General features: G+C 65.2%; 55 protein-coding genes and 1 pseudogene (1 of these 56 cut by a window edge). 20 read left to right on the top strand and 36 right to left on the bottom strand.

The window, feature by feature from the left end; translation table 11 throughout:
• On the bottom strand, positions 1-196 hold the 5' portion of the coding sequence (locus OOZ63_RS26840; protein WP_266008744.1) for a Bax inhibitor-1/YccA family protein. It extends 500 nt beyond the left edge of the window; the window shows 196 of its 696 coding nt (coding positions 1-196); it begins with the start codon at positions 194-196; the stop codon falls past the left edge of the window.
• A 190-nt stretch (positions 197-386) separates the two neighbouring features.
• Between OOZ63_RS26840 and OOZ63_RS26835 the strand changes: the two genes are divergently transcribed.
• The 5 genes from OOZ63_RS26835 to OOZ63_RS26815 all read left to right on the top strand — a co-directional run bounded on the left by OOZ63_RS26835 (position 387) and on the right by OOZ63_RS26815 (position 6476).
• Entirely contained in the window at positions 387-791 is a 405-nt protein-coding gene (locus tag OOZ63_RS26835) for a GlcG/HbpS family heme-binding protein (RefSeq protein WP_266008743.1), read from the top strand.
• 248 nt (positions 792-1039) lie between these two features.
• Complete coding sequence (gene carA, locus OOZ63_RS26830; protein WP_266008742.1) at positions 1040-2200, top strand: glutamine-hydrolyzing carbamoyl-phosphate synthase small subunit; 1161 nt, start codon at positions 1040-1042, stop codon at positions 2198-2200.
• A 6-nt stretch (positions 2201-2206) separates the two neighbouring features.
• On the top strand, positions 2207-5473 hold the full coding sequence (gene carB, locus OOZ63_RS26825) for a carbamoyl-phosphate synthase large subunit (protein WP_266008741.1): 3267 nt from the start codon (positions 2207-2209) through the stop codon (positions 5471-5473).
• A gap of 82 nt (positions 5474-5555) precedes the next feature.
• Positions 5556-6032, top strand: coding sequence for a transcription elongation factor GreA (greA, locus tag OOZ63_RS26820; protein ID WP_266008740.1), 477 nt, complete (start codon positions 5556-5558; stop codon positions 6030-6032).
• A gap of 24 nt (positions 6033-6056) precedes the next feature.
• Positions 6057-6476 carry a DUF4149 domain-containing protein gene (locus OOZ63_RS26815; protein ID WP_323055797.1) on the top strand — a complete coding sequence of 140 codons (420 nt, stop codon included), beginning with the start codon at positions 6057-6059 and terminating at the stop codon, positions 6474-6476.
• On the opposite strand, the gene OOZ63_RS26810 is transcribed toward OOZ63_RS26815, so the two are convergent.
• Positions 6467-6940: a YhbY family RNA-binding protein gene (locus OOZ63_RS26810; RefSeq protein ID WP_137945582.1), complete on the bottom strand. Its 474-nt coding sequence runs from the start codon at positions 6938-6940 to the stop codon at positions 6467-6469. The two genes, OOZ63_RS26815 and OOZ63_RS26810, sit on opposite strands and share 10 nt — an antisense overlap.
• A gap of 19 nt (positions 6941-6959) precedes the next feature.
• Between OOZ63_RS26810 and OOZ63_RS26805 the strand changes: the two genes are divergently transcribed.
• The 4 genes from OOZ63_RS26805 to glmM all read left to right on the top strand — a co-directional run bounded on the left by OOZ63_RS26805 (position 6960) and on the right by glmM (position 11951).
• The gene (locus OOZ63_RS26805) at positions 6960-7628 is read left to right on the top strand and encodes an RlmE family RNA methyltransferase (protein WP_262973783.1); all 669 of its coding nucleotides are present in this window, start codon (positions 6960-6962) and stop codon (positions 7626-7628) included.
• Between the two features lie 140 nt (positions 7629-7768).
• Positions 7769-9676: an ATP-dependent zinc metalloprotease FtsH gene (gene ftsH / locus OOZ63_RS26800; protein ID WP_323055796.1), complete on the top strand. Its 1908-nt coding sequence runs from the start codon at positions 7769-7771 to the stop codon at positions 9674-9676.
• Positions 9677-9746: 70 nt separating this feature from the next.
• Complete coding sequence (gene folP / locus OOZ63_RS26795; RefSeq protein ID WP_266008739.1) at positions 9747-10598, top strand: dihydropteroate synthase; 852 nt, start codon at positions 9747-9749, stop codon at positions 10596-10598.
• Positions 10599-10619: 21 nt separating this feature from the next.
• On the top strand, positions 10620-11951 hold the full coding sequence (gene glmM, locus OOZ63_RS26790) for a phosphoglucosamine mutase (protein ID WP_266008738.1): 1332 nt from the start codon (positions 10620-10622) through the stop codon (positions 11949-11951).
• 618 nt (positions 11952-12569) lie between these two features.
• Here the strand turns inward: glmM and OOZ63_RS26785 are convergent.
• The 6 genes from OOZ63_RS26785 to OOZ63_RS26760 all read right to left on the bottom strand — a co-directional run bounded on the left by OOZ63_RS26785 (position 12570) and on the right by OOZ63_RS26760 (position 19185).
• Positions 12570-14153, bottom strand: a complete 1584-nt coding sequence (locus tag OOZ63_RS26785; protein ID WP_266008746.1) for a methyl-accepting chemotaxis protein — start codon at positions 14151-14153, stop codon at positions 12570-12572.
• A gap of 588 nt (positions 14154-14741) precedes the next feature.
• On the bottom strand, positions 14742-16631 hold the full coding sequence (gene feoB / locus OOZ63_RS26780) for a ferrous iron transporter B (protein WP_266008736.1): 1890 nt from the start codon (positions 16629-16631) through the stop codon (positions 14742-14744).
• Positions 16624-16920, bottom strand: a complete 297-nt coding sequence (locus tag OOZ63_RS26775) for a FeoA family protein (protein WP_266008734.1) — start codon at positions 16918-16920, stop codon at positions 16624-16626. The genes feoB (OOZ63_RS26780) and OOZ63_RS26775 overlap by 8 nt, the downstream gene beginning before the upstream one ends.
• Before the next feature lie 2 nt (positions 16921-16922).
• A complete protein-coding gene (locus OOZ63_RS26770) occupies positions 16923-17447 on the bottom strand; it encodes a hypothetical protein (RefSeq protein ID WP_266008733.1) in 525 nt (174 codons plus the stop codon).
• 299 nt (positions 17448-17746) lie between these two features.
• Positions 17747-18595 carry a nucleotidyl transferase AbiEii/AbiGii toxin family protein gene (locus tag OOZ63_RS26765; protein WP_266008732.1) on the bottom strand — a complete coding sequence of 283 codons (849 nt, stop codon included), beginning with the start codon at positions 18593-18595 and terminating at the stop codon, positions 17747-17749.
• The gene (locus tag OOZ63_RS26760; protein WP_266008731.1) at positions 18592-19185 is read right to left on the bottom strand and encodes a type IV toxin-antitoxin system AbiEi family antitoxin domain-containing protein; all 594 of its coding nucleotides are present in this window, start codon (positions 19183-19185) and stop codon (positions 18592-18594) included. The genes OOZ63_RS26765 and OOZ63_RS26760 overlap by 4 nt, the downstream gene beginning before the upstream one ends.
• A gap of 125 nt (positions 19186-19310) precedes the next feature.
• Here OOZ63_RS26760 and OOZ63_RS29325 point away from each other — a divergent pair, with 125 nt between their 5' ends.
• Together OOZ63_RS29325 and OOZ63_RS26755 are read left to right on the top strand one after the other, a co-directional pair.
• Positions 19311-19745: an HNH endonuclease gene (locus tag OOZ63_RS29325; protein WP_416234789.1), complete on the top strand. Its 435-nt coding sequence runs from the start codon at positions 19311-19313 to the stop codon at positions 19743-19745.
• Positions 19746-20395: 650 nt separating this feature from the next.
• Complete coding sequence (locus tag OOZ63_RS26755) at positions 20396-20527, top strand: hypothetical protein (protein WP_262972482.1); 132 nt, start codon at positions 20396-20398, stop codon at positions 20525-20527.
• Between the two features lie 224 nt (positions 20528-20751).
• Here the strand turns inward: OOZ63_RS26755 and OOZ63_RS26750 are convergent, their stop codons facing one another.
• The 3 genes and pseudogenes from OOZ63_RS26750 to OOZ63_RS26740 form a co-directional block, all read right to left on the bottom strand.
• Complete coding sequence (locus OOZ63_RS26750; RefSeq protein WP_266008728.1) at positions 20752-23013, bottom strand: diguanylate cyclase; 2262 nt, start codon at positions 23011-23013, stop codon at positions 20752-20754.
• 245 nt (positions 23014-23258) lie between these two features.
• Entirely contained in the window at positions 23259-23405 is a 147-nt protein-coding gene (locus OOZ63_RS26745) for a hypothetical protein (protein ID WP_266008726.1), read from the bottom strand.
• Between the two features lie 75 nt (positions 23406-23480).
• Positions 23481-23615 (bottom strand): annotated as a pseudogene (locus OOZ63_RS26740) (integrase core domain-containing protein); the annotation flags it as partial.
• On the opposite strand from OOZ63_RS26740, the gene OOZ63_RS26735 reads away from it, so the two are divergent.
• Positions 23574-24173, top strand: a complete 600-nt coding sequence (locus tag OOZ63_RS26735; protein WP_323055794.1) for a sensor histidine kinase — start codon at positions 23574-23576, stop codon at positions 24171-24173. The pseudogene OOZ63_RS26740 and the gene OOZ63_RS26735 sit on opposite strands and share 42 nt — an antisense overlap.
• A gap of 49 nt (positions 24174-24222) precedes the next feature.
• Here OOZ63_RS26735 and feoB (OOZ63_RS26730) read toward each other — a convergent pair whose 3' ends face one another.
• The 6 genes from feoB (OOZ63_RS26730) to OOZ63_RS26705 form a co-directional block, all read right to left on the bottom strand.
• Positions 24223-26112, bottom strand: a complete 1890-nt coding sequence (feoB, locus tag OOZ63_RS26730; RefSeq protein WP_266008725.1) for a ferrous iron transporter B — start codon at positions 26110-26112, stop codon at positions 24223-24225.
• Positions 26105-26395, bottom strand: a complete 291-nt coding sequence (locus tag OOZ63_RS26725) for a FeoA family protein (RefSeq protein ID WP_266008724.1) — start codon at positions 26393-26395, stop codon at positions 26105-26107. The genes feoB (OOZ63_RS26730) and OOZ63_RS26725 overlap by 8 nt, the downstream gene beginning before the upstream one ends.
• A gap of 286 nt (positions 26396-26681) precedes the next feature.
• A complete protein-coding gene (locus OOZ63_RS26720) occupies positions 26682-27371 on the bottom strand; it encodes an anaerobic ribonucleoside-triphosphate reductase activating protein (RefSeq protein WP_266008723.1) in 690 nt (229 codons plus the stop codon).
• The gene (nrdD, locus tag OOZ63_RS26715) at positions 27368-27553 is read right to left on the bottom strand and encodes an anaerobic ribonucleoside-triphosphate reductase (protein ID WP_266008722.1); all 186 of its coding nucleotides are present in this window, start codon (positions 27551-27553) and stop codon (positions 27368-27370) included. The genes OOZ63_RS26720 and nrdD overlap by 4 nt, the downstream gene beginning before the upstream one ends.
• Entirely contained in the window at positions 27550-29610 is a 2061-nt protein-coding gene (locus OOZ63_RS26710; protein ID WP_266008721.1) for a ribonucleoside triphosphate reductase, read from the bottom strand. The genes nrdD and OOZ63_RS26710 overlap by 4 nt, the downstream gene beginning before the upstream one ends.
• Before the next feature lie 114 nt (positions 29611-29724).
• Entirely contained in the window at positions 29725-30132 is a 408-nt protein-coding gene (locus OOZ63_RS26705) for a ribonucleotide reductase subunit alpha (protein WP_266008719.1), read from the bottom strand.
• A 100-nt stretch (positions 30133-30232) separates the two neighbouring features.
• On the opposite strand from OOZ63_RS26705, the gene OOZ63_RS26700 reads away from it, so the two are divergent.
• Entirely contained in the window at positions 30233-30676 is a 444-nt protein-coding gene (locus tag OOZ63_RS26700; RefSeq protein ID WP_266008717.1) for a putative zinc-binding protein, read from the top strand.
• Here the strand turns inward: OOZ63_RS26700 and OOZ63_RS26695 are convergent.
• The 14 genes from OOZ63_RS26695 to OOZ63_RS26630 all read right to left on the bottom strand — a co-directional run bounded on the left by OOZ63_RS26695 (position 30636) and on the right by OOZ63_RS26630 (position 42785).
• Positions 30636-31028: a SirB2 family protein gene (locus tag OOZ63_RS26695; RefSeq protein ID WP_266008716.1), complete on the bottom strand. Its 393-nt coding sequence runs from the start codon at positions 31026-31028 to the stop codon at positions 30636-30638. The two genes, OOZ63_RS26700 and OOZ63_RS26695, sit on opposite strands and share 41 nt — an antisense overlap.
• An 11-nt stretch (positions 31029-31039) precedes the next feature.
• Positions 31040-32239: an NnrS family protein gene (locus OOZ63_RS26690; RefSeq protein WP_266008745.1), complete on the bottom strand. Its 1200-nt coding sequence runs from the start codon at positions 32237-32239 to the stop codon at positions 31040-31042.
• Positions 32239-33345, bottom strand: coding sequence for a hypothetical protein (locus OOZ63_RS26685; protein ID WP_266008715.1), 1107 nt, complete (start codon positions 33343-33345; stop codon positions 32239-32241). The genes OOZ63_RS26690 and OOZ63_RS26685 overlap by 1 nt, the downstream gene beginning before the upstream one ends.
• Entirely contained in the window at positions 33342-33671 is a 330-nt protein-coding gene (locus OOZ63_RS26680; protein ID WP_266008713.1) for a metal-sulfur cluster assembly factor, read from the bottom strand. Before OOZ63_RS26680 ends, OOZ63_RS26685 begins: the two co-directional genes overlap by 4 nt.
• Entirely contained in the window at positions 33668-34132 is a 465-nt protein-coding gene (locus OOZ63_RS26675; RefSeq protein WP_266008712.1) for an Rrf2 family transcriptional regulator, read from the bottom strand. The genes OOZ63_RS26680 and OOZ63_RS26675 overlap by 4 nt, the downstream gene beginning before the upstream one ends.
• A 9-nt stretch (positions 34133-34141) precedes the next feature.
• Positions 34142-36406, bottom strand: a complete 2265-nt coding sequence (locus OOZ63_RS26670; RefSeq protein ID WP_266008711.1) for a nitric-oxide reductase large subunit — start codon at positions 36404-36406, stop codon at positions 34142-34144.
• A gap of 37 nt (positions 36407-36443) precedes the next feature.
• Positions 36444-36719 (bottom strand): DUF2249 domain-containing protein, encoded by a 276-nt coding sequence (locus tag OOZ63_RS26665; protein WP_262973486.1) that lies wholly within the window; start codon positions 36717-36719, stop codon positions 36444-36446.
• 104 nt (positions 36720-36823) lie between these two features.
• Positions 36824-37240, bottom strand: coding sequence for a ubiquinone anaerobic biosynthesis accessory factor UbiT (ubiT, locus tag OOZ63_RS26660; RefSeq protein ID WP_266008710.1), 417 nt, complete (start codon positions 37238-37240; stop codon positions 36824-36826).
• Positions 37237-38169, bottom strand: a complete 933-nt coding sequence (locus OOZ63_RS26655) for a U32 family peptidase (RefSeq protein ID WP_266008709.1) — start codon at positions 38167-38169, stop codon at positions 37237-37239. The genes ubiT and OOZ63_RS26655 overlap by 4 nt, the downstream gene beginning before the upstream one ends.
• 2 nt (positions 38170-38171) lie before the next feature.
• Positions 38172-39185, bottom strand: a complete 1014-nt coding sequence (gene ubiU / locus OOZ63_RS26650; RefSeq protein WP_266008708.1) for a ubiquinone anaerobic biosynthesis protein UbiU — start codon at positions 39183-39185, stop codon at positions 38172-38174.
• Between the two features lie 35 nt (positions 39186-39220).
• Entirely contained in the window at positions 39221-40483 is a 1263-nt protein-coding gene (locus OOZ63_RS26645) for an NnrS family protein (protein ID WP_266008707.1), read from the bottom strand.
• Entirely contained in the window at positions 40467-41237 is a 771-nt protein-coding gene (locus tag OOZ63_RS26640; protein WP_266008706.1) for a Crp/Fnr family transcriptional regulator, read from the bottom strand. The genes OOZ63_RS26645 and OOZ63_RS26640 overlap by 17 nt, the downstream gene beginning before the upstream one ends.
• Before the next feature lie 104 nt (positions 41238-41341).
• Positions 41342-42388, bottom strand: coding sequence for an FAD:protein FMN transferase (locus OOZ63_RS26635; RefSeq protein WP_266008705.1), 1047 nt, complete (start codon positions 42386-42388; stop codon positions 41342-41344).
• A 10-nt stretch (positions 42389-42398) separates the two neighbouring features.
• On the bottom strand, positions 42399-42785 hold the full coding sequence (locus OOZ63_RS26630) for a c-type cytochrome (protein ID WP_266008704.1): 387 nt from the start codon (positions 42783-42785) through the stop codon (positions 42399-42401).
• Between the two features lie 191 nt (positions 42786-42976).
• Here OOZ63_RS26630 and nosZ point away from each other — a divergent pair, with 191 nt between their 5' ends.
• The 7 genes from nosZ (at position 42977) to OOZ63_RS26595 (ending at position 51759) form a co-directional block, all read left to right on the top strand.
• Entirely contained in the window at positions 42977-44902 is a 1926-nt protein-coding gene (gene nosZ / locus OOZ63_RS26625) for a TAT-dependent nitrous-oxide reductase (protein WP_266008703.1), read from the top strand.
• Between the two features lie 62 nt (positions 44903-44964).
• Positions 44965-47583 carry a NosR/NirI family protein gene (locus OOZ63_RS26620; protein WP_266008702.1) on the top strand — a complete coding sequence of 873 codons (2619 nt, stop codon included), beginning with the start codon at positions 44965-44967 and terminating at the stop codon, positions 47581-47583.
• Positions 47580-48872, top strand: a complete 1293-nt coding sequence (locus OOZ63_RS26615) for a nitrous oxide reductase family maturation protein NosD (RefSeq protein ID WP_266008701.1) — start codon at positions 47580-47582, stop codon at positions 48870-48872. The genes OOZ63_RS26620 and OOZ63_RS26615 overlap by 4 nt, the downstream gene beginning before the upstream one ends.
• Before the next feature lie 19 nt (positions 48873-48891).
• Positions 48892-49806, top strand: coding sequence for an ABC transporter ATP-binding protein (locus tag OOZ63_RS26610; protein WP_266008700.1), 915 nt, complete (start codon positions 48892-48894; stop codon positions 49804-49806).
• On the top strand, positions 49803-50636 hold the full coding sequence (locus OOZ63_RS26605; RefSeq protein ID WP_262973474.1) for an ABC transporter permease: 834 nt from the start codon (positions 49803-49805) through the stop codon (positions 50634-50636). The genes OOZ63_RS26610 and OOZ63_RS26605 overlap by 4 nt, the downstream gene beginning before the upstream one ends.
• Positions 50633-51154 (top strand): nitrous oxide reductase accessory protein NosL, encoded by a 522-nt coding sequence (locus OOZ63_RS26600; RefSeq protein WP_266008699.1) that lies wholly within the window; start codon positions 50633-50635, stop codon positions 51152-51154. The genes OOZ63_RS26605 and OOZ63_RS26600 overlap by 4 nt, the downstream gene beginning before the upstream one ends.
• Positions 51155-51159: 5 nt before the next feature.
• Positions 51160-51759, top strand: a complete 600-nt coding sequence (locus tag OOZ63_RS26595; RefSeq protein WP_266008698.1) for a nitrous oxide reductase accessory protein NosL — start codon at positions 51160-51162, stop codon at positions 51757-51759.
• Here the strand turns inward: OOZ63_RS26595 and OOZ63_RS26590 are convergent, their stop codons facing one another.
• The 5 genes from OOZ63_RS26590 to narH all read right to left on the bottom strand — a co-directional run.
• Positions 51760-52464, bottom strand: a complete 705-nt coding sequence (locus tag OOZ63_RS26590) for a carbonic anhydrase (protein WP_266008697.1) — start codon at positions 52462-52464, stop codon at positions 51760-51762.
• A gap of 14 nt (positions 52465-52478) precedes the next feature.
• Positions 52479-53324: a peptidylprolyl isomerase gene (locus OOZ63_RS26585; RefSeq protein WP_266008696.1), complete on the bottom strand. Its 846-nt coding sequence runs from the start codon at positions 53322-53324 to the stop codon at positions 52479-52481.
• A 15-nt stretch (positions 53325-53339) separates the two neighbouring features.
• The gene (narI, locus tag OOZ63_RS26580; RefSeq protein WP_266008694.1) at positions 53340-54056 is read right to left on the bottom strand and encodes a respiratory nitrate reductase subunit gamma; all 717 of its coding nucleotides are present in this window, start codon (positions 54054-54056) and stop codon (positions 53340-53342) included.
• The gene (gene narJ, locus OOZ63_RS26575; protein WP_266008693.1) at positions 54053-54742 is read right to left on the bottom strand and encodes a nitrate reductase molybdenum cofactor assembly chaperone; all 690 of its coding nucleotides are present in this window, start codon (positions 54740-54742) and stop codon (positions 54053-54055) included. The genes narI and narJ overlap by 4 nt, the downstream gene beginning before the upstream one ends.
• A 10-nt stretch (positions 54743-54752) precedes the next feature.
• On the bottom strand, positions 54753-55810 hold a 1058-nt coding region (gene narH, locus OOZ63_RS26570), incomplete at its 5' end, for a nitrate reductase subunit beta (RefSeq protein ID WP_266008692.1).

The raw sequence follows: 55810 nt of genomic DNA, 5'->3' as shown, positions 1-55810 counted from the left end.
CAAAGAACACCAGGGTGCTCATGCCGAGGCCAAGGCTGGCCATGATGCCAGTGGATACGCCGATCCAGGCGCCCAGCACGGTGGGCACCATGGACAGGGCCAGCAGCCAATAGGTGTTGCGCAGTACGCGCTGGCGTTCGACCGCGAGGCCGCCGCCGAGGGCGCTGCCGTATTGGGTTTGCAAGCTGTCGTTCATCACAATCCTCCAGAAATGAAACGGTTGGTTCCAGGTCTTTGCCGGTTTTATTCTAGTCAGCCTTGCTGCGTTGTGCTGCGGTGGTGCAGGCGGGGCTTGCACCAGCATGGCGGGCAGTTTTGCGTTCCGGCATCACAATCTCGCCGACTACCGACGTTAAAGTGCGTCCCTTCGCGAGGATTTCAACACCATGAAGCAAAAACCCTTTCTGAGCCTTGACGAGGTCAAGCGCATCGCCGCCGCCGCCGAGGCGGAGGCTGTCAGCAACAACTGGGCCGTCACGATTGCCATCGTCGATGATGGTGGCCACTTGCTGTGGTTGCAGCGCCTTGACGGCGCGGCCGCGATCTCGGCCCAGATCGCGCCGGCCAAGGCCCACACGGCGGCCTTGGGTCGACGCGAGTCCAAGGTCTACGAGGACATGATCAACCAAGGGCGCATGTCCTTCCTGAGCGCGCCGGGTCTGAATGGCCTGCTGGAGGGTGGGGTGCCTATCGTGGTTGACGGTTTCCATGTCGGCGCCGTTGGTGTCAGCGGTGTGAAATCGACCGAAGACGCGCAGATTGCGCGTGCAGGCATCGCCGCGCTGGGCTGATACGCACGAGATTGACGCACAAGCCCCGGCCTGCCGGGGCTTGCGTGCTTTTGGCCCTCGGCTTTGTTGTCAACTTGGTGTCAAAGCGCAAGGCTTTGCCTCCGTGATAACCCTGGTCGGTTATACTCAGCAGGTTTACCCGCAACCTACCGCTACCCTAGCGAAACTCCTCAGTTTCCTCAACCGGACTCAAGCTCATCAGCGTGATGGAGCCGAGCTGGGCGTGCGCACAATAAACGGAGTTCCCCGTGCTGCCCGATCTGCTCTCCTCCCCCAAAGCGATCCTTGCCCTGGCAGACGGTACGGTCTTCAAAGGCTCCTCGATCGGCGCAGCCGGTCACACGGTCGGCGAAGTGGTGTTCAACACCGCGCTCACTGGCTACCAAGAAATCCTCACCGACCCCAGCTACTGCCGGCAGATCGTCACCCTGACGTATCCGCATATTGGCAACTACGGTGTCAATGATGAGGATATCGAGGCGTCGAAGGTCCATGCCGCAGGCCTGATCATCAAGGAGCCGCCCGTCCTGGACTCCAACTTCCGCAAGACCCGCAGCCTCGTGCAGTACCTGTGCGATGAAGGCACGGTGGCAATTGCTGATATCGACACCCGACGCTTGACCCGTCATCTGCGCACGACAGGTGCGCAAAACGGCTGCATCATGGCGCTGGCTGCCGGTGAGGCGATCACCGAGGCGCTGATCGACGAGGCAGTGCGTCTGGCCCAGGCTGCACCCAGCATGGCCGGCCTCGATCTGGCCAAAGTCGTCACCGCGCGCGAGTCGCACAGCTGGACCCAGACCGAGTGGACACTCGGCACGGGTTATGGCGAGCTGACGCAGCCGCGCTTTCATGTCGTCGCCTACGACTTCGGCGTCAAGAGCAATATCCTGCGCATGCTGGCTTCTCGCGGCTGCAAGATCACGGTGGTGCCGGCGCAGACTCCCGCCAGCGCGGTGTTTGACCTGGAGCCGGACGGTATTTTCCTGTCCAACGGCCCCGGCGATCCAGAGCCCTGCGACTACGCGATCAAGGCAGCGGCCGAGCTGATCGAGTCGGGCATCCCGACCTTCGGTATCTGCCTGGGCCACCAGATCATGGCCTTGGCCTCAGGTGCGAAGACGTTCAAGATGAAGTTCGGCCACCATGGCGCCAACCATCCGGTCAAGGATTTGGACAACGGCCGGGTCTCGATCACCAGCCAGAACCATGGCTTCGCGGTCGAGGCCGATTCGCTGCCGGCGAATCTTCGCGCAACGCATGTCAGCCTGTTCGACGGCACCTTGCAAGGGCTGGCGCGCACCGACAAGCCAGCCTTTTGCTTCCAGGGTCACCCGGAGGCAAGCCCCGGCCCGCACGATATTTCCTATCTCTTTGATCGCTTCATCGGTCTGATGGCGAAGGCTTGATTGATCATGGCAAAACGTACTGACATCAAAAGCATCCTGATCATCGGCGCTGGCCCGATCATCATCGGCCAGGCCTGCGAGTTCGATTACTCGGGTGCCCAGGCCTGCAAGGCACTGCGCGAGGAGGGCTACAAGGTCATTCTCGTCAACAGCAATCCTGCCACCATCATGACGGACCCGGATACGGCCGACGTCACCTATATCGAGCCCATCACCTGGCAGGTGGTCGAGAAGATCATTGCCAAGGAGCGCCCCGACGCTGTGCTGCCGACCATGGGCGGCCAGACCGCGCTGAACTGCGCGCTGGACCTGCACAAGCACGGCGTGCTGGCCAAGTACAACGTGGAGATGATCGGCGCCAATGAAAAGGCGATCGAGAAGGCTGAGGACCGGCTGAAGTTCAAGGACGCGATGACCAAGATCGGTCTGGATTCCGCGAAATCCGGCATCGCCCACTCGATGGAAGAGGCGCTGGCCGTCCAGAAGCGCATCACGGCCGAGATCGGTGGCACCGGCTTCCCGATGGTCATCCGCCCGAGCTTCACGCTGGGCGGCACCGGCGGCGGCATTGCCTACAACCCGGAAGAATTCGAAGAGATCTGCAAGCGCGGGCTGGATCTGTCGCCGACCAATGAGCTGCTGATCGAAGAGTCGCTGATCGGCTGGAAAGAGTACGAGATGGAGGTGGTCCGCGACAGCAAGGACAACTGCATCATCGTCTGCGCGATCGAGAATCTGGACCCGATGGGTGTGCACACCGGCGACTCGATCACGGTCGCGCCGGCACAAACCCTGACCGATAAGGAATACCAGCTCCTGCGCAACGCATCGATCGCGATCCTGCGCGAGATCGGCGTCGACACCGGCGGCTCCAATGTGCAGTTCTCGATCAATCCGAAGAACGGTCGGATGACCGTGATCGAGATGAACCCGCGCGTGTCGCGTTCGTCCGCTCTGGCCTCCAAGGCGACCGGCTTCCCGATCGCCAAGATCGCCGCCAAGCTGGCCGTTGGTTACACCCTGGACGAGCTGAAGAACGACATCACCGGCGGCGTCACGCCCGCATCCTTCGAGCCCAGCATCGATTACGTCGTCACGAAGATTCCGCGCTTTGCCTTCGAGAAGTTCCCGATGGCGGATTCGCGCCTGACCACGCAGATGAAGTCGGTCGGCGAGGTGATGGCGATGGGCCGCACCTTCCAGGAGTCGTTCCAGAAGGCCTTGCGCGGTCTGGAGACGGGCATCGACGGTCTGAGCGAGCGCTCGACCGACCGCGAGGAGATCGTGCAGGAGATCGGCGAGCCCGGTCCCGAGCGCATCCTGTTCGTGGCCGATGCCTTCCGCATCGGCATGAGCATGCAGGAGGTGTTCGAAGAGACGGCCATCGATCCCTGGTTCCTGGCCCAGATCGAGCAGCTGGTGAAGATCGAGTTGTCGCTGGCCGGCCGTGCACTGGCCTCGCTGTCGACCGACGAGTTGCGCCTGCTGAAGAAAAAAGGCTTTTCCGATAAGCGCCTGGCCAAGCTGCTGGGCACCAATCAGCACGAGGTCCGTGCGGCCCGCCACGCACAAGGCGTGCGCCCGGTCTACAAGCGTGTGGACACCTGCGCCGCCGAGTTCGCGACGCAGACCGCCTATATGTACTCAACCTACGAGGAAGAGTGCGAGGCCGAGCCGACCAACAAGAAGAAGATCATGGTGCTTGGTGGTGGCCCGAACCGTATCGGTCAGGGCATCGAGTTCGACTACTGCTGTGTCCATGCAGCGCTGGCGATGCGCGAGGATGGTTACGAGACCATCATGGTCAACTGCAATCCCGAGACCGTCTCGACCGATTACGACACCTCGGATCGCCTGTACTTCGAGCCGGTGACGCTGGAAGATGTGCTGGAAATCGTCGCACTGGAAAAGCCGGTCGGCGTGATCGTTCAGTACGGCGGTCAGACGCCGCTGAAACTGGCGCTGGACCTGGAGCGAGCCGGCGTGCCCATCATCGGCACGACACCGGACTCGATCGACATCGCCGAGGACCGTGAGCGCTTTCAGAAGCTGTTGCACGAGCTGGGTTTGAAGCAGCCGCCCAACCGCACCGCTCGCACCGAGGAGCAGGCTGTCGCTTTGGCCAATGAAATTGGCTACCCGCTGGTGGTGCGCCCGAGCTATGTGCTGGGCGGCCGCGCGATGGAGATCGTGCACGGCGACAAGGACCTGGAGCGCTACATGCGCGAAGCGGTGCGTGTCTCCGAGAAGTCGCCGGTGCTGCTGGATCGCTTCCTGGAGGATGCGGTTGAAGTCGACGCCGACTGCATCTCCGACGGCACCGATGTGATGATCGGCGGCATCATGGAGCACATCGAGGCAGCCGGCATCCACAGCGGCGACTCGGCCTGCTCGCTGCCACCCTACACGCTGTCTACGGAGATCCAGGACGAGTTGCGCCGTCAGACCGCAGCGATGGCCAAGGCGCTGAAGGTGGTCGGCCTGATGAATGTGCAGTTCGCGATCCAGGGCAATGTGACTGGCGGCCTGGACCAGGCCACTGTCTATGTTCTGGAAGTGAATCCGCGCGCTTCGCGCACCGTGCCCTTCGTTAGCAAGGCGACCGGTCAGCAGCTGGCCAAGATCGCCGCGCGTTGCATGGCCGGCCAAAAGCTCAAGGACCAGAAGGACCGCTTGGGTCGTGTGCCGGCTGAGGTGATCCCGCCCTACTTTAGCGTCAAGGAAGCGGTCTTCCCTTTCAACAAGTTCCCCGGCGTCGATCCGATCCTGAGCCCGGAAATGCGCTCGACAGGGGAGGTGATGGGTGCGGCCCGTACCTTTGGCGAAGCGATGCTGAAGAGCCAGCTCGGCGCCGGTTCGCGCTTGCCGCGCCAAGGCAATGTGCTGATCACGGTGAAGAACAGCGACAAGGCCCGCGCCGTCGCAGTGGCCAAGGACCTGCACGCGCTGGGCTTCGGGGTCGTGGCGACCAAGGGCACGGCGGCAGCGATTGCCGAGGCCGGTGTGCCGGTGCGTGCGGTCAACAAGGTCAAGGACGGTCGGCCCCATATCGTCGACATGGTCAAGGGCGGCGAGATCCAGCTGGTCTTCACGACCGTGGATGAGACCCGCACCGCCATCGCCGACAGTCGCTACATCCGCCAATCGGCGCTGGCCAATCGCGTGACCTACTACACGACCATGGCGGGTTGCGAGGCTGCGGTGGAGGGCATGAAGCACCAGGACGGTCTGCTGGTGCAATCCCTGCAAGAGCTGCACGCCGAACTGGTCTAAACTTCTCGTCCAGATACCGCCGCCGCGCCTCAGGGCTTCCTGAGCGGCGGCGGCTTCATTTTGTTTTCAAGGTTTGTTGAATATGGCCACTGTCCCTTTGACCGTCTACGGCGCTGAAAAGCTCAAGGAAGAACTGCATCGACTCAAATCGGTCGAGCGGCACGCCGTGATCCAGGCCATTGCTGAAGCCCGTGCCCAGGGTGATCTGTCCGAGAACGCCGAGTACGAGGCGGCCAAGGACAAGCAGGGCTTCATCGAAGGCCGCATCCTCGAAATCGAAAGCAAGCTGGCGGCGGCTCAGATCATCGACCCGGCCAGCGTCGATGCCGGTGGACGCATTGTGTTCGGCACCACGGTCGATCTGGAAGAAGAAGCCAGCGGCGCCGAGGTGACTTACCAGATCGTTGGCGACGACGAGGCCGACCTGAAGATCGGCAAGATCTCGATCAGCTCGCCGATCGCCCGTGCCCTGATCGGCAAGGAAGCCGGCGATGTCGCCGAGGTGCAGGCGCCCGGTGGCGTCAAGCGCTACGAGATCGTCGAAGTCCGCTACGTCTGAGTCGTGCTGTACCGCAGCCGCGCCGTGTTGGCCGCCCTCTGGGGCGGTCTTTTGCTTTGCATCGCCTTCGTGGCGGCTCCCAGTGCGTTCGCGGCGCTGGAGCGCGTGCAGGCGGGCTTGCTGGTCGCGCGGCTGTTCGCGCTGGAAGCCTATATCAGCCTGGCTGCGGGTCTGCTGCTGATGATGATGGAACGGCGCCTGGGGCGGGATGGCGGAGGACCGGTGTTCTCGGCCTCGATGCTGTTGCCGGCCGTCGCCTTGTTCTGCACGGTGGCGGGTTACTTCGGGCTGCAGCCGCTGATGGCGGCGGCACGGGCCGGGCAGGGCGGCTGGTCATTCATGACGCTGCATGCCGTGTCGTTCGGCTTTTATGGGGCCAAGACCCTGCTGGTGCTGGTCTTGGCCTGGCGCGCCAGCAAGGAGCGCGGCCCGTTTCAGTCCTGAACCAGTTTCTTGACGCTGGTGATGCGCCGCTTGGCGCGCTTGATCTCTCCGCCTTGGGCAACGCGCTGGTTGCCCAGCACTTGCAGCTTCTTGACCTGGGGGCGGTGATTGCCGCTCTTCGAGAACTTGACGATCTTGACGACGCGCGGGCCAGGACGGCCATCGCTGCGTTCGGCCTGTTCCTTCTCGGGAATGGGGCGCCACAGCACCAGCAGCTTGCCAATGTGCTGGATCGGCGCGGCGTCGAGTTCGTTGGCAAGGATCTGCAGCATGCCCTCGCGGCCGGCACGGTCGTCAGAGAACACGCGCACCTTGATCAGGCCATGGGCCTTCAAGGCGTGGTCCACTTCCTTGGTGACGGCGGGCGTCAGGCCGTCGCCACCTATCATGACCACGGGGTCCAGGTGGTGGGCTTCGGAGCGTTTTTCCTTGCGCTGGGCAGGAGTCAGTTGAATTGCGGGCATACCCTATTATCGGTGCAAGATGAAAATTCAGACAAAAAGTAAAAAGGTCAATAAGGCGTGGCTGCATGGGCATATCAATGACCCCTATGTGAAGCTGGCGCAGAAGGACGGTTTTCGGGCCCGCGCGGCCTACAAGCTCAAGGAGATCGACGAAGAGCTCAAGCTGATCCACCCGGGTCAGGTGGTCGTCGATCTGGGCGCCTCGCCCGGTGCCTGGAGCCAGTACCTGCGTCGACGCTTCGCGCCCAAGGAGGCCGGCGTCGGCGGCGCGGCGGTGGGGGCTCTCAACGGCACCATCATCGCGCTGGATCTGCTGGACTTCGAACCCATCGAGGGCGTGCACTTCATCCAGGGCGACTTTCAGGAAGAGGCGGTGCTGCAGCAACTGGAAGCCGCGCTGGCCGGGCGGCCGGTCGATCTTGTGGTCTCGGACATGGCGCCCAATCTATCCGGCATCGAGGGCGTGGATTCGGCGCGTGTGGCCGGTCTGGTCGAGTTGGCCATCGATTTCGCGCAGCAGCATTTGAAGCCCGAAGGCGCGCTGGTGGCCAAGGTCTTTCACGGCAGCGGTTACAACCAGCTGCTGGACGCGTTCAAGAAGGGCTTCAAGAAGGTCAAGACTCTCAAGCCCAAGGCCTCGCGTGACCGCTCGTCGGAGACTTTTTTGATCGGTATCGGTCTGAAATGAGTGGCAGGCTTGGCAATCTCTATCACTGAGCATGGGAAAGCCAATCAAGCGCAGGGCTTGACTGCAATAGAATCAACCCCATATGCCGTGCAAGAGTCGTCGTTGGTGCGACTCAGCGTATTTGGAATTAAGGAGTCGCGGTGAACAATCAGTGGTTCTCGAAGGTAGCTGTTTGGATGGTGATCGCCCTGGTGCTGTTCACCGTCTTCAAGCAGTTTGATCGGGGCGCGGCTCAGGGCAACCAAATTGGTTACTCCGACTTCCTCGAGGAAGTGCGCGCCAAGCGAGTCAAGCAGGTCACCCTGCAAGAAGGCAGTGGTGGAACCGAGATCATCGCCATCACCAACGACGATAAGCGCTTGCGCAGCAATGCCACTTATTTGGACCGCGGCCTGGTCGGCGACCTGATCGCCAACGGCGTCAAGTTCGATGTCAAGCAGCGCGAGGAACCGTCGTTGCTGATGAGCTTGCTGGTCAGCTGGGGCCCGATGCTGCTGTTGATCGGCGTCTGGGTCTACTTTATGCGCCAGATGCAGGGCGGCGGCAAGGGCGGGGCGTTCAGCTTCGGCAAGAGCAAGGCCCGCATGCTCGACGAGGCGAACAACTCCACCACTTTCGCCGATGTCGCCGGTTGCGACGAAGCCAAGGAAGAGGTCAAGGAGCTGGTCGACTTCCTGAAGGATCCGCAGAAATTCCAGAAGCTCGGCGGTCGCATCCCGCGCGGCGTGTTGCTGGTCGGCCCTCCGGGCACCGGCAAGACTTTGCTGGCCAAGGCCATCGCCGGCGAGGCCAAGGTGCCGTTCTTCTCGATCTCTGGTTCCGACTTCGTCGAGATGTTCGTCGGTGTCGGCGCGGCCCGCGTGCGCGATATGTTCGAGCAGGCCAAGAAGAGCGCTCCCTGCATCATCTTCGTCGACGAAATTGATGCGGTCGGTCGCCACCGTGGTGCCGGCCTGGGTGGTGGTAATGACGAGCGCGAGCAGACACTGAACCAGATGTTGGTCGAGATGGACGGCTTCGAGACCAATCTCGGCGTCATCGTGATGGCGGCCACCAACCGTCCGGACATCTTGGACCCCGCACTGCTGCGTCCGGGGCGCTTTGATCGCCAGGTCTATGTGACCCTGCCGGATGTGCGTGGTCGCGAGCAGATCCTGAACGTGCACATGCGCAAAGTGCCGGTCGGTCAGGACATCCGCGCCGACATCCTTGCGCGCGGCACGCCCGGCTTCTCCGGTGCCGATCTGGCCAATCTGGTCAACGAAGCGGCCCTGTTCGCCGCGCGCCGCAGTGGGCGCGTGGTCGAGATGGTCGACTTCGAGAAGGCCAAGGACAAGATCATGATGGGCCCCGAGCGCAAGTCGATGGTCATGCCCGAGGAAGAGCGCAAGAACACCGCCTATCACGAGGCCGGTCATGCTTTGGTCGCCCGCCTGATGCCCAAGACCGACCCGGTCCACAAGGTCACGGTCATTCCGCGCGGCCGCGCTCTGGGCGTGACAATGCAACTGCCCGAAGGCGACCGCTACAGCATGGACAAGGAGCGCATGCTCTCGACCATCTCGGTACTGTTTGGCGGCCGGATTGCGGAAGAGGTGTTCATGAACCAGATGACCACCGGTGCGTCCAACGACTTCGAACGCGCCACGGCCATCGCTCGCGACATGGTGACACGCTACGGCATGACCGACGAACTCGGCCCGATGGTCTATGCCGAGAATGAAGGCGAGGTTTTCCTCGGCCGCTCGGTGACCAAGACCACCAGCATGTCCGAAGAAACCATGCGCAAGGTCGACTCAGTGATACGCCGCATCATTGATGAGCAGTACACGATTGCTCGCAAGCTGATCGAGGACAACACCGACAAGATGCACGCGATGGCCAAGGCGCTGCTGGAATGGGAAACCATCGACGCAGACCAGATCGAAGACATCATGGGTGGCAAGCCGCCGCGCCCGCCCAAGGATTGGACGCCACCTTCCGGCGGGAACAAGCCCGACGGCACGCCCCCGGCCGTCAACGCCGATAGCGCGCCGGCAGCGGCCTGACCTTTAGACTTATACCCAGCGGGGCCGTCTGCAAAGACGGCCCCGTTTTCTATTCCGAAGAGCGCTTTCCATGCTTTGGCAGACCACCCGCTACGCGATCGATCTGAGCCGCCCCCGTGTGATGGGCATCGTCAATGTCACGCCCGATTCCTTTTCCGATGGCGGCCAGCATTGCCAGGCGCGCAGCGCGATCGCGCATTGCGAGCGCTTGGTGAAAGAAGGGGCGGACATCCTCGATATCGGCGGTGAGTCGACCCGACCCGGCTCCCAGAGCTTGGCTGCGCTGGATGAATGGGCGCGCATCGAGCAGGTGCTGCGGGCCGCGCTGAGCCTGGGGGTGCCGGTCTCGGTAGATAGCTGCAAGACCGAGGTAATGCGCCGCGCGCTGGATCTGGGGGTGGACATCGTCAACGACATCCAGGCCTTGCAGGCGCCCGGGGCCTTGGCCTTGCTCGCCGCGCAAGCCCGGACCGGCGTCTGCCTGATGCATATGCGCGGCGAACCCAGCACGATGCAAAGCCTGACCGACTACCAGGACCTGGCGGGCGAGGTCCGGGCCTTTCTGGCCGCACGGGCTCAAGCGGCGAGCGAAGCCGGCATGGCGCAGGCGCGCATCTGCCTGGACCCGGGTTATGGCTTTGCCAAGACTGCAGAGCAGAACTTCGAGTTGCTACGCGAGCAGGTCCGGCTGCTCGATCTGGGCTATCCGCTGCTGGTCGGCTGGTCGCGCAAGGCGGCCCTGGGCAAGGTCACCGGCCGGGCGGTCGACGAGCGTGTGCCGGCGAGTGTGGCGGCAGCCCTGGTGGCCGTCGCCCGTGGCGCGCGCGTCCTGCGTGTGCACGATGTCGCGGCTACCAGCGACGCCTTGAAGGTCTGGGCTGCGGCCCAGGGTCCCGGCCTGAACGACAATAGCGCCCACTAAGAATTCCAGGAGATGCTACCGATGAGCCGTATGTACTTTGGAACCGATGGCATCCGCGGCACTGTGGGTCAGTCGCCGATCACGCCCGATTTCATGCTGCGCCTGGGCCATGCGGTGGGCCGGGTCTTGCGCAAGGAGACGGCACGACCCAGCGTGCTGATCGGCAAGGACACGCGTATCTCGGGCTATATGTTGGAGTCCTCGCTGGAAGCGGGCTTTGCCTCGGCCGGTGTCGATGTCTGGCTGACCGGGCCGCTGCCGACGCCCGGCGTAGCCTATCTGACCCGTGCGCTGCGCCAGCAGCTGGGCGTGGTGATCAGCGCATCGCACAACCCCTTCTCGGACAACGGCATCAAGTTCTTCTCGTCCAAGGGCGAGAAACTCCCCGATGCCTGGGAGCTGGCGGTCGAGCAAGCGCTGGAGGAAGCCCCGTCCTGGGTGGACTCGGCCAATCTGGGCCGGGCGCGGCGGCTGCAAGATGCGCGCGGCCGCTATATCGAGTTCTGCAAGAACAGCTTCGGCCCCGACCTGTCGCTACGCGGCCTGAAGATCGTCGTCGATGCGGCTCATGGTGCGGCCTATCATGTTGCGCCCGATGTGTTCCACGAACTCGGGGCCGAGGTCATCTCGATCGGCTGCAGCCCCGATGGCTTCAATATCAATGCCGGTTTCGGCGCCACCGCGCCGGCCGCCCTGGTCAAGGCGGTCAAGGAGCATGGTGCCCACTACGGGGTTGCGCTTGATGGTGATGCCGACCGCCTCCAATTGGTCGATGCCCAGGGCCGGCTCTACAACGGCGACGAACTGCTCTATGTGATGGTGGCTGACCGACTCAGCCAGGGCGTTCGGGTGCCCGGTGCTGTCGGTACCTTGATGACCAATATGGCGGTCGAGTTGGCCTTGAAGGCGCGCGATGTTGACTTCGTGCGGGCCAAGGTCGGGGATCGCTATGTGATGGAAGAGCTGGCCGCGCGTGGCTGGCAGCTCGGTGGCGAGGGCTCGGGGCATCTGTTGGCGCTCGACAAGCACACGACCGGCGATGGCATTGTCAGCGCCTTGCTGGTGTTGCAGGCGGTCAGCCGCAGCGGCTGCAGCCTGGGCGAGTTGCTGGCCGGCGTCGAGCTGTTCCCACAGACGCTGATCAATGTGCGCTTGCAGCCCGGCCAGGACTGGAAGAGCAATGCCCGCCTGGCCCAGGAGCAGGCCGAGGTGACCGCCGATCTGGGTGCGCGCGGCCGGGTGCTGATCCGGGCTTCAGGTACTGAGCCGCTGCTGCGCGTGATGGTCGAAGCCAGCGACGCGCAGCTGGCCCAGCAATGCGCGCAGCGCCTGGTGGATGCCGTCAAGATTTGAGTAGCGTTGTCTGTTGGCGATTGTTGAACATTGTTCCGCCGGCGATGTGGACCGAAACCTGAAGATCCGAGCAACCAACAGGCCTGGTCAAGCTGAACGCCGTCGGCCGAATACGGGAGCTGCGGTCCGAGTTTTCAGCCCAACGCAGCGAGTGACCTGCGCGCCTGACTTGCCAGTCAGGCGCCAGGCCGCTCTGAAGATTGCCTGATCTGATTGCCTGAGGCTAGTGGCGACGGATTCTCAGTACGGTCCTGCTGAGCAAAATTCGCCGGCGGTATCCGTCCGAGGCGGCTGTGCAGCCACACTTCGTCGGATTCCTGAGTCGGAGAACGCCAGGAGCGGGCGAAAGCGGGTAGCCAGCCGACGTTGAAGCCAAGGGGCCCAAGCTTAGCGGGTTCAGGGGCGTTGCGGTCTGAGGCGGCGGACCTGCCGGGCACCCGACGTACGTGGGCGGCTGCGGCGGGTTGAACGCCTGCGGATGCGATGTCCGCAGGCATGCGCATCGCACGCCCGGCCGGTGAGAACGAGTTGCCGACCGGTTGCCCTGTGCAGCCGGGCGTTGGGGCCTGCTGCACGGGGCAGGACGGATAGCCGCTTGCCAAGGCGGCCGTCAGACTGTCACCGCACCGGCTCTTCTTGATCCTGCCGGAAGATGCGCACCACCTCAGCCAGCCGGCTGGCTTGCTGTCGCAGACTCTCGGCGGCGGCCGCACTCTGTTCGACAAGGGCGGCATTTTGCTGCGTGCTGGTGTCCAACTCGGAGACTGCACCGCTGACCCTGCCAATGCCGTCGGTTTGTTCCTGTGTCGAAGCGCCGATTTCGTTGATCAGGTCGGAGACATTCTTCACCTGGCTCACGATATCGTCCATGGTGGCGCCGGCATCACTGACGAGCTTTGTGCCTGCTTCGACCTTGACGACGCTGGCGCCAATCAGTGACTTGATCTCCTTGGCGGCCTCTGCGCTGCGCTGGGCCAAGCTGCGAACTTCCGATGCGACGACGGCGAAGCCGCGTCCTTGCTCACCAGCCCTGGCGGCTTCAACAGCGGCGTTGAGGGCCAGGATGTTGGTCTGGAAGGCGATCCCATCAATGACGCCGATGATGTCGGCAATCTTCTTAGAACTCGCGCTGATGTCATCCATCGTCGCCACGACCTGTCCCACGACCTGGCCCCCTTTGGCGGCTGCCGCGCTGGCGGATGCGGCGAGTTGTGTGGCCTGCCGTGCGGTGTCAGCGTTGTGCTTGACCGCAATATTCATCTCGCTCATTGAGGAGGCGGTTTGTTGCAGACTGGCTGCCTGCTGCTCAGTGCGGCTGGACAGATCGGCGTTGCCGGTGGCGATTTCTGCAGATCCGGTGGCGATGGAGTCGGACGCTTGACGGACCTGGGCAACGATGCCCGACAAGCTTTGACGCATGCCGCTCAACGAGTCGAGTACGCTGCCGGCAGGGGCATGCAAAGCTCCGGGCACCGGGTTCAGGTCACCTTCGGCGACGCGACGCGCTGCGTCTCCCAGGGCCTGGGGCTCAGCGCCCAACTGTCTGACGATGCTCCGGGAGAGCGTCCAGGCAAGCGCGACACCGCTCAACAATGACGCGGCCAAGGCGGTCATCATCACGGTCAGGAAACCGTCGGCTTGGTCCATTGCGATCTTGTTTTCTGCCTGAATGCGACCTTCCTCATAGTCGATCAGTTGATTGACCGCTGCCAGCCATTGCACGTACTCGGGCTTGGCCTGCGACCAGAGCATGGCTTGCGCGCCAGCGGTGTCGCCCGAATCGACCATCTTGATGATGGACTGCGTGGTGGCAACAGCCTTGGCCTCGATGGCCTTGATGCCTCCGTAGAGTTCGTCCAACTGCTTCTTGTCTTCGCCCTTGGCGACAAGCGCCTCCAAGGGCTTGGCGGACTCCGCATAGAACTTGGCCAGCGCGTCGATGGCTGCCACCTCTTTTTGCCGGTCGGCGGGGGTGGAACTCAAGACCACATCTCGGATCGCGATGGCCCGGTCATGCGCCGAGCCCCGAAAATTGATGGCAAAGCGTTGGATGGATGCATGCACGTCGCTGTTGGCATGCAGGGCTGCATTGATCGCGTTCACCTTGACCATGGCCACAGTCGCGACGATGACGAGGATAAGAAGTACCAAGCCGAAGCCCAGGTGAAGGCGCTTGCCCACCGTCAGTTGGTCGAATTTCATTGAAACAGCCTCATATCCAGTTGCCCTGGGACCACGAAGTCGCAATATGGCGATCGATCGCAACAGGTTGAGACAAAGCAGAATCGAAGTCGCAGAGCGACTGTCCATCATTTGTCCAGGACAATATAGCACCCGACCCCTGGATGCGACGACGCGCCTAGCCGGCGGAGAAGCCAATGGGCGGGCTTTTTGCACGTATGTCACGTGCCAGACTTCAGACGGTTGGCCTTCGAGGTCCCTGGTTCTCGGTCACACAGTGAATTGATGTCGAGGCGCGTGTGCTCTTCAAGAATTGAATGAGCTTCTGATAAGGCGTGAAGTGAGGGCGACGGATCGCAACACGCAGTCGCGGCGACGCTTACGCCAGCGTACTCCGACAGGTCTGCCCCGCTACGACCGCCGCTCACGATGCTGCGTTCATTGGTGTCATTCAGACGTCGTGGAGCGCTTTCAGCACAGAAAGCCGAGCGTGCGTGAGCTGTAGCCGAAGCGCGGCAAACCCAGTAGGGTGGCAACTTCTGGGCCCCGCGCAAAGGGGAGCGGCCTGCTCGCGGTCGGGTGAGTCAGCCTGCATCCCAAAAATTCACTTCAGCCCATCGCCCACAAAGTGACCCGATAGGTTACGAATGAGGCCGCGTACGCCAGCGCAAACAGGTAGCCAGCTGCAATCCATGCCCAGCGTGCGCCGGCCTCTCGCCGGATGGTGGCCAATGTGGCCAGGCACATCGGTGCAAATACATACCAGGCCAGCAGCGAGAAGGCGGTGGCCAGGCTCCACCCTTGCGCGATCAGCGGCGTGAGTGCACCAGCCGTGTCATCGCTGACCGCCGATAGTGTATAGACGGTGCCTAGGGCGCTGACAGCGACCTCGCGCGCTGCGAGTCCTGGCACCAGTGAAATGCTGATCTGCCAGTTGAACCCGATAGGCTCGAACACCACCGCCAGTGCCCGTCCCAGCGTGCCGGCCAAGCTGTATTCAATGGCAGGGCCCGTGGCCCCCGCCGGCGGCGCCGGAAAACTGGCGAGCAACCACAGCAAGACCGAGAGCACCAGAATGATCCCGCCGACGCGGCGCAGGAAGATCTTCACCCGTTGCCACAAGCCAATGAGCACATTGCGCGCAGTGGGCCAGTGGTAGCGCGGCAACTCCATCATCAGGGTGCGCGTCTGGCCACCCGCTGTCAGCCGCTTGAGCACCCAGGCCACGGCCAGAGCGCCCACAATGCCCGCAAGGTAGAGCGCAAACAGCACCAGCCCCTGAAGTTCTAGGCCACCCAGCACTTGGCGGCGCGGCACAAAGGCGCCAATCAGCAATGCATACACCGGCAGCCGCGCCGAGCAGGTCATCAGTGGCGCGATCAGCATCGTCACCAATCTATCCCGGGGGTTGGCGACGGTGCGAGCAGCCATGATGCCCGGGATAGCACAGGCAAAGCTCGACAGGAGGGGAATGAACGAGCGGCCAGACAGCCCCACACCGCCCATCAGCCGGTCGAGCAAGAAAGCTGCACGTGGCAGGTAGCCTGATTCTTCCAGCACCAGGATGAAGAAGAACAAGATCACGATTTGCGGCAGGAACACCACCACGCCGCCAGCGCCCGAAATCACCCCGCCTACCAGCAGGCTGCGCAGCCAGGTTTCTGGCAGCGCGTTCGACACTTGCTCACCCGCCCAGGCCGTTGCGGATTCGATCCAACCCATCGGTACCTCGGCCCAAGCAAACACCGCTTGGAATACGAAGAAGAGCAGGGTGGCCAGGATGATCGGCCCTATCACTGGGTGGAGGACGACCCGATCCATCCGGTCACTGGTGGTGTTGGGCACCGCGCTGGCAAGACCGAGTCGTTGCAATGCGCCTCGTACTGCCTCGTGATCGCCCCTGGCATCGTGTTCCAGAGGCTCGCTGCTTGCAGGCTGAGTATCGAGCGAGACCGTTTGCCACACCGAGGGCTGATCCAGCAGGGCGCGCAAGCCTTCCGCTCCTTCGCCATGTACCGCGACCGTCCGAACCACGGGCACGCCCAGTTCATGCGCCAGCGCGTTGGTGTCAATACGCAGCCCCTGCTGCTCAGCCAGATCGGCCATGTTGAGCGCCACCACGCAGGGCAGGCCCATGCGTTTGACGGCCAGTACCAAACGCAAGTTGCGCCGCAGATTGGTGGCATCGACCACGCAAATCACCAGGTCGGGCCGTTTTTCGCCGACAGCCTGACCGCGCAACACATCCACCGTGACGGTCTCATCGGGCGAGCGCGGATTGAGGCTGTAAACGCCCGGCAAGTCCAGGAGCCGCAGTGCTCGCCCAGCGGCACTGGTCAGGCGGCCCTCCTTGCGCTCCACGGTGACGCCGGCGTAGTTCGCTACCTTCTGATGGCTTCCCGTGAGGCGGTTGAACAGGGCTGTCTTACCGCAGTTGGGGTTGCCCACCAGCGCCAGCAGCCGACCCGGCGGGTGCAGGTGAATGACGGATTCATGCATGGCTTGTGCCTTCTTCGGCGGGTGGTTTGGCGGTTTCAACCGTCACGCAGGCCGCCTCCTCCCGCCGCAGGGCGAAAGTGGAATCACCCACGCGCACCACCAGCGGGTCGTGTCCGGGTAAGCCTCGCGCCAACACGCTCACCAGCTCGCCGGGCCAGAAGCCGATCTCTTCCAGTCTCGCGGGCCACTCCGGTGCGCCTGCCGGTGTACTCAAGCTGACTACGCGCGCAGGCCGATGCAGATCCAGCTTGTCCAGTGTCAACGGTGTGTCGGTACTGTTGCTGCGCATCGTCAATTCCTCGGCTCGGTTACGAAGCCGAGCTTGAATAAACCCGAGCGCTGCACGGCCGCCATCCTCTGCTCACCGGGCTCGTGTTCCACCTTGCGGTCACTGCGGACAAACACCGCGCTTTGCGGCGCCTTCTTTGCCGCAGCCCTCAGTCGCTGGCCCGGCTGCCCGCCGATCTCCAGCGCCTGGTCCCACAGCACGTTGCCATCAATCGCCACCGCCGGGGTCGTTTGCTGCGATGCAACCAGCGCTTTGGGCAGCAGGTGCTGCGGTGATGGCCGGCGCCAACCTTCGTGCACGGCGGCCAGATCGTCGTAGCGGCGTACTTTGCTGCGCCGGTGCTGGTCAACGACCAGAGTGCGTGCTGAGCGGCAGACCATGGCGCGAGCATCTAACACGGCCTGGCCAGAGGACCGCGGGGCGAAAGCTCGCGAAAAGCTCTCCTGTGCGAGGTCGGCTGCGGTGTCGCAGTCGTCGACCTGTCGTGAAAGAACATCTAGCAGTTTGCGGTGGTCGAGCTCCAGCACGTGCAGACCTTTGGAAGGATGAAGGGAAACGCCTGGGCCCGTGCGTGGAGACTGGCGGCTGCTTGTCTGCGGTTTCAGCGTGATGAGAACTGTTCTTATTATCTTCGAAAAAGCTCAGTGCTCGATCACACTGGCCGCGCTGAATCGCCCCGCAGCGGTTGACTTTGATCGGAAGCAATAGTTGACGACTGATGCGTTGCAGCGGCCCGTCAAACTAGGTCTGCCTCCCAGCGCGAAATCAAACGCCCGTCTTGTGACGGTGGAGCTGTCGGCAATGATTGCGCGGTCAACCAGGCCTTTCAGCTTTGCTTTTGCAGCTTCTGAAACTCATCGCGCAGCAGGGTGACAACGTCCCCTAGATTGAGCGCCTGCAGCCGGTTCTTTTTGAGGAACGCGATCCATTGCACTGTCTTCGTGGCATCCCGTGCGAATGCATCGCTCAAGCCCGAAGGTGTGGTGTCCGGCAGCTGCAGTTGCCGCCGGGCAAAAGTGGCGTCGATGGCGCGGCGCAGTTCGGTCGATTCCATGGCCCCCTCGGTGAGCAGCACCCACAGATCGAAGTAGTCCTTCATCCGGGTGTTGGCCATGCCGAGCAGGCACACCGCATGGAACTTCTCGGCCACCACGGTGTATTTCGGGTACGAGCGCAATTGCGGTGCGGGCAGGTCATCGAGCAGCACCGGGTAGCTCACCGATTCCGGGGCCGGCGTCACCGCATCGCCGAAACCGATATCGACCTGCAGTGTGATGCGCGCTCCGTCCAGCTTCGCCAGCAGGTCGATCCGCACTCCGCCATAGTCTGCCTCCTTGCGAATAACCGAGCCCCTGACCGATGCGGGATCGAACGCGATGCCGTCCTCCACCTCCATCGCGCAGATTTCACGGAATGTCGCAACCGCAGTGTCTATGTCGTCCGGACCATATCCCAGCAGGTCCGCGTCGCGCGTTGGCCGGTGTGGCTGGTCATACCACAGAGAAAACAGCAGGGCTCCCTTGAGTAAGTAGTTTCCAGCATGGGGTGAGATCGACAGCCGATACAGCAATCGCTCCAGGCCGTAGTGGGTGAGGATCAGGTTGAAGTCCTGCTTCGTGGCATCGGCACGTTGCTTCAAGCGGGCGCGGATGGAGGCGGCCAGGTTGCGGCTCATGCTGTCATGCTCTCCAGGTAAGGCCGCATCACATTGGCCACGCGGTTGACCGCGGCGTAGTGACACAGCGCATCCATGGTCAACTTGCGCTGCGCCCAGCCATCGCGCAGCGCCTCCAGCGCCACGTCCAGGCCGATCTTGTTCCGGAACTTGAAGCAGTCGGCCACTGTCTTGTTGGCGTTGAACACCGGGACCTGCACGCCATCGATGTCGATGGGTTCAACACCTTCGGAAAGAGCCGGTCCCGACATGCGCACCACACGCAGCGCCGGCTGGTCCAGTCGGGGAGTGGGTGTGTGCGGAGGGATCGCCAGCCAGACCTCGAACGGCGCCTGGGTGCCGATGCCATGAACGCGCAACGCCGACAGCAGGCACACGACACCACGCGGCGCCCGCAGGGCTACTTCGGCTAGGGAGCGGTGTTCACTGAGTGCACGCCCCGGCAGGCTGTAGACGCCGCGTGCCACTCGTTCAAGCTTGCCTGCAGCGACCAGACGGCTGAGCACCACGGTCGGCAGTGCCTGCGCGGTCAGATCGCGTGCGCGCAGAAGTGGCTGTCGCTCGGCGAGTGCGAGCACAGCATTTTCCATCGCTGAGTTTTTGCCATGAAACATCCATGCAGTCTGTTGTAAATACTAGTTACTTGTCAATAAGTAACTAGATAAAGAAACAAACTCCGGGATTCGGTCGAGCGTCTTCGTTCAGTGCCTGTGCAGTGGCAATTCACTTTCTGTTCAGTTTGTGCACTGGCGCACCATGGGAAAGCGAACACCTCGCACTTAATGTGCTGCTCGCCAGCTTGGACCTATTCGAATCCGAACGCGACGCGTTGGTGAAAGCTCGAATCGGGCAGGGACGGTTCCGCGCTCAACTGGAAGAGCGTTGGAAGGGATGCTCGGCGACGGATTGCAGCCTGTCAGAGGTCCTGTTCGCTTCACACATCGTGCCTAGGTCGGAATGCACTGGCGCGCAGGGGCGGTGGTCGGTGGACAACGGCTTATTGCTGTCGCCTGCGCTGGACAAGCTCTTCGATCGGGGAGGGGGGCTGATCGCGCTGCACGTTTGGTGTGCCATCGACGAGCGAGGCGTTCTCGACTCTTCTGCTGGCGCACCCGGCTTCTCGCCTGACACACATCATCAACCTACCTAGCTGCTGACCCAGTCCACGACTTATTGTGGGTTTTTATGTGGGTCAGAATCTGAAAAATACGCTAAGTTGTTGATTTTAAAATACTTCTGGCGGAGAGGGCGTCCGCCGAAGAGCTAATATTTATCGGGGTTCCGTGGGTGAAAGTCGCTCCTACCCACAAATTGACCCCCAAATTGTTCTCTCGGTGACGGACTTCAATTCGCGGAGGAACACCTGTGCTGGGTGCGCTGAACTTACACAGTGCTCCGAAAAGTGTCCAGCGCTGTACTGCCTCTGATCCCTTCTCCATCAGGCCAAGCATGGCTCTGCACAGTCATGGTGTGCGCAAGTTTCTCGCCATCGCCGCTTTGCTCCTCGGTTGCTTGTTCGTGGTTCAGTCCACGATGGCAGCCTCTGCGGGCTATAGCGATTGCTGCACACATGGATGCGAGGGGATGGCGGCCTGCGCAAGTGTGAGCTGTCAGGTCTGTGCCGTGTTGCCGGCGGCCCCTGCACCCCGAGAGCACTCTGTCGTTTTCGCGGATTCGCGTGAGCGCCCCGGTGCGGAAGAGCTCCTGCCACCGGCGCCATTCGCCGAAATTTGGCCTCCCCCTGATTAGGTGCGTGGTTGACGTTAATCACCACTACTCATTCATAAAGGAATCCAAATCATGAAATCGAAGCTCCTGAAAATCTCTGCCGCTGTCGGCTTGCTTTCCATCTCTGCCGCCGCTCTTGCGGCGAACAGCTGCTGCGGTGATCTCGCGGCATGCTGCCTGGAGATGTTGGCCTGCTGCTTCTAAGGTCAGGCTGAACTAAGCCGATTCGGCTCAGGGCCGGCGCCTATGGCGCTGGCCCTTTTTGTCGCCGTTTCAGGAACCTCTCTGACAACTTGCCGAGTCTCGAAATGGCCCGGGATCGTCGGACCAGAGCGGAGCGCCTTCGACGACCATCAGCTGAGCGAGCTTGACTGCAGGCCTCACATGAAGAATGCCACTCGGTTCGGTCTCAGCTGCACCCTCGCTGCCTACGCCGTTGGCCCGGAGGCCGAGATTGAGTATCCGTTGCGTCCTTGGCTCTTCACGACATACAACGCGCTGTCCGCGCGTGCCAGCAACGCGTCCGCTGTCGTGTCTTCCCCGGAGTCGTAGGCGACGCCGATACTTAAGGTGACGTCGAGTTCGGTCGTGGCATCAACCGCAATGCGCCGCTCCATGGAGCTGCTGATCTTCCTGGCGACAAGGATGGCCGTTGCCTCGGACTCAAGATCCTCCAGAAGGACCACGAACTCGTCGCCAGCAAAGCGGGCAACCGTGTCATGTTTGCGGACACAGGCCCGCAGCCGGTTGGACACCTCCTGCAAGACGGCGTCACCTGCAGCGTGACCTTGCGTGTCATTGACCGCCTTGAAGCGGTCGACGTCGATGAACAGAAGACCAACACCCCTCTCGTTTCGCCTGGCACGCGACAGAACCAGTGGCAACTGCTCGGTGAAGTAGCGCCGGTTGTGCAGTCCGGTCAGGCTGTCGGTACGCGCCAACGTGCCCAACATCTCTTCAGATTTCTTGAGTTCGGTGATGTCGGCGCTTACCGCATAGACGCCCGCCACGGAGCCGTCCTCATTCAGATCCGGCACATACGAATTCTGAAACGCCTTGGTTCCGACAACTGTCTCCCGCTCGGACACGAACTCGAGTGCTTCGCCATGCAAGGCTCGATCCAGGTAGTCCAGACGACTTGTGTAGAGGCTCTCGCCCCAGAGCTCACGGATGTGCTTTCCTTCCGCCTGCGCCCAGGCCTGCCCGAACCAGCGTTCACAGGTGCCGTTGGCAAAGGTGACGCGCAACTGTGTGTCGAAGTGAACGAGCAAAATAGGAACGGCGTTGCTCAAACCACGCAGCAGCTTCTCACTGCGTACGACGGCTTGATTGCTGGCCGCCAGTTCCGCTTCTCGCCTGTGGGTGGTCGTGATGTCGCGCAGGTTCACCGCGACGCCGTCGCCCACTGGCACCATATGCCGGGTCACGCGGATGCGGCCGTCGTGATCGGTGCCCAGATCGAGTTCGGCCACCTGGGCTTTTCGTGTCGCGACGATCTGGCAGAACTCGGTGAACCATGGGCTTGCCCGCTCTGCACCAAGCACGACGGACAGTGGCCGGCCCAGCAGGTCGAGACCCGCTCGGCGCAGCCATCGGCAGGCACGATGGTTGGCGTGCTTGCAGACGAAGTCAATGAGCTCGCCCTGTGGATCACGGACGGCTTCGAAGATCAGGAAGGCATCGAGCTGGGCATCCGAGGCGGCGGTGAAGAGTTCGCTTGATAGGGCGGCCTCACGCCTGCTGCGGTCCAGTTGACGTGCAGTCAAGAGAACCGGAGCAAACGCTGCGAGCAAGAGCGCAGAGGCGATAGCGAATGCGAGCAGTACCGCTTTGCGTCGCTCGTAGAAGGGCGCCAGCACTTCTTCTTGCGCCAGGGCGACGGTGACAAACAGGCCGCTGAACCGGTTGCCCTTGAACGCGACCAGCCGGGGCACCCCATCGAAGGTGCTGTCGGTAGCGAAGACTCCCTCATCGCGTGCTGCAACGGCCTGCGCCAGGGCTGATCCCTGCACCGTGTCTCCGAACGTGAACTCCTTGCCTTTGCGCGAGACGCGCACCACGCCGTCACTACCGGTAAGGGCTACGATGCCCTGCTTGCCCAACTGTGCCTCCGAGTAGTAGGTGGTGAAGTCCGAAGGATCTACTGCGGCCACGACGACACCGGTAAACGCGCCATTTGCATCGAGACGGGCGCGGCTGATATGCACTCGCCACTGCCCGCTGTATCTCCCGACCGAGGGAGCACCGACATACAGTCCAGTCATCGAATTGCTTTGATGGACCTGGAAGTAGCCGCGATCGGCCGCCGTACCCCCTCGCTCCCCCTTGGCTGGCTTGGCGCTGCTTGCAATCACCGCGCCAAGGGCATCGGTGAGATAGAGGCTGCGAATCCCGGCTTCCTGAAAGTTGGCTTTCTTTGACAAGCGCTCAAGGTCGCGCTGCAGTTCTTGCAGCGACTGCTGCTCCGCAAGGAGCGTGAGTATTAGATCAATCTGGGACAGGTGCCGGTCTACGAAGGCATCGTAGGCTTTGGCGGCTCCACTGGCCCTTTGCAGGCCTTCGAGTTCGGTACGCTCATGGTCTGCTTGGATGAGAAAGGCGCCGGCACCCCACATGGCGGCCATCAAGGCACAACACGTCAGCACTAGGCCGTGTTTGAGCCTGCGGCCGGAGCGCAGTGCGATCGCCATGAAAGGCTCCGTTCTTTTAGGCTTGGCTGATACAAAGCCAGCAACCGCCCCAACGCGGCGGTTGCTGCGCATTCTCCTCCAGGTCGAGGTGGCCGGCCAGCAATTCACGGTCTGCGCCTTGACATGGAATGCCGGTCAACTGACCCAAAGGCGCTGATCGCGCCGATCAGGAGCGCGGGGTACGTCGCAGACGAACGCTGGCGGCCCGGCGCCGCTGAAAATCAGAAGGTCCGAGACTGAAGGACTCAGCGTACTGCCGCTGCAAACTGGGCCTCGGCATGGCTCAACAGCTCGGCGCTCAACTCGCGATAGTGAGGCGAAGCGGGATCGCTGAGGTAGGCTGTCCAGGTGCTCGTCGTGCAGGCATTGGCACCGAGGACCTCGATTCTCATGAGCACGTCTGCTCGGCGATAGATCTGACCTGCCCCCTCCCGCCGTACCAACCAGGCGGAAGTCCGGGTTGAAGATTACTTGATCTCGTTGCTTGAAGCCGGTGGCGGCTGGTTCTTAGTCCGGTGGCGCTGAGCAAACGCCGCCGGCGGTATCCGTCTCAGGCTGCTATGCGGCCGCACCTCGTTGTAGTCCTGGCGCCAGATGGCGATCTGCCTCAACTTCTGGACGAAAGCGAAGACGGCTTGCTTTGGGTCAAGAAGATAGTCCAAGACCTCAAGGACTTCTCTAGCGTTGACCAGGCTGAATGGCAGGAAGCAGACCTGAACGCGGGGCTCGATTCGACACTCAATGTCGTGATGAACGAGGTCAGGTACAAAGCTGATGTCAAGAAGGTTTACGGGAGAATCCCCGCCGTGCGCTGCATCGCAGCCCAACTCAATCAGGTGTTCATGAACCTGATCATCAACGCCGCGCACGCCATCCCGGAACGGGGCGAAATCACATTGAGCACATCGACTCAGGGAGAATGGGTGAGCGTCGAGGTTCGCGATACCGGTGCGGGCATGAGCGAGGATGTTCAGCGCCGCATCTTCGAACCCTTCTTCACCACCAAGCCAGTAGGCATGGGTACGGGACTGGGCCTGTCACTGTCGTTCTCCATTGTCCAGAAGCACGGTGGACGTATCGAAGTGGAATCATCACTCGGCGTTGGCACGCTATTCCGCGTTTGGATCCCGATCCAGGGGCCAGCACCGACCGTTGCCTGAGTGTTCAGAGCGCAGGCGGGTGAGTCAGCTTGCATCCCCAGAACTGATTTCAGCCCATCGCCCACAACGTGACCCGATATGTCATGAAAGAGGCTGCGTATGCGAGCGTGAACAGATAGCCGGCCGCCATCCATGCCCAGCGTGCGCCGGCCTCTCGCCGGATGGTGGCCAATGTGGCCAGGCACATCGGTGCAAACACATACCAGGCCAGCAGGGAGAAGGCGGTGGCCAGGCTCCAACCTTGCGCGATCAGCGGCGTGAGCGCGCCGGCCGTGTCATCGCTGACCGCAGACAGTGCATAGACGGTGCCCAGGGCGCTGACAGCCACCTCGCGCGCTGCAAACCCTGGCACCAGCGAGATGCTGATCTGCCAATTGAAACCGATAGGCTCGAACACCACCGCCAGTGCCCGCCCCAGCGTGCCGGCCAAGCTGTATTCAATGGCAGGGCCTGTGGCCCCCGCCGGTGGCGCCGGAAAACTGGCAAGCAACCACAGCAAGACCGAGAGCCAAAGGATGATCCCGCCGACGCGGCGCAGGAAGATCTTCACCCTTTGCCACAGGCCAATGAGCACATTGCGCGCGGTGGGCCAGTGGTAGCGCGGCAACTCCATCATCAGGGTACGCGTCTGTCCACCCGCCGTCAGGCGCTTGAGCACCCAGGCCACGGCCAGAGCGACCATGATGCCGGCAAGGTAGAGCGCAAACAGCACCAGCCCTTGCAGTTCCAGGCCACCCAGCACCTCGCGTTGCGGCACAAAGGCACCGATCAGTAGCGCATACACCGGCAGCCGCGCCGAGCAGGTCATCAGTGGCGCGATCAGGATCGTCACCAGTCTATCCCTGGGGTTGGCGACGGTACGAGCAGCCATGATGCCCGGGATAGCACAGGCAAAGCTCGAGAGCAGGGGAATGAACGAGCGGCCAGACAGCCCCACACTGCCCATCAGCCGGTCGAGCAAGAAAGCCGCGCGCGGCAGATAGCCTGATTCTTCCAGCACCAGGATGAAGAAGAACAGGATGATGATTTGCGGCAGGAACACCATCACGCCGCCAGCGCCCGAAATCACCCCGCCCACCAGCAGGCTGCGCAGCCATGTCTCTGGCAGCAAGGTCGACACTTGCTCACCAGCCCAGGCCGTTGCGGCTTCGATCCAGCCCATCGGTAGCTCGGCCCAAGCAAACACCGCCTGAAACACCAAGAAGAGCAGGGAGGCCAGGATGACCGGCCCCATCACCGGGTGAAGCAGGACCCGATCCATCCGGTCACTGGTGGTATTGGGCACCGCGCTGGCAAGACCGAGCCGTTGCAAGACGCCTCGCACTGCTTCGTGATCGCCCCTGGCATCGTGTTCCAGAGGCGCGCTGCTTGCAGGCTGAGCATCGAGCGAGACTGTTTGCCAGACCGAGGGCTGATCCAGCAGGGCGCGCAAGCCTTCAGCCCCTTCGCCATGGACAGCGACCGTTCGAACCACGGGTACGCCCAGTTCGAGCGCCAGCGCGTCAGTGTCAATCCGCAGCCCCTGCTGCTCAGCCAGATCAGCCATGTTGAGCGCCACCACGCAGGGCAGGCCCATGCGTTTGACGGCCAGCACCAGACGCAAGTTGCGACGAAGGTTGGTGGCATCGACCACACAGATCACCAGGTCGGGCCGCTTCTCGGCAACAGCCTGGCCGCGCAACACCCCCACGGTGACAGTCTCATCGGGCGAGCGCGGATTGAGGCTGTAGACGCCCGGCAAGTCCAGGAGTCGCAGCGCGCGCCCAGCGGCACTTGTCAGGCGGCCCTCCTTGCGCTCCACGGTGACGCCGGCGTAGTTCGCTACCTTCTGATGGCTTCCCGTGAGGCGGTTGAACAGCGCTGTCTTACCGCAGTTGGGGTTGCCCACCAGCGCCAGCAGCCGACCCGCAGCGTACAGGTGAACGGTGGCTTCATGCATGGTTCTTGCCTTCCTTGGCGCTTGGGTTGACGGTTTCAACCGTCACGCAGGCAGCCTCCTCACATCGCAGCGCGAAAGTGGAATCGCCCACGCGCACCACCAGTGGGTCGTTGCCGGGCAAGCCGCGCGCCAACACGCTCACCAGCTCGCCGGGCCAGAAGCCAATCTCTTCCAGTCTTACGGGCCACTCCGGTGCGCCTGCCGGCGTACTTAAGCTGACCACGCGCATGGGCCGATGCAGATCCAGCGTGTCCAGTGTGATTGGGGTGCGGGTGCTGCGCATCTTCAGTTCCCCGGTTCGGCCATCCAGCCGAGCTTCAACCGTTCACGGTAGTAGAGTTCCAACACGTACAGACCCTGGCAAAGATGAAGGAAACGCCTGGGCCCGTGCGTGAAAACTGGCGGTGGCTGGTCTGTGGCCTTGGCGTAATAAGAATTGTTATTATCCGGACGGATTGCCTCGTTTGAGCACACCGGACACGCTGAATCGCCACATTGCGGTTGACTTTGATCGACAGCAATCGTTGACGATTGAGGCCTTGCAGCGGCACGTCAAACCAGGAGCCGGTCTAACGCTGACAGAAGCTCTCGAACAATGTGGTGATGTCGCAGACCTCCTCGGATGTCAGCGACGTGGCGGGCACTCCATTGATGCTCGCGCGCTGCACTGCCCAATGGCGAACGCCGAGCGCTTCCAGCTTGCGGGCCAGTTGCAGCAGCTCGTGCAGAGGGTACAAACTCGGGTGCCAAGTGGTGCGGCACTCATAGGCCACGCCGCTGCTGAGGACCAGTTGTAGCGCCGCCTGGACCTTGGCGCCGCTGCCGGGCACGCCGCTGATCGCATCGATCTTGTCCAGCGGCGCCTTGATGTCGAGGCCCAGCCAGTCGATCAGCGGCAGCACGGCGGCCAGCCGCCCAGGGTAGGCGCCGGCGCTGTGCAGGCCGACCGCGAAGCCGAGCGCACGAACCTCGGCGATGGCCGCAGGCAGGGCGGCCTGCAGGGTTGGTTCGCCGCCTGAGAACACCACGCCGTCGAGCAGGCCGCGGCGGCGCTGCAGAAAGGCCATCACGGTCTCCCATGATTGCGCCGTCGGCGCATCGGCAGGCAGCAGACCCGGGTTGTGGCAATAGCTGCAGCGCCAGGGGCAGCCCTGCAGAAACACCACCGCCGCGAGCCGGCCCGGAAAGTCGATCGTGGTCAGCGGCGTCAGGCCGCCGACCCGCAAGGTGGCGGCGGCTGTGCTCAGGTGGAGGCTCACGCGGCCCGGCGCAGACCGGGCTCGGCGAAGAAGCGGCGCTCCTGGTGCTCGCCCTGCTTGCCGGTGTTGAAACTCGAGACCGGCCGGTGGTAGCCCATCACGCGCGTCCAGACTTCGCAGGGTTGACGCTCATCGTCGCGCAGCGCGATGGCTGTTTCGGTCATCGGGACAGGGTGGATCATTGCAGAGTCTCCTTGGTGGTTGAACAGGGGATGGAATCGTTGGCTGCGCCCCGGCGGCGCTTCTGTTCGAGCCGCTCTTCATCGCAAGCGGGGCAGAAAGGGTGTTCTCCGGCCAGATAACCATGGCTCGGGCAGATCGAGAAGGTCGGCGTGACCGTGATGTAGGGCAGGCGGAAGCGGCTCAGCGCGCGCCGCACCAGCTCGCGGCACGCAGCGCCACTCGAGACGCGCTCACCCATGTAGAGATGCAGCACGGTGCCGCCGGTGTACTTGGCCTGCAGCGCCTCCTGGCGTTCCAGCGCCTCGAAGGGGTCGTCGGTGAAGCCGACCGGCAGCTGCGAGGAGTTGGTGTAGTAGGGACGGTCTGCGCTGCCGGCCTGCAGGATCTCTGGCCAGCGTTTGCGGTCCTCGCGGGCGAAGCGGTAGGTCGTGCCCTCGGCCGGCGTCGCCTCCAGGTTGTAGAGGTGGCCGGTTTCTTCCTGGAACTCGACGATGCGGGCGCGCACATGGTCGAGCAGGCGCAGCGCCAGCGCATGGCCGCGCGCGTCGGTGATGTCGTAGTCGTCGGCGCTGAAGTTGCGGATCATCTCGTTGAGGCCGTTGACGCCCAGGGTCGAGAAATGGTTGCGCAAGGTGCCCAGATAGCGCTTGCTGTAGGGAAACAGGCCCTGGTCCATCAGGCGCTGGATCAGCTCGCGCTTGAGTTCCAGGCTCTGCCTGCCGAACTCAAGAAGCCGGTCCAGCGCAGCCAGCAGGCCGGCCTCGTCGCCGCAGTGCAGATGGCCCAGGCGCGCACAATTGATCGTGACCACACCGATGCTGCCGGTCTGTTCGGCGCTGCCGAACAGACCGTTGCCTCGCTTGAGCAGCTCGCGCAGGTCCAGCTGCAGCCGGCAGCACATCGAGCGCACCATATTCGGCTCCAGCTCCGAGTTCACGAAGTTCTGGAAGTAGGGCAGACCGTACTTGGCCGTCATCTCGAACAGTGCGGCGGCGTTCTCGGATTCCCAGGGGAAATCGGGTGTGATGTTGTAGGTCGGAATCGGGAAGGTGAAGACCCGGCCTTTGGCATCGCCGGCCGTCATTACGTCGATGTAAGCGTGGTTGATCATGTCCATCTCGAGCTGCAGATCGCCGTAGGAAAACGGCATCTCCCGGCCGGCAATCACCGGCACCTGCTCGCGCAGGTCCGCTGGGCAGCTCCAGTCGAAGGTCAGGTTGGTGAAGGGCGTCTGCGTGCCCCAGCGCGAGGGCACGTTGAGGTTGTAGACCAGCTCCTGGATGCACTGGCGCACCTCGGCGTAGCTCATGCGATCGGCACGCACAAAGGGCGCCATATAGGTATCGAAGGAAGAGAAGGCCTGCGCACCGGCCCACTCGTTCTGCAAGGTGCCGAGGAAATTGACGATCTGGCCGACCGCCGAGCTCATGTGTTTGGGAGGGCCGGCCTCGACCTTGCCCGGCACGCCGTTCAGGCCTTCGTGCAAGAGCGTGCGAAGCGACCAGCCGGCGCAGTAGCCGCTGAGCATGTCGAGATCGTGGATGTGCAGGTCGCCGTCTCGATGGGCCCGGCCGATCTCGGGTGCATAGACATGCGAGAGCCAGTAGTTGGCCGTCATCTTGCCGGACACATTGAGGATCAGGCCGCCCAGCGAATAGCCCTGGTTGGCATTGGCGTTGACGCGCCAGTCGTCGCGGTTCAGGTACTCGTTGATCGAGCGCTCGACATCCACCAGGGTCTTGCGATCCTCACGCAGCCGCGCATGCTGCTCGCGGTAGACGATGTAGGCGCGCGCGGTCTTCAGATGATTGGACGCGATCAAGGTCTGCTCGACGATGTCCTGGATCTGCTCGACGCCGGGTGCCTGACCGTGGAAGCGGTGCGCCAGCACCTTCAGCACGCTGGCGCACAACAAGGCCTGTTCGTCGGCGCCGTACTCGCCGCTGGCAATGCCGGCGCGTTGCAGTGCCAGCGCGATCTTCTGGGCGTCGAAGGCCGCGTGGCGCCCATCGCGCTTGAGAACCTGGGCGGGAAGGCTTGCATGGTTGTTTGACATGGATGGTTCTGAACACTAGCTATGGTGTGCAGCCTATCCTTCAAACACTAAATGTGGATTTGCGCTGACGCAAACTCCCGACTCGACCTGGCGCCGCAGGCGCCACGGCGGGGGTCAGCCGAAACTCAGCGGGCGGCCTTCGACGTCCAGTGCCAGCAGCCCCTCAAGCTGGCCGCAGCGGATGCGCTCGACCATGGTGCGCAGCGCCTGCTCGATGCGGGCCTCGGTCGCCGGCTTGCCGCCCTGGCCGGACAGGGCGGCGATGAAGACGACCTGCCAGGGGGGCCCGGCCTTGGCGGACTCGGCACGCAAAGCCTCGAAGCTGCCGAGCTCTGCAGGCGACTTGTCCACGCAGACCCGTGGTGAGAGCGTGCCGCCCTGGCCGCTGGCAAAACGCTCACGCTGCTCAGGACTGGGGTCCTCGGGCAGTTCGGCCGTCGTGAAGACGAAGAGCAGTCGCTGGGGCTCGGCCTGGAGGGTGGCGCCGCGCAGGAGCAGCTCGAAGGGTGTGTCGCTTGTCATGGGCGCAAGCGTCGCGCCTGTCGCGTCCAGAGGGTTTGCTCTGGATCAAGACAGCATCGCGGATTCGCTGCGCCAATATCAAAAACTGCGGAAGGTTTGGATGACAAGCAGCACACCCGTCCCCGCCAGGCGCCCACTGCCCCTGGTGTATTCCTGCTCGGGCTGCTCCAGTGCGGCCCAGCTGGCCAACTATCTGGCTCTGCGCCTGGACCGCGAGGGCGAAGCCGAGATGTCCTGCATTTCCGGTGTCGGCGGCAATGTGCGCAGCTTGGTGCGTCGTGCCCGCGACGCGGCTGCCGAGGGCAGGCCCATCATTGCCATTGATGGCTGCGCGCTGGCCTGCGCCAAGCAGTGTCTGGCCGAGCGCAGTGTCGCGCCGACCTGGCATCTGCTGCTGGCATCGTCGGGCGTCGCCAAGCGCTATCACGCCGATTTCGACACCGCCCAGGCGGAACAGATCTATCCGGTGCTGGTCGAGCAGGTGCAGGCGCTGCGTGACGCGCCTATCCCAGGTAGATCCACCAGCCCAGCGGGTTCTTGCTGATCGCCACCGAGGCGATCCAGCCGACGGTTGCCAGCGCTGCGAGCCAGGCGGCCGCGCGCAGCGCCAGTGGCCGGCCGGGTTTCAGAGCCAGCATGCCCAGCGCGATATAGAGCAGCAGGCCGAGTATCTTGGCCAGCAGCCAGGGCGCCTCGAGCGGCAACAGCCGCAGCATCCAGGCCAGCGCGAGCGCCGACAGCAGCAGCACCGAGTCGACCAGATGGGGCAAGGTCCTGGCCGGCCGGCTGCCGACCCAGGCAGCGCCCAGCAAGGACCCGAGGCCGCGCGCGAAGAAGCCGCTGACCGAGAGCAGCACGGCGCCCTGGTGCAGGGTCTTGATCGTCAGATAGTCCATGGGCCGGATTCTCAGCCCGGCCGGCCATCGAGGCGGGCGCGCGTCAGGATCGGCCAGTAGCGCAGCGCGTAGAGCGCGAAGCCGGCCGACCACAGCGCGGCCGACAGCAGCACCGCGTGGACGGTCTGCGCCGGCGCCAGCAGCGGCCAGCCGACGCGCACCACGGCGGCGGCGGCCACCAGCGCATAGCTGGCCACATCACCCCTGCTGGCCCGCAGCAGCCGGCCGGTGTGGCCCAGCGCGGTGCGCGTCATCATGCCGATGACCAGCCCGCCGATCGCGCCCAGGGTCAGCGCGTGGGTCGCCAGCGTCGGGGCCAGCAGTCCCAGCGCCCCCAGGCCGCGCAGCAGCAGGTGCAGCGGGATCCACAGATAGGCCAGGTGCAGCACCCAGACCAGCGGCGTGCGCAGCGTCCTCAGCGGCTGCCACAGCAGCCAGCGCGCCAGATGGGCGGCCGAGCAGACGCCGGCCAGCAGGGCCAGAGGCAGGCCGCCCAGCCCCAGCCCATCGCCGGCCAGCAGCGCCAGCGTGCTGCCCAGCGCGGCCTGTTCCAGCCAGGGCCGGCGCGTCGCATTGGCGCCGGGCACGCCGTTGTTGGTGAACATCGGGATCACGCGGCCGGCCATCACCGCCATGATGAAGAGCACGACATCGAGCCCCAGCTGGATGCCGACCCAGCCGGGCAGCTGCAGCAGGCCCAGCTGGCTCAGGTGCACGCCGGCCTGGGCCAGAGTCAGCAGCGCCAGCAGGCCGATGAAGAAGTAGTTGCGGCGGTTGCGGGCGGCGATGAAGGGCAGGGCCAGCGCGATCGTGGCCAGCAGCGGGAAGGCGATATTGACCAGGGCTGCCGCCCAGCCCCAGGGCGTCAGCACCAGCACGCGGCCGGCCAGCCACAGCCCCGCCAGTGCGGCCAGCGCGGCACCGGTGGGTGTCGGGCGATTGCTCCAGTTGCGGCCGGCGGTGAACAGAAAGCCCACCAGCACGGCCAGGGTGAAACCGAACAGCATCTCGTGCGCATGCCATAGCGGCCCCTGCAGATAGGCCTGCGATCCCAGCAGGCCGGCGAACTGCAGCGCCCACAGCGCGATCGACAGCGCGGCGAAGCCGCTGGCCAGCAGGTAGAAGGGGCGGAAGCCGAGCTGCCAGAGCGCGAAGGCCGGTGCAGCCGCCGGGCGTGGAGGTTCCTCGATCTTGATGAATGACGCAGCCATCATGGCAACTTTCTGGCGCCGGTGGCGCCATGGCGGCGGCGCCACGCGAACGCGGCGCCGATCAGGGTCAGGGCAAACAGTGCGAGGGCGCCGGCATTCAGGCCGGCTCCCCAGGCGCGCAGCGAGTCGTTCACGAAGCCACCGCCCAGCCGCAGCAGCAGGGACAGATGCAGAAGCGCCAGCGGCAGGTAGAAGGCCGGTCCGAATTGCAGCTTGATGCGGGCCACGGCCGGCAGGATCACCGGCGCATGGCCCATCATCATGCTGACGACAAAGCCCAGTCCCAGCGCATGGAGGGCCGTGTCGCGGGCGGCATGAAAGCCCAGCGCCGTCGCGGCCCAGGCCAGGCCGGCCAGCGCCAGCCAGCCATAGCCGCCGAGCAGGCAGACCGCCATATAGCGGCTCAGGCCCTGGGCGAAGACCGTGCGGCGGGCCATGTCGAACAACAGCAGCCACAGGGCCAGCATCGCCAGGGCGGCGCCATAGAGCAGCGCTGACAGCGCCGCGCCCAGCAGCAGGGCCGCGAGCACCAGATACAGCGAGGCCTCGACGCCGGGCCGGCGGCGCATCAGCCGCGTCATCTCCAGGCGCTCGGCCGCGATGGTCAGCACCAGGAAGGCGAACCAGCAGCGCAGCACGGCGTCGGCCGCGATGCCGGCCGCAAACAAGGCATTGCCGGCCAGCCAGGCCAGCGCGCCGAGCAGCAGCAGCGCGGTGTGCGCGGCCGGTTGGCGCCGCACGACGACGAGGTTGACCGCGACGAAGGCCAGCGCCGCCAGCGCAGCCAGCCCCGCAGCGGCGGCGCCGTAGCCCAGCAGCCAGCACAGGCCGGCCAGGCCGGACATGAACGGCCCGATGAAGGCGGCGCGGTGGCGCAGCGCCACCGCCCGCTCGATCGCGATCACGGTCCCCAGGAAACCGCCGCTCATCAGCGCCGCATGCTCGAGGCCGGCGTGGCTCAGCCAGAGGGCATCGCTCAGCGGCAGGCCGGCGCGCAGCAGGCCCCCGGCCACGCCGCCCAGCAGCGACAACGCCACCAGGGCCAGCAGCAGCGGCCGCGCCAGCCGGGCGGATGCCGCAGGATGGAGCGCGCGGCGCGGTCTCACCAGCGCATGAAGCGCTTGGCCCGTTCGCTCATGCGATCGGTGCTCCATGGCGGCTCCCAGACCAGTTCGACCTCGATCGCCAGCGCGGCCGGCACCACCCGGTCCAGCGCGGCCTCGACCTCGTCGATGATGACGTCGGCCACCGGGCAGGCCGCCGAGGTCATTGTCAGACGCACATGGACCTTGTCGGCGCCGACCTCGACGCCATAGATCAGGCCCACATCGACGATGCTCATCGCGACCTCCGGATCGACCACGCGGCTCAGCGCGTCGATGAGGGGCTGGCGCAGATCCTCCGGGCCGCTGTAGGGGAAGGGCATGTTCATGACGACGGACGCGCGGTGCGCGCAGCGGGCTCGATGAACAGCATCCGCGCCAGGGCCTGGCGGTTGTGCACCAGGTCGGCCAGCGTGTAGCGGTCCAGCACCTTGTAGAAGGCATCGACCGCCTCGCCCATCACGTCGCGCAGCTTGCAGATCGGCGTGATGGCGCAATGCCCGCCCTCGGCGCTGAAACACTCGGCGGGCAAGGCCGCGCCCTCGGTCAGGCGCACGACGGCGCCGACGACGATCAGCTCCGGCGCCAGCCCCAGCTCCAGCCCGCCGCCCTTGCCGCGCACATTCGCCAGCCACCCGCTCTTGCCGAGAAAATGCACGACCTTGGTCAGGTGGTTCTCCGAGATCGCGAAGCTGGCGGCGATCTCGGCAATGGTGGCGCGCCGGCCCGGCCGGGCGGCCAGGAAGATCAGCACGCGCAGGGCGTAGTCGGTGAAGCTGGTGAGTTTCATGGCGGACAGTCAGTTCAGGCTCGGTGCCGCGCGGCGCACCGGCTCGGGGGGCGGCCGGCGCAGCAAGCGCATGGCGTAGGCCGCCAGCATAAGCGCGCCGGCCGCGAACAGCATGTCACCGGGCACACGCAGCCAGACCAGGGCCTCCATCACCGGCGAGTGGATGATCTCCGGCGAGCGGGCGTACCACAGGCCGCGGCTGACGCTGGCCCAGGCCTGGTAGATGCCGGCCGGCAGCAGCGACAGGAAGACCATCATCGCCAGCCCGAGGTTCAGGCCCCAGAAGGCCGGCTTGAGCAGGTGGTCGGCATGCAGATGGCGCGCATAGAGGCCGCGCAGGCAGAACAGCATCAGGCCGATGCCCAGCATGCCGTAGACGCCGAACAGCGCCGCATGGCCGTGGGCCGCCGTCATGTTCAGCCCCTGCACGTAGTACAGCGAGGCGGGCGGGTTGATCGCGAAGCCCAGCACGCCGGCGCCGACGGTGTTCCAGAAGCCGACCGCGACAAAGCACAGGATCGGCCACTTGTAGGCGACCAGCCAGGGCATGGACTGGGCGCGGCGCCAGGTCTGCAGCGCCTCCAGCCCGATCAGGGTCAGCGGCACGACTTCCAGCGCCGAGAACACCGCGCCGACGGCGATCACCGAGGTCGGTGTGCCGGTGAAGTAGAGATGGTGCAGGGTGCCGAGGATGCCGCCGAACAGGAACACGATGGTCTCGGCAATGATGGCGCGGTTGGCGCTGGCCGAGCGCACCAGGCCCAGCTTGGTGAAGATCAGTGCGACCACGGCGGTGGCGAAGACCTCGAAGAAGCCCTCCACCCACAGATGCACCAGCCACCAGCGCCAGTACTCGACCATCGAGTAATGGGTGTGCTGGCCCCAGGTCAGCGACGAGGCATAGAAGCCGCCGATGCAGGTGGCCGACAGGAAGACCATCGCGATCAGGCCGCGGGTCTCGGACGGCTTGGTCAGCGCCGGCCACAGCGCGCGGCCGAGCAGCACGACCCAGAACAGCAGGCCGGCGAACAGCAGCAGCTGCCAGACGCGGCCCATGCTGGTGAACTCCAGGCCCTGATTGCCGAGCCAGAAGCTGAAGTCGACGCCGCGGTGCTGCAGGGTGCCCAGCCAGCCGGTGACGGTGGAGCCGACGACGACGAAGATCAGCGCCCAGAACAGCAGGTCGACGCCGAGCTTCTGCCACTTCGGCTCGCGGCCCGACAGCAGCGGCGCGATGTAGAGGCCGGTGGCCAGCCAGGCGGTGGCGATCCAGAAGATGCCGACCTGGGTGTGGACGGTGCGGCTGACCACATAGGGCAGCAGCTCGGCCAAGGGCAGGCCGAAGAAGCTCTGGCCCTCGACCGCGTAATGCGCGGTGATGACGCCCATCGCGATCTGCAGCAGCATCAGGCCGACGACCGCGAAGAAATACTTGCGGGTAGCCTTCATCGAGGGTGTTGCCACCGCGCCCAGCAGCGGATCGGCGCTGGGCGGCTCGGCCTCGGGCTCATGCTTGTTGCTGCCGTGCAGCCACAGCATCGCGGCGATGCCGGCCAGCAGCAGCACGATGCTGACCATGGACCAGATCGCGGCCGAGGTCGACAAGGTGTTGCCGACCAGCGGCTCGTGCGGCCAGTTGCTGGTGTAGGAAAGCCCGGTCTCGCCGGGCCGGTCGGTCACGGCGGCCCAGGAAGCCCAGAAGAAGAAGGCGGTCAGCGCCTGGCGATCGCTGGCCTCGGGCAGGGCGCCGGCCGTCATCGCATACTGCTCGCGCAAGGTGTCGAGCGAGGCGTCGCTGCCGAACAAGGCCTCGTAATGGGCCGCCACCTCGCGGATGGCCTGGGCCCGCTCGACCGAGACGGTGAGCTTGCCGCTCTCCGCGTCATAGCTGTTGTGGCGCATCTCCTGCTGCAGCGTCGCCTGGATCGCCCCCTGGTCGGCCACGCTCAGGGTCGCGACGGCGCGGTGCTGCTGGCTGCGGATCGCCTGCAGGGCCAGGGCTTCGCGGTGCAGCCAGTCGGCCGACCAGTCGGGCGCCACATAGCTGCCATGGCCCCAGACGGTGCCCAGCTGCTGGCCACCGGCCGCCAGCCAGGCTTGCTGGCCGCGCTGGATCTGCGCGCCGGTGAACAGCACATCGCCCTCGGTGCTGACGACGCTTTTCGGAATCGGCGGCGCCGTCAGATAGATCTGCCAGCCGAGGTAGCCGAGCGCCCCGAACGACAGCACGAAGATTAGGCCCAGCCAGCGCCAGAGCCTGTGGTTGGTGTTCATCGAAAGTTCCTGCGGATAGAAGAGGGGAGCCGTGGGCTCAGGCCTGGCCGCCGCAGCTGCCGCAGCAGGGGCTGTGCGTCGGTGCGTTCTTGGTGATCGCGACGCGCCAGACCTCGGGGCCGCTCTCCAGATAGTCCCAGCGGAAACCGTTGGGCAGCTCGGCCTGGAACTGGTAGTACAGCGGCTTCGGGTCATGGTCGTTGACCAGCTCCATCGCCTGGCCGGCCGGCAGCTGGGCGAAGGTCGAGAAGATCAGCGGGTGGCGTTCGCGCGGGATGATGTGGCGAACGTCGATCAGTGTGGGATGGCTCATCAGGGCTCCGTGGTGGCTGGTTTCTATAAGGTGTGCAAATTGTGCACCTTTAAAAAAAAGCTGTCACCCGCGCCGGTTTGATCTGGCGCAACAGGCCGGCTGGTTCACGCCCACAGCGGCCCGATCGCGTCCAGCGTGTTCTTCAGCACCAGGCCCAGTTCGGTGTCGCCCTCCATCACCAGCGCGCGTTCGAAGAACAGACGGTCGGCGTCGTCGCTGCCGCGCAGCAGCCGCCAGTAGCTCGGGGCGGCGGCGGCAATGCGCAGCGCCACTGCGGCGCCTGTCGGTGCGGGTCGGAAGCCGCGCTCGTCGAGCAGCAAAGGCAGCGACAGGCCGAGGTCGATGACATCGATGCGTACGGCCCGGCGCGACAAGGTCGCGCGTGCATCGGCGGGCAGCCGCGGCAACAGCCAGCGGTTCAGCGCCAGCGCCAGCGCCTGGGTCGGTGGCTGCATCGGCAAGCGGCTCAGCACCGGCTTCAAGCGGCCCGTCATCTCGGGGGACAGCAGCAAGCTGATCATGGTTTGACGCTCCAGTCCATGCCGGGCCGGCCACGGGCGAACCCGTTGGCCAGGCCACCGGGCAGCGCCCCAGCCTGCAGGCCTTGCAGCGCCGGGCCGGCCGGCTCGCCGCCATTCATCACGGCCTCGAAGGCCGCGATCACCTCAGCGAAGCGCTGCGAGCTCGGCGACAGCCGCAGCCGTGACACGCCGGCCGCCCGCAGGATCTCACGCTCGCCGAGCAGGCATTGCTGCGCCGCCGACTGTGTCTGTATGCCGTTCAGCACCAGAAAGGGCGCGCCGTCACTGGTCGACAGCAGCAGGCCGTCGCCGTCGTCGCGGCAGCGGAACTCGCACTGGTCCTTGCTGAGCCGGTGGTGGCGGGCCGTGAAGCAGCGCGCCGAGAAGGCCAGCGGCATGCGGCCGTAGGCGAACACCTCGCAGGGCAGGTCCTGCTGCCCGCCATTGACGGCCTGGATCGCGTCCAGCGCCAGCTCGACCGGCGCGACCCAGCGCACGGCGCCCAGGCGCCGATACTCGTCCAGCGCTGCGCGGCTGTAGACATTGATGTGCGGGCCCAGCACGAAGCGGGCGCCGAGGCCGTCGAGCATGTTCAGTGCCGAGGCGTCGCCGGCCTCGACCAGGAAATCGCCTTGCTCGGCGATGCGGCGCAGCAGGCGCAGATCGGCCTCGGAGGCGATCAGCGCCTGGGTCGCCAGCACCACCTCCTTGCCGGCGCTGCGCAGGTCTCGCCCCAAGGCCAGCCAGTCGGCCAGCTTGATCTCGTGGCGGCGCTCGCAGACCACCTCGCCGAGCACGACGCTGTCGGCCGCCGACTCGGCCACCTCGGCATAGAAATGCAGCAAGGCCTCGCGCGGCCAGTAGTACAGCACCGGGCCGATGCTCAGCGCCATCCGGTCCTGGGTGCGGAGGGGGTCAGGGTTTGTCATCGTCATCGCCATGGTCGGTCGTAGGCTCCCAGCGTGTGTTGTTGGCCCTCGGCCAGATGGCCCAGCGCGGCGGTCCAGGCCGGCTCGACGCGGTAGCGGTCCGGCGCCGCGGCCGCCGCGTCGATGGCCTGGCGCCAGACCCGCGTCACCTGCTCGACATAGGCCGGGCTGCGCTGGCGGCCCTCGATCTTGACGGCGCGCACGCCAAGGCGCATCAGCTCGGGCAGCAGGGCCAGCGTGTTCAGGCTGGTCGGCTCCTCGATGGCATAGTCGCGCCGGCCCTTGACCGCGAAGCGGCCCTTGCACAGCGTCGGGTAGCCGCGCGGCTCATCCGGGCCGTAGCGGTCGATCAGCAGCCCGCCCAGCCGCGCCTCGACGCCGTCGGCCGCGTCCTGCCAGCGCACATGGGAAGGCGGCGAGCAGACGCCGGCATTGTTGGGCGACTGGCCGGTCACATACGAGGACAGCGCGCAGCGTCCCTCGACCATCACGCACAGGCTGCCGAAGCCGAACACCTCGATGTCCACCGCGGTGTGGCGCAGCACCTGGCCGACCTGGGACAGGGTCAGCACGCGCGGCAGCACCGCGCGCTGGATGCCGTAATGGCGGCGGTAGAAGTCGATCGCCTCGTGGCTGCTGGCCGAGGCCTGCACCGACAGATGCAGGCGCAGCTGCGGATGGGTCTTGCAGGCATAGGCCATCACCGCGATATCGCCGACGATCAGCGCGTCGGCGCCCAGCTCGACCGCGGCATCGACGGCGCGGTACCAGGTCGCGACATCGTCGGCGCGCGCATAGGTGTTCAGCGCCATCAGCACCTGGCGGCCGCGCTGATGCGCATAGGCCACGCCCTCGCGTAACTGCTGGTCGTCGAAGTTCAGTCCGGCGAAGTTGCGCGCGTTGGTGGCGTTGCGCAGGCCGAGGTAGACGGCGTCGGCGCCGGCATCGACGGCCAGCTTCAGCGCCCGCAGCGAGCCGGCGGGGCAGACAAGTTCGGGGATGGTGGTCGCGCTCATCGCAGCGGGGTTCCTTGCTTCAGTAGGAGAGGGATTCAGTCCGGGCGTCCGTCGGCGCGCGGCAGGCCCCACCAGCGGCCGTAACGCAAGGTCCAGCCCAGGCAGACGGCGCCCCACAGCAGGGCGGCGGCACTCAGCAGCGGTGCTGCCCGGGCGGCGGCGACCAGCGCAGCGGCAAGGCGCAGCAGCACGGCCAGTTGCAGCAGCCAGAACAGGCGCCACAGCGTGTCGTCCGCGACCACACGGCGGCCGCTGTGGCCGCTGCTGACGCGACCGACCATGGCCAGCAGGATCGAGCCGAGGAAGCCCATCGTGTAGGCATGCAAGGGCGCCAGGCCCAGCGACTGCATGCCGCCAGCGCTGAGACCCTCGGACAGGCCGTCCAGCAGCAGGGCCAGGCCCAGCCAGACCAGCCCCAGATGCAGCATGGTCAGCAGGCGCGGCCGCAGACTCTGGTGGCGCGCCCACTGCAGCGCCAGCGCCAGCACGGCCAGGCCGGCTGCGGCCTCGATGCCGGCATGCAGCCACAGCAGGCCGTTCGAGCGCGGCGCCAGCAGGGCCCAGCCGCTTTGCAAGCCGAACAGCAGCAGCCAGCCGCGCAGCGGCCAGGCCTCGGCTTTCGGCAGGGCGGCGCTGCCGAAGAAGGGCAGCATGCGGTGCAGCACGGTGATGAAGGTCAGGCCGCTGAAGCCCCAGAGCGAGGCGCGACTCAGTGCCAGCAGCCGGCCCGCTTCGCCGCTCGCCAAGGCCAGCGCGGCGGCCCACAGCAGCACAGCGCCGAGGATGCCGGCGCCGCAGACGATCTGTGCGTGCAGACGATCGGTTTCGCGGCTGGCGCGCAGCAGACCCGCAAAACGCCACAGCAAGCCGCTCCAGCCCCAGGCGACAGCCACCAAGCCGAAGCTGCCCAGCACCCGACCCAGTACGGGATCGGGACCGGCGTGAATGGCCAGCAGGAACAGCAGCCAGCCGCACAGCTGAGCCAGCACTGGCGACAGCAGGGCAGCGGCGGGCAGCGGCGTGCAGGCCAGCCAGCGCGGCCCGGCGGTGAACAGGAAACCGGCAAAGAACAGCGGCATGAAGCCCAGGCTCATCAGCAGGCCGTGGGCCGTGGCTGGCGTCAAGTTCCAGGGCAAGACATGACCCTGCAGCCGGGCCAGCATTGCCAGCGCCCACCACAAGGCGCTGCCAGCCAGCAGCAGCGCGGCGGCTGCGAAGCCAAGGCGATGCGGTGCGCTGAGCAAGCGGGCGGCTTGCCAGCGCTCGCCAGGCTTGCCGAGCTCAGGTCTTGGCGCCATGGGCCAGCGCGCCGTTGGACAGGCGTTGCAAGGCCTGTGCATCGCGGACATGAATGCGGTAGCGGTCCATGTCGATGACCTTCATATCGCAGAGCTGGCGCAGCATGCGCGAGAAGGTCTCGGGTGAGGTGCCCAGCTGCGAGGCGATGGCACGCTTGTGCTGGTTCATCACCACCGCCGATGACTGGTCGCTGGTCTGCAGTTCGTCGATCAGCCAGCCGGCGCAGCGTGCCAGCACACTCTTGGCCAACAGGTCATGGGCATCGCCGGAGACGCGGCGCACCCGCTCGGCCACCGCCGCCAGCAGGCTGCGAGCGATTTCCGGCCGCGTCACGAAGGCCTGCTCGACCTCGCGCACCGGCAGCCAGTAGGCGGATACAGCAGTCTCGGCGCGCGCGCTTTCAAGATAGTTGCCGCCTAGCCAGGCGCTCTCGGCATCTATCCAATGGCCGGCATGAATGGTACGTGTCTGCCGCCATTGCTGCTGTTCGTCGTGGCAACCGACGCTGACCGTGCCATTGACCAGCAGCCACAAGGCGCTGGCCGGTTCGTCGGCCCGGATGAACAAGGTCTTGGCTGGAATCTTCTGGAACTGGCCCAGCTGAGCCAGTTCCAGGGCCGCGGCCGCGCTGAGCAGTCCGGGCCGGAAGGCTTTGCTGAGCGTGCCGCACAGGCCTTCGCGACTGTTGTGCGCGGGCACCAGTCGCACGGCCGCTTCGTTCGGATCGGCGAGGCGATGCTGGAAGTGGTTCATGGCAGTCTCCATCGTTCTAGGTTGAGGGCTTGATGAATGTGGCGGGCGCCGCGCGTATCAATTTGCGGCAGCGCAAGCCGGACAGGGTTTTCGTTTGCGCGGCATCAAACCTGCAGCCGCCTCGCCATCCCGGCCGACATCCAGGGGGGCGCGGCGTTGCTTGCCACGATCAGCGCATCGACCTGCGGGCGCCCGGCCAGCAATCGTGTTCTCGCCGCCGGCCCACCCACCATCAGCGCTGTGCCCAGGCCGTTCAGATCGGCGACGCGGCGCGCCACCAGGGCCACACCACGGACGCCGCTGCTGGGCTGGCCGCTGCGCGGGTCGAGGATGTGGTGGTAGCGCCGACCATCACGGACGAAACAACGCTCGTAGTCGCCCGAGGCGGCGACGACACCGTCGCTCAGCGCAATCAGGCCCAAAAGTCCTTGCGGCGCCCGCGGCGCACGCGGATCGAGCAGACCGATGCGCCAGTCGCGCCCTTGCAGTTGCCCACTGACCAGCACATCGCCACCGCCGTTGATCATGGCGCCCGCCAGCCCCCGGCTTTGCAGCACCCGCAGACCGGCCTCGAGAATCGGCAGCTTGGCAATGCCGCCCAGATCGATCCGCATACCACGTCGACGCAGATAAGCGCGGCTGCCCGATTCATCGATAAGCACGTCCCGGTAATTCACCAGACTCAATTGACGACGTATTTCATCCGCGCTTGGAATAACTGTTTGTGCTGGATCAAAACCCCATCCTGAAAATGCCCCAACGGTAATATCAAAGGCACCGTTGCTGTATTCGGAAACCTGCCGCGCTGTTTTCAGGACCTGCATCATTTCGGGCGCAACGACCACCGGCTGGAGCCCGGCGGCGAGCTGCAGTGCGCGCACGGCGTTGTCGGCCCGGTAGCGGCTCATCAGGTCGGCCTGGCGTGCCATCTCGGCCCAGGCGGCGGCCAGCGCCGCGCCGCTGCTGGCGGCGTTGCGGCCTTCGACGGTGATCTCTACCCTCGTGCCCATCAGCACGCGCGACTGCTGGACCACGCGCGGGTCGGCCAGCGCCGGACGCAGCCAGGCGGCCGTGGCCAGCAAGGGAAGGGCGCCGAGCAGGCGCCGGCGCCCGGAGTCCGGGCTGGACGGCTCTGGTGGAAGGGGTGACATCAGCAGGCTCTCACTGCGACTGCGCCACCATGAACTGGACGGCGGCCCTGACCTCGTCGTCGCTCAGCGCGGCGGCGCCACCACGCGCCGGCATCATGCCCTTGGCCCCGGTGAAACCTTCCAGCGCGTGCTTGTCGAGAACCGCCTGCCCTTGGGCGATGCGCGGGCCCCAATCGGCCTTGTCGCCCGGCTTGGGCGCGCCGGCCACGCCGGCGGCGTGGCACATCGCACAGGTCTTGCCGTAAATGCTCTTGCCCAGGGCGTTGTCCGCGACGGGTGCGGGCGCTGCGGTCACGGCCGGCGCCGCTGCGGCGCTCGGTGCCGGCGCGTCCTGCTGGCCGCAGCCCATCACGAAGAAGGCCGTCGCCAGCGCCATGGTCAGGTTTTTCTTGCTCATCAGATGCTCCTTGTGTGCATGGCCCGGATTCTAGGAATGAGTAATTATTTAAGGTGCATAAATTTTGCCCTTTATGAAAATGATTGATCTGGATCAGTTAGGCGCCGGGCGGGGCCGACGAACATCCGTCTGCCCAAAACACTTACAGGCCCGGTCGGCAGCGCTGGCCGACCATTTCCAGAGGACTTGCAATGACCAAACAAAACGCCTCCCATGCGGCCGCAGCGGCCGGTCTCGGCCGCCGCCGGTTCATCAACACGGCCGCGCTTGCCGGCCTGGCCGGCATCGCCGCCTGTACCGACAAGGCCACCGGCACAGCCACGCCGCTGGCCGGCAGCGCGCCGGCCGGTGGTGCCGGCCATGGCGCTGCCGGTGCGGTGCATCTGAAACCCGGCGAGCTCGACACTTACTACGGCCTGTGGAGCGGCGGCCATACCGGCGATATGCGGGTGCTGGGTCTGCCTTCGGGTCGCGAGATCACGCGGATTCCCTGCTTCGTGCCGGACGCACTGGTCGGCTGGGGCGTGACCAATGAATCGAAGCAGGTGATGGGCACCAAGGCCGACGGCAGCCTCAAGTACACGGTGGCGGACACCCATCACACCCATGCCTCCTACAAGGACGGCAACTACGACGGGCGCTATGCCTGGATCAACGACAAGATCAACAGCCGCATCGCGCGCATCCGGCTTGATCATTTCGTCTGTGACAAGATCACCGAGCTGCCCAATGTGCAGGGCTTCCACGGCATCTTCCCGGACAAGCGCGATCCGGTCGATCCGGCGATCAACTACACGACCCGGGTGTTCTGCGGCGCCGAGTTCTCGATCCCATTGCCCAATAGCGGCAGCGAGGACACGGGCAAGTACCACTCGCTGTTCAGCTGTGTCGATGCCGAGTCGATGGAAGTGCGCTGGCAGGTGTTGATCGACGGCAACTGCGACCTGACCGCGACCTCTTACGACGGCAAGCTGGCTGCTACCAATCAGTACAACACCGAGATGGGCGCCAAGTACGAGGATATGATGTCCTCCGAGCGCGATGCCTGCCTGTTCTTCAACGTCGCCCGCATCGAGGCGGCCGTCAAAGCTGGCAAGTTCAAGACCTACGGTGACTCCAAGGTGCCGGTTGTCGACGGCACGCTGGCCGCCAACAAGGACGCCAAGAGCGCGCTGACCGCCTATGTCTCGGTGCCGAAGAACCCGCACGGCGTCAATGCCAGCCCGGACCAGAAGTATTTCATCTGCGCCGGCAAGCTCTCACCGACCGGCACCGTGATCGAGCTGGCCAAGGTGCTGGACTGGTTCGACGGCAAGCTCGAGAAACTCGATGACGCCATCGTGGCCGAGGTCGAGCTGGGCCTGGGCCCGCTGCACACCGCCTTCGATGGGCGCGGCAATGCCTACACGACCCTGTTCCTCGACAGCCAGGTGGTGAAGTGGAATGTCGAGAAGGCGATCGCCTTCCACAAGGGCGACAAGAGCGCGAAGTATGTGGTCGACCGCATCGATGTGCAGTACCAGCCCGGCCATGTCAACGCCTCGCAGTCCGAGACGATCGCGGCCGACGGCAAGTATCTGGCGGTGGGCTGCAAGTTCTCCAAGGACCGCTTCCTGCCGGTCGGTCCGCTGCATCCGGAGAACGAGCAGCTGATCGACATCTCGGGCGAGAAGATGGTCTTGCTGGCTGACCATCCGGTGCGCGGCGAGCCGCATGACTTCATCATCTTCAAGCGCGAGCTGCTGCGCCCGAAGCAGGTCTATGCGCTCGATGATTTCCCGCTGGCCATCAAGGACCCGAAAGAGTCGGGCGTGCTCCGCAACGGCAAGAAGGTCACGATCAAGATGACCTCGCAGGCGCCGGCCTTCAGTCTGCGCGAGTTCAAGCTCAAGAGGGGGGATGAGGTGACCCTGATCCTGACCAATCTGGACAAGATCGAGGATCTGACGCACGGCTTCGCCATCCCCAAGTACAACGTCAACTTCATCGTCAACCCGCTGGAGACGGCGTCCGTCACCTTCGTGGCCGACAAGCCCGGCGTGTTCTGGTGCTACTGCACCCACTTCTGCCACGCCCTGCACCTCGAGATGCGCAGCCGCATGATCGTCGAGGCCTGAGCCTGAGCGAAGCCGCGGCGCGTCTCGAACGCGCGCCGTGGCTTGGGAAGACCGATAAAACCATGCAGTTCCTCAGACAAGTTTGTGCGGCCGCCCTGGCCGCATTTTTTCTGCTGTTGCCAAGCACTCCGGCCGTTGCTGCCGGTGCCTACGAGGCCCAGCTTCCTGCCGAGCTGGCAACGGCTCGCGATTTGTGCGCGCTGCTGCCTTGCACCGAGGTGTTTCCTGGCGCGACATCGTTCTCCGAGCGGCTGGGCTCTCCGCCCTATGTCGAAGCCTATGGCGCCGGCGATGGCCATGGGACGCACGGCAAGCTGCTGGGCTATGTGATGCTGTCGACCGACATCACCGACACGCCGGCCTACTCGGGCAAGCCGGTGGTGACACTGATCGGCATGGACAGGCAGGGGCGCTTCGTCGGCGTCAAGGTGCTCAAGCATTCGGAGCCCATCCTGCTGCTGGGCATTCCCGAGTCAGCGCTGCTGAAGTTCAACGAGCAGTACCTCGGCAAGTCGGTGGCCGACAAGCTGGAGATCGGCCAGTCGCGCCCGGACGAGGGCGTGCTGGGGCTGGACGCGATCTCGGGCGCCACCGTCACCGTGATCGCGCAGAACCAGGTGATGATGGCCTCGGGCGCGGCCGTGGCGCGCCAGGTCGGCATCCTGGCGCCGACGCGGCGCGAACCGGCCCGCTATGCGCCGGCCCGGCCGGACGCCGGCTGGGCCGAGTTGGTCAAGCAGGGCAGCGTCAAGCGCCTGCAGGTGCGGCCCGAGCAGCTGGGCTTGGACAAGTCCGATGAACCTTTTATCGAGCTGTGGTTCGGCGACCTGAACCATCCCGATGTCGCACGCAGCCTGCTCGGCGCACAGGGTCACGACAATCTGCGTGCCCAACTGAAGCCCGGCGAGCATGCCATCTTCATTATCCGCACGGCCGGCGCCGAGTCCTTCAAGGGCTCGGGCTTTGTGCGTGGGGGCCTCTACGACCGGGTACAGGTCAAGCAGGGTGCCGATTCCTTCACCTTCCGCGATCTCGACTACCTGAACCTCTATGGCATCGCCGCTGCCGGTGCGCCGGCTTACACCGAGTCGGCCATCTTCGTGATCCGCTCGCCGGCGTTCTCGGCCGCCTACCCATGGAAACTGTCGCTGCTGGGCAACCGGGTTGACCGCGCCAGCGGCGCGCGCAGCTTCACCAGTTTCGACACGCCTTTGTGGCTGGCCGACGAGTTGCTCGACGGCGGCCGCCCGGCCATCAAGGAGGCGGCCGCACCCTGGGTCCAGGTCTGGAAGTCGCGCGCCATCGAGATCGGTTTTTTCGCCGCGCTGCTGATCGCGGTGGCGGTGGTCTACGCCTTCAGGGAGACGCTGACGCGCCGCGCCACCCTCAAGAACAAATGGCCGGTCAATGCCTTCAAGTACAGCGCCTGGGCCTTGAGCATCGGCTTCGTCGGCTTTGGCGCCATGGCCCAGCCCTCGATCACCCAGGTGCTGACCTGGTTCCATGCGCTGCTGTTCCAGTGGACCTGGTCGCTGTTCCTGTCCGACCCCTTCATCTTCCTGTTCTGGATCTTCATCATCCTGACCGTGTTCCTGTTCGGGCGCGGCCTGTTCTGCGGCTGGCTGTGCCCCTTCGGCTCGCTGTCGGAAGCGATCTACAAGCTCGGCGGCCTGATCGGCCTGAAGCGCTGGCAGGGCCATCTGCCACGGGTCTGGCACGACCGGCTGAAGTGGCTCAAGTACGCGCTCTTCTTCGGCCTGCTGACGGTCTCGATGTTCTCGATGGGCCTGGCCGAGAGGCTGGCCGAGGTCGAACCCTTCAAGACCACCTTCCTGGTGGGTATCACGAACCGGGCCTGGCCCTACGGCCTGTTCGTCTGCGCGCTGCTGGGGATCTCGCTGTTCATCGAGCGACCGTACTGCAAGTACATCTGCCCGCTCGGCGCGGCGCTGGCGATGCCCAGCACCTTCCGCTGGTTCGGCCTGAAGCGCAAGCAGGACTGCAATAGCTGCAAGGCCTGCGCGGTCGGTTGCGGCTCGCTGGCCATCGACGCGGACGGCCGCATCGACCACCGCGAATGCCTGCACTGCCTGGACTGCATGGTGCTGTACACCGATGCCAAGGGTTGCCCGCCGCTGGCCAAGGAGCGCAAGCGCCGCGAGCGCGACGGGCTGGAGATCACGCCGATCGGCCGCGACGGCTACTTCATTCCTATCCATCCGGCGCCGGCCATGCCCGCCAAGGTCGCGAACGGCCCCGACCCGCGCATGCCTACCGAGGCGGTCCGGCCGCCGCACAAGGCCGACGCGCGCGGGCTGCGCTGGCTCTGGCTGGAACTGGTCGATCATCTGTGGCCCTGGAGCGCCGAGGGCTGGCGCACGCAACGGGGCCTGCAGATCGCCGGCGTCTCGCTGGCGCTGGCAGCCAGCCTGGTCTGGTTGCTGGCCGGCAGCGGGCGGCTGTCGCCAAGTGCCGTCATCGCCTGGTGGTTCGGCTGGAGTGTCTACGAGGTGCTGATACGCCTGTCGGGCAAGCGCTATGTGAAGGACGGCCCCTGGTGGCAGGCCCACTACCGGCGCGCCTCGTGGATGGACATGCTGAGCTATGTTGGCTTCAAGAACCTGCTGATCGGCGCCGCCCTGTTCCTCAGTCTGAAGGCCCTGGGCCTGCTGCTGCCATGAGGCAATTCCTGACCCTGCTGCTGATGCTGGCCCTGAGCTGCGCCCAGGCGGCGACGCTGCGCGTGCGTCCGGGGGACTCGCTGCAGCAGGCGATCGATGGCGCAGCGGCCGGCGATGTGCTGGAGATCGAGCCCGCCCGCCATGTCGGCAACTTCGTCATCGACAAGCCGCTGACCCTGCGCGGCAGCAATCCCGCGCGGCGGCCGACGCTCAGCGGCGCGCAGCAGGGCGACACCTTGCGCATCACGGCGCCCGATGTGTGGATCGAGAGTCTGATCGTGCGCGACTCGGGCGACAGCCTGAAGGCCCAGAACGCCGGCATCTACATCCGCCCCGGCGCGCACCGCGCCGTGGTGTTGCGCTGCGACCTGAGCTACAACCTGTTCGGCCTGTGGATCGAGAAGGCCAACGATGTGCGCATCGAGGCCAATGTGATCACCGGCAAGCGCGAGTACAACTCCGCGCAGCGCGGCAACGGCGTGCAGCTCTACAACACCCGTGGCGCCCGTATCATCGGCAACAACATCGGCTTCGTGCGCGACGCGCTCTATGTCGACGTCTCGCATCACGCGATCTTCCGCGGCAACAAACTGCACCACAGCCGCTACGGCAGCCACTACATGAACTCCTACTTCAATCTGTGGGAGGACAACGACAGCTACTACAACCGCGGTGGCCTGGCGCTGATGGAGGTGCGCGACCAGATCGTGCGCAACAACCGCACCTGGGGCAACTCCGACCACGGCATCATGCTGCGCACCCTGCAGGACTCGGTGGTCGAGCGCAATATCGTCGCTGGCAACAATCGCGGCTTCTTCATCTACGACGTCGAATACGCGACCCTGCGTGGCAATCTGGTGGTCGACAACCGCGTCGGTGTTCATCTGGCCGCCGGCTCGACCCGCAACCTGGTTCAAGGCAACGACTTCATCGCCAACCGGGAACAGGTGCGCTATGTCGGCGCGCGCGACGAGGCCTGGGGCGCCCGGTCAGCAAAACCGGACGAAGCCGGCCAGGGCAACCACTGGAGCAACTACCTCGGTTGGGACCGGGACGGCGATGGCGCCGGCGACATTCCCTACGAGGCCAATGACATGGTGGACCGGCTCAGCTGGCGCCACCCCGGCATCAAGCTGCTGCTGGCCAGCCCGGCCGTGCAGGCCCTGCGCCTGGTCGGGCGGCAATTCCCCGTGCTGCGCGTGCCCAGCGTCGTCGACGCCGCGCCGCGCATGCATCCCCAACACAAAGACTGGAGTGCCTGGCGTGACAAGCATTACCCTGGCCCTTGATCGCCCGAGATCAGAACCGATGAACCCGGCGATCGCGCTGCGTGGTGTCAGCAAGCGCTTTGGCGCGGTCACCGCGGTCGACAGCGTCGATCTGCAAGTGCAGCGCGGCGAGCTGTTCGGCCTGATCGGCCACAACGGCGCCGGCAAGAGCACCTTGTTCAAGATGATGCTGGGCCTGATCCCGGTCAGCGCCGGCGCAATCACGGTGGCCGGAGCCGTGGTCAGCGGCCCCGACTTCCGCGCCGCGCGCCGCCAGATCGGCTACCTGCCCGAGAACCTGGTGCTCTACGACAACCTCAGCGGCCTCGAGACGCTGCGCTTCTTCGCCCGGCTCAAGGGCGCGGAGGCTGCCAGCTGCCCGGCCTTGCTGGATCGCGTGGGCCTGGGCAGCAGTGGCGCCAAGCCGGTGCGCGACTACTCCAAGGGCATGCGCCAGCGCCTGGGTTTCGCCCAGGCCTTGCTGGGCCGGCCGCAGGTGCTATTCCTCGATGAGCCGAGCAACGGCCTGGATCCGTCGGCGATCCGCGATTTCTATGCCGCGCTGCAGGAATTGCGCGCCCAGGGCGTCACGGTGCTGATCACCTCCCACATCCTGGCCGAGCTGCAGCAACGGGTGGACCGCCTGGCCATCATGGCCAACGGCCGCATCCAGGCGCTGGGCAGTGTGCAGGCCTTGCGCGAGCAGCAGGATCTGCCGCTGACGATCAGCCTGCGCATCGACCCACCGAGCTTGCCGGCATTGCGGGTGTCGCTGCAGGCGATGCCGGCCTTGCGGCTGAGTGGCAAGAGCGACGGAACGGGCGCGCTGGAGCTGCAATGCCCGCGGGCGCACAAGATGGCGGCGCTGGCGCTGCTGGCCGGCCGGGTGCTGGACCTGCAGATCCGCGAGCCCTCGCTGGAGGATCTGTTCTTCGAGCTGAGGGCTGCCGCATGAGTTTCCTGCCCGATATCGAAGGGCGCCAGGTCATGGCGCTGGCGGCCAAGGAGTTCCGCGACCGCATGCGCAATCGCTGGGTGCTGGCCGTGGCGCTGGTGTTCGCGGTGTTCTCGCTGGTGATCAGCTATTTCGGCGCTGCGGCCCAGGGTCAGCTGGGACCCCGCTCGATCGAATTCGTGATCGCCAGCCTGGTCAGCCTGGTGATCTACCTGATCCCGCTGATCGCGTTGCTGCTGGGCTTCGATGCCATCGTCGGCGAGCGCGAGCGCGGCTCGCTGGACCTGCTGCTGGCCTTGCCGATCACGCGGCTGGAGCTGCTGCTGGGCAAGTACCTGGGTCTGGCCGCGGCGCTGACCCTGTCGACCCTGGCGGGCTTCGCCCTGGTCGCGGGGCTGCTATGGCGCCAGTTCGGCTGGGCCGGCTTGTACCAGTACCTGGGCTTCATGCTCAGCTCGGTGCTGCTGGGCCTGGCCTTCCTGAGCCTGGCGCTGCTGCTGTCGGTGCTGGCGCGCGAGCGCAGCAAGGCCTCGGGTCTGGCGATCGCGCTGTGGTTCGGCTTCGTGCTGGTGTTCGACCTGCTGATGCTGGGCCTGCTGGTGGCCAGCGGCGGCGAGTGGGGCGGCCAGGCCCTGGCCTATGTACTGCTGCTGAACCCCACCGATGTGTTCCGCATCCTCAATGTGTTTTCGCTGGACCAGGTGCGCAGTCTTTACGGCCTGGCCAGCATCGTGCCGCCCGCCTTGGCCAATCCCTGGCTGATGGGCGGGGCGATGCTGGCCTGGATTGCTGCGCCGCTGGCCTTGGCAAGCTGGAGATTCAAACCATGACCATCAATCGACGACATCTGATGCTGGCCGCAGTGGCCGGCTTCTCCGGGCTGGCCGGCTGCGGCGAAAAGCGCGATGGCAGCGCCATCGCGTTGGAGATCGAAGCCGGCAGCACCTGCGACCTGGACGGCATGCTGCTGGCGGACTATCCCGGACCCAAGGCTCAGATCCATTTCGCCGGCCAGGCCCAGCCCAACTGGTACTGCGACACGGTGGAAATGTTCAATACCCTGCTGCGACCCGAGCAGGCGAAGGCCATCCGCGCGGTCTATGTGCAGGACATGGCGCTGGCCGACTGGGAGCAGCCGCGCGGCCATTGGTTCGACGCCCGCAGCGGCTTCTATGTGCTGGGCAGCCGGCGGCATGGCTCGATGGGCCCGACGGCGGCGAGCTTTCGCAAACAGTCCGATGCGCAGACTTTTGCCGCCGCCCATGGCGGCAAGGTGCTGGCCTATGCCGAGGTCAGGCCCGAGATGGTGGACCTCAGTGGCGGCGCGCTGCACGACAGCCGCATGTAGGGCCGATGCCGGGATACCGAATTCGCGTGCTGCTGGCCTTGCTGAGCCTGTCATTGCTGCTGGGCAGCCAGGGCGGTTCAGCGCCTCAGCCGGAACCTGAGCCAGGCGCCGAGGTCTGCGTGTTCGCGCCGCCGACACCGCACGACCCGAACTCCGGCCTGCCGCTGCTGGCGCCGCGGGCGGTGCCGGCCGAGGCGCGCTGCCCGGTCTGCGGCATGTTCCCCGCCCGCGCGCCCCACTGGGCAGCCCAGGTGGTTTTCGACAACGGCGACACCCAGTTTTTCGACTCGCCGCTGAGCCTGCTGATCTATCTGCAGGATGTGGGCCGCTACACCAGCGGTCGTCACGTCGGCGAGATCGCCGGCAGCTATGTCCGGGCCACCCAGGGCGGTGGCTGGCTGCTGGCTCGGGATGCCATCTATGTGCAGGGCTCGACCTTGCTGGGACCGATGCGGGCCGGCAATCTGCCGGCCTTTGTCGACCGCGCCAGCGCACAGCGCTTTGCGGCCGAGCAGGGCGGAGCCTTGCTGACCCTGCAGCAGATCACGCCACAGCTGCTGGCGCGGCTGGACGCCAGCCGTGCCGTCCATCGGCATGGAGGCTGATCAGCGCTCGCTGCGCTGCGGTGCCCAGGCCGGATCGATCTCGTTGAAGAAGGCGCCCTGATCGGCGTCGGCATAGGGGCCGGTGCCGCTGTGCAGCGCGCGCGAAGCCGGTACGAAACCGCCGGCGTTGACGTCGAACACATGGACCTCGCCGGCCTCAATCACATAGTGCCAGCCATGCATTGCCAGCTCGCGGCGCTCGACCCGGGCGCGCACCATCGGATAGTCCATCAGCCGCTCCAGCTGCAGCACGACCGAGCGCTCCTCGGTGCGGCGCAGCGCCTCGTCGGACAGCTGCACCGGCAGGGTCGCCTCGCGGCCCAACTCCAGCCAGGCGCGCAGGTTGGGGGCGTCGGTCGGCACCTCGCCGTAGAGCGCCCTGATGCCGCCACAGTGGCTGTGGCCGCAGACGATGATGTGCTGCACGTTCAGAGCCAATACCGCGTACTCGATGGCGGCGGCTGTGCCGTGCAGACCCTGGGAGCCGTCATAGGGTGGCACGAAGGCGCCGACATTGCGCACCAGGAAGAGCTCGCCGGGCCCCGAGCCGGTCAGCATATGGGGCACCAGGCGCGAATCCGAGCAGCCGATGAACAGGGTGCTCGGGTGCTGGCCCTGCTCGACCAGGTCCTTGAAGCGGGCCTGGTACTGCGGGAAGAAGTCGGTATTGAAACGCCGCAGCCGCGACAGCAGGTCGTCGGGCATGTCTGGACCCTCTGCTACTGCAGCAAGGGCGAATCGGCGCCCTCGAGCGCCAAACCGTCGATGCGGGCCGCGCCGGCCAGCAGGTTCAGGTACTGGCGCAAGGCCGTCACATAGGCCTGCTGGCGCAGCGTCTGGGCAATCGCGGCCTTGACGGACTCGAAGCCCTGTCGCAGCCCGGGCTCGCGTGCCTCGACACGCACGATGTGGAAACCGAAGCGGGTGCTGACCAGGCGGGGCAGCACGCCGATATGGGCGCTGGCTTCGTCCTGGGCGAACAAGGCAGCGCCGAACTCGGGCGCGCAATCGTCGCGCGTCAGCCAGCCCAGTTCGCCCCCTTCGGCGCCGCTGGGACAGTTCGAGAACTCGGCGGCCGCCTGCGCAAAGGCCTGGGCATCGACGCAGCGCAGCGAGACCAGCAGCCCCTCGGCGCGCTGGCGCAGCGCGGCAATGTCCATGCCTTCGGTGACGGCGAACAGGATGTGCCGCGCATGGACGCGCTCACCGATCGCAAAACGCGCGATATGGGCCTCGAAGAAGCGGCGGCAGGCGGCCTCGTCGGGCTCGGGCAGGTGCAGCTCGCGCTCCAGCAGTTGCTCGATGGCCGCTGACGCGGCTTCGCTGAGCAGGCCATCCAGTGCCGGCACATCGCCCACGGCCAGCAGGCCGGCGCGCTGCGCGGCCTGGCGCAGCAGCTCGCTGTAGGCCCGCTGGCGCAGGTCTTCCTGCGCGAGGACCTCGGCGTCGGCGTGCAGCGGCACGCCGTTGATCATCGCGGTCGGTGCGACGACTGCAGGCGCTGCAGTCTTGCTGCCGCCGCAGCCGCAGCTGCCGCCACCACATCCTTGTTGCTGTGTGCTCATCTTTTTCTCCTGTGCTCAGCGCGCTTGCTTGTGGCCCGGCGGCAGATTCAAGCGCCGGCTGCGTACCATTTGATAGGGGCGGATCAGGTAGGCCAGCGTGCCGAAGCCGCTCCAGACATGGACCAGGCGGGTGAACGGGAAGACCAGGAACACCGTCATGCCCAGGAACATATGCAGCTTGAAGACCCAGGAGGCCCCGGCCAGCAGCTCGACCGCGCCGCTGCGGAAGGTGACGATGCGCTGCGCCCATTCGGCCAGCGCCATCATCATGCCGCCGTCCAGATGCTGCGCCGACAGCGGGATCGTGGCCAGGCCCAGCAGCAGCTGCACCCACAGCAGGGCCAGCAAGGCGATGTCGCTGGGCTTGCTGTTGCGGCGGATGCGTGGGTCGCTCAGGCGGCGGTGCAGCAGCAGACTCAGGCCGATGAAGCCGAGCAGGCCGGCAACACCACCGACGATCATCGCCATCAGCTGCTTGGCGCCGGCGCTCATCAAGGGTTCGTAGAGGAAGTGCGGCGTCAGCATGCCGACGGTGTGGCCGAAGAAAAGCACCAGGATGCCGACATGGAAGAGGTTGCTGCCCCAGCGCAGCGAGCCGGTGCGCAGCAGCTGCGAGGAGTCGCTCTTCCAGCTGTACTGGTCGCGGTCGAAGCGCAAGAGGCTGCCGAGCAGGAAGACGGCCAGGCAGATATAGGGGTAGAGACCGAACAGAGCAAAGTCGAGCGAGTTCATGGACGCACTCCTTGGTTCATGGGTGTGTTCTTGACGATATGGATGGGCTGCGGCGCGCCGGGGCGGCTCTGGCCCTTGCTGCTGCAGCCGTCGAAGGCGGGCGGCTCGACCCAGGCCTCGTCGAGCGGCTCGTCGGCGCTGATCTGCACCGCCTGCGGCTTCTCGCCCGCCAACTCCAGCACCGCGCCAATCGCAGCTGCGTAAGGGTTCTCGTGCTTGATCAGCCCGCTGTGGATGGTGTTCAGGATATGGGCCATTTCGCCGAGAAAGGCGCGGGCGGTGGCGCTCGGCTGGGTCGAGGCGAACTCCAGCACCACCGGCAGGTAGTCGGGCAGTTCGCTGGCGTCAAAGAACATGCCGCCGGCCTCGTAGGTCTGGGCCAGGTCGACCAGGGCCGGGCCCCGGTCACGCGAGTCACCGTGCACATGCTCGAACAGATGCAGGCTGGTGGCGCGGCCGCGGTCGAAGCTGTCGACGTAGCGGCCCTCGACGGTGTAGGCATTGCCCTGCTGCAGCGTGCCCATCAGCGCCTTCAGCTCGTCCAGGCGCTCGGCGCTCAGCGCCGCTTCGTCGCGCAGCACTGCATACAGCTCGGGCAGGGCCGCGCGCATCTCGGCGTGTGGATAGTCCAGCATACGGGCCAGCACGCGGCAGGACCGGGACATCGGGGTTTTGTCTTTGTTCATGTCAGTGCCCTCACAACGTGGCCTTGATCGGAATCGTGCGCTTCTTGTCGCCGCCGAACAGGCTGACATTGCTCTCGCCTTCCGAGCAGCCGTTGCCGAAGCTGAAGCCGCAGCCGCCGCGCAGGTCATAGGCGTTCTCGGCGTACTCGCGGTGGGTGGTGGGGATCACGAAGCGGTCCTCGTAGTTGGCGATGGCCATGGTCTGGTACATGTCCTCGACCTCGTGTTTCAAGAGTCCCACCTGGTCCAGCACGGACTTGTTCTCGACGCCGTCCACATGCTTGCCACGCTGGTAGGCGCGCATCGCCAGCATGCGCTCCAGTGCTCGCTCGACCGGGGCCACATCGCCGGCGGTCAGCAGATTGGCCAGGTATTGCACCGGGATGCGCAGCTGCTTGACGTCCGGGATGTCGCCGTTGATGCCGCTGCTGGGAATCTGGCCGGCATTGGCTGCCGCGCTGATCGGCGAGAGCGGCGGCACATACCAGACCATGGGCAGGGTGCGGTACTCGGGGTGCAGGGGCAGGGCGACCTTCCAGTCGACGGCCATCTTGTAGACCGGGCTCTTCCTGGCCGATTCCAGCCAGGCCTCGGGAATGCCGTCCTTGCGCGCCTGGGCCTGCACGGCCGGGTCATGCGGGTCGAGGAAGATGTCGAGCTGGGCGCGGTAGAGGTCCTTGTCGTCCTTGACGCTGGCGGCTTCCTGGATGCGATCGGCGTCATACAGCAGCACGCCCAGGTAGCGGATGCGGCCGACGCAGGTTTCCGAGCAGACGGTGGGCTGGCCGGCCTCGATGCGGGGGTAGCAGAAGATGCACTTCTCGGCCTTGCCGCTCTGCCAGTTGTAGTAGATCTTCTTGTAGGGGCAGCCGGAGACGCACATGCGCCAGCCGCGGCATTTGTCCTGATCGATCAGCACGATGCCGTCTTCCTCGCGCTTGTAGATCGAGCCCGAGGGGCAGGAGGCCACACAGGCCGGGTTCAGGCAGTGCTCGCACAGCCGGGGCAGGTACATCATGAAGGTATTCTCGAACTGGCCGTAGATGTCCTTTTGAACCTGTTCGAAGT

The sequence above is a fragment of the Paucibacter sp. PLA-PC-4 genome (assembly GCF_026241155.1).
Lineage (GTDB): Bacteria > Pseudomonadota > Gammaproteobacteria > Burkholderiales > Burkholderiaceae_C > Roseateles_E.
This window is presented reverse-complemented; position numbering and strand designations above follow the sequence as displayed.

Bases quoted from the DNA above. Each gene is read 5' to 3' on its own strand.
- OOZ63_RS26835 (WP_266008743.1), top strand. From the start codon at position 387: ATGAAGCAAAAACCCTTTCTGAGCCTTGACGAGGTCAAGCGCATCGCC.
- carB (WP_266008741.1), top strand. From the start codon at position 2,207: ATGGCAAAACGTACTGACATCAAAAGCATCCTGATCATCGGCGCTGGC.
- greA (WP_266008740.1), top strand. From the start codon at position 5,556: ATGGCCACTGTCCCTTTGACCGTCTACGGCGCTGAAAAGCTCAAGGAA.
- OOZ63_RS26810 (WP_137945582.1), bottom strand. From the start codon at position 6,940: ATGCCCGCAATTCAACTGACTCCTGCCCAGCGCAAGGAAAAACGCTCC.
- OOZ63_RS26805 (WP_262973783.1), top strand. From the start codon at position 6,960: ATGAAAATTCAGACAAAAAGTAAAAAGGTCAATAAGGCGTGGCTGCAT.
- folP (WP_266008739.1), top strand. From the start codon at position 9,747: ATGCTTTGGCAGACCACCCGCTACGCGATCGATCTGAGCCGCCCCCGT.
- glmM (WP_266008738.1), top strand. From the start codon at position 10,620: ATGAGCCGTATGTACTTTGGAACCGATGGCATCCGCGGCACTGTGGGT.
- OOZ63_RS26785 (WP_266008746.1), bottom strand. From the start codon at position 14,153: ATGAAATTCGACCAACTGACGGTGGGCAAGCGCCTTCACCTGGGCTTC.
- feoB (WP_266008736.1), bottom strand. From the start codon at position 16,631: ATGCATGAATCCGTCATTCACCTGCACCCGCCGGGTCGGCTGCTGGCG.
- OOZ63_RS26775 (WP_266008734.1), bottom strand. From the start codon at position 16,920: ATGCGCAGCAACAGTACCGACACACCGTTGACACTGGACAAGCTGGAT.
- OOZ63_RS26765 (WP_266008732.1), bottom strand. From the start codon at position 18,595: ATGAGCCGCAACCTGGCCGCCTCCATCCGCGCCCGCTTGAAGCAACGT.
- OOZ63_RS26760 (WP_266008731.1), bottom strand. From the start codon at position 19,185: ATGGAAAATGCTGTGCTCGCACTCGCCGAGCGACAGCCACTTCTGCGC.
- OOZ63_RS26755 (WP_262972482.1), top strand. From the start codon at position 20,396: ATGAAATCGAAGCTCCTGAAAATCTCTGCCGCTGTCGGCTTGCTTTCC.
- OOZ63_RS26750 (WP_266008728.1), bottom strand. From the start codon at position 23,013: ATGGCGATCGCACTGCGCTCCGGCCGCAGGCTCAAACACGGCCTAGTG.
- OOZ63_RS26745 (WP_266008726.1), bottom strand. From the start codon at position 23,405: ATGAGAATCGAGGTCCTCGGTGCCAATGCCTGCACGACGAGCACCTGG.
- OOZ63_RS26735 (WP_323055794.1), top strand. From the start codon at position 23,574: ATGCGGCCGCACCTCGTTGTAGTCCTGGCGCCAGATGGCGATCTGCCT.
- feoB (WP_266008725.1), bottom strand. From the start codon at position 26,112: ATGCATGAAGCCACCGTTCACCTGTACGCTGCGGGTCGGCTGCTGGCG.
- OOZ63_RS26725 (WP_266008724.1), bottom strand. From the start codon at position 26,395: ATGCGCAGCACCCGCACCCCAATCACACTGGACACGCTGGATCTGCAT.
- nrdD (WP_266008722.1), bottom strand. From the start codon at position 27,553: ATGATCCACCCTGTCCCGATGACCGAAACAGCCATCGCGCTGCGCGAC.
- OOZ63_RS26710 (WP_266008721.1), bottom strand. From the start codon at position 29,610: ATGTCAAACAACCATGCAAGCCTTCCCGCCCAGGTTCTCAAGCGCGAT.
- OOZ63_RS26705 (WP_266008719.1), bottom strand. From the start codon at position 30,132: ATGACAAGCGACACACCCTTCGAGCTGCTCCTGCGCGGCGCCACCCTC.
- OOZ63_RS26700 (WP_266008717.1), top strand. From the start codon at position 30,233: ATGACAAGCAGCACACCCGTCCCCGCCAGGCGCCCACTGCCCCTGGTG.
- OOZ63_RS26695 (WP_266008716.1), bottom strand. From the start codon at position 31,028: ATGGACTATCTGACGATCAAGACCCTGCACCAGGGCGCCGTGCTGCTC.
- OOZ63_RS26690 (WP_266008745.1), bottom strand. From the start codon at position 32,239: ATGGCTGCGTCATTCATCAAGATCGAGGAACCTCCACGCCCGGCGGCT.
- OOZ63_RS26680 (WP_266008713.1), bottom strand. From the start codon at position 33,671: ATGAACATGCCCTTCCCCTACAGCGGCCCGGAGGATCTGCGCCAGCCC.
- OOZ63_RS26675 (WP_266008712.1), bottom strand. From the start codon at position 34,132: ATGAAACTCACCAGCTTCACCGACTACGCCCTGCGCGTGCTGATCTTC.
- OOZ63_RS26670 (WP_266008711.1), bottom strand. From the start codon at position 36,406: ATGAACACCAACCACAGGCTCTGGCGCTGGCTGGGCCTAATCTTCGTG.
- OOZ63_RS26665 (WP_262973486.1), bottom strand. From the start codon at position 36,719: ATGAGCCATCCCACACTGATCGACGTTCGCCACATCATCCCGCGCGAA.
- ubiT (WP_266008710.1), bottom strand. From the start codon at position 37,240: ATGATCAGCTTGCTGCTGTCCCCCGAGATGACGGGCCGCTTGAAGCCG.
- OOZ63_RS26655 (WP_266008709.1), bottom strand. From the start codon at position 38,169: ATGACAAACCCTGACCCCCTCCGCACCCAGGACCGGATGGCGCTGAGC.
- ubiU (WP_266008708.1), bottom strand. From the start codon at position 39,185: ATGAGCGCGACCACCATCCCCGAACTTGTCTGCCCCGCCGGCTCGCTG.
- OOZ63_RS26645 (WP_266008707.1), bottom strand. From the start codon at position 40,483: ATGGCGCCAAGACCTGAGCTCGGCAAGCCTGGCGAGCGCTGGCAAGCC.
- OOZ63_RS26640 (WP_266008706.1), bottom strand. From the start codon at position 41,237: ATGAACCACTTCCAGCATCGCCTCGCCGATCCGAACGAAGCGGCCGTG.
- OOZ63_RS26635 (WP_266008705.1), bottom strand. From the start codon at position 42,388: ATGTCACCCCTTCCACCAGAGCCGTCCAGCCCGGACTCCGGGCGCCGG.
- OOZ63_RS26630 (WP_266008704.1), bottom strand. From the start codon at position 42,785: ATGAGCAAGAAAAACCTGACCATGGCGCTGGCGACGGCCTTCTTCGTG.
- nosZ (WP_266008703.1), top strand. From the start codon at position 42,977: ATGACCAAACAAAACGCCTCCCATGCGGCCGCAGCGGCCGGTCTCGGC.
- OOZ63_RS26620 (WP_266008702.1), top strand. From the start codon at position 44,965: ATGCAGTTCCTCAGACAAGTTTGTGCGGCCGCCCTGGCCGCATTTTTT.
- OOZ63_RS26615 (WP_266008701.1), top strand. From the start codon at position 47,580: ATGAGGCAATTCCTGACCCTGCTGCTGATGCTGGCCCTGAGCTGCGCC.
- OOZ63_RS26610 (WP_266008700.1), top strand. From the start codon at position 48,892: ATGAACCCGGCGATCGCGCTGCGTGGTGTCAGCAAGCGCTTTGGCGCG.
- OOZ63_RS26605 (WP_262973474.1), top strand. From the start codon at position 49,803: ATGAGTTTCCTGCCCGATATCGAAGGGCGCCAGGTCATGGCGCTGGCG.
- OOZ63_RS26600 (WP_266008699.1), top strand. From the start codon at position 50,633: ATGACCATCAATCGACGACATCTGATGCTGGCCGCAGTGGCCGGCTTC.
- OOZ63_RS26595 (WP_266008698.1), top strand. From the start codon at position 51,160: ATGCCGGGATACCGAATTCGCGTGCTGCTGGCCTTGCTGAGCCTGTCA.
- OOZ63_RS26590 (WP_266008697.1), bottom strand. From the start codon at position 52,464: ATGCCCGACGACCTGCTGTCGCGGCTGCGGCGTTTCAATACCGACTTC.
- OOZ63_RS26585 (WP_266008696.1), bottom strand. From the start codon at position 53,324: ATGAGCACACAGCAACAAGGATGTGGTGGCGGCAGCTGCGGCTGCGGC.
- narI (WP_266008694.1), bottom strand. From the start codon at position 54,056: ATGAACTCGCTCGACTTTGCTCTGTTCGGTCTCTACCCCTATATCTGC.
- narJ (WP_266008693.1), bottom strand. From the start codon at position 54,742: ATGAACAAAGACAAAACCCCGATGTCCCGGTCCTGCCGCGTGCTGGCC.